Annotated in this window: 54 protein-coding genes and 1 pseudogene (2 of these 55 running past the window's edge); 24 read left to right on the top strand and 31 right to left on the bottom strand. The window is 35.9% G+C overall.

The window, feature by feature from the left end:
• Positions 1–1,335 carry the start of a sodium-translocating pyrophosphatase gene (locus ACL9RH_RS04005; RefSeq protein WP_422692049.1) on the bottom strand. Its footprint begins 1,395 nt before the window's first position, so 1,335 of the gene's 2,730 nt are visible here — the first part of the coding sequence; it begins with the start codon at positions 1,333–1,335; its stop codon lies beyond the left edge, outside the window.
• Between the two features lie 132 nt (positions 1,336–1,467).
• Here ACL9RH_RS04005 and ACL9RH_RS04000 point away from each other — a divergent pair, with 132 nt between their 5' ends.
• The gene (locus tag ACL9RH_RS04000) at positions 1,468–3,189 is read left to right on the top strand and encodes an amidohydrolase (RefSeq protein ID WP_422692048.1); all 1,722 of its coding nucleotides are present in this window, start codon (positions 1,468–1,470) and stop codon (positions 3,187–3,189) included.
• A 77-nt stretch (positions 3,190–3,266) separates the two neighbouring features.
• On the opposite strand, the gene ACL9RH_RS03995 is transcribed toward ACL9RH_RS04000, so the two are convergent.
• The 10 genes from ACL9RH_RS03995 to pdhA all read right to left on the bottom strand — a co-directional run bounded on the left by ACL9RH_RS03995 (position 3,267) and on the right by pdhA (position 12,646).
• Entirely contained in the window at positions 3,267–3,878 is a 612-nt protein-coding gene (locus ACL9RH_RS03995; protein WP_422692047.1) for an inorganic pyrophosphatase, read from the bottom strand.
• Positions 3,879–3,895: 17 nt separating this feature from the next.
• Positions 3,896–4,408, bottom strand: coding sequence for a hypothetical protein (locus ACL9RH_RS03990; protein WP_422692046.1), 513 nt, complete (start codon positions 4,406–4,408; stop codon positions 3,896–3,898).
• Between the two features lie 24 nt (positions 4,409–4,432).
• Positions 4,433–5,608 carry a hypothetical protein gene (locus ACL9RH_RS03985; RefSeq protein ID WP_422692045.1) on the bottom strand — a complete coding sequence of 392 codons (1,176 nt, stop codon included), beginning with the start codon at positions 5,606–5,608 and terminating at the stop codon, positions 4,433–4,435.
• Between the two features lie 186 nt (positions 5,609–5,794).
• Complete coding sequence (locus ACL9RH_RS03980) at positions 5,795–6,691, bottom strand: phytanoyl-CoA dioxygenase family protein (protein WP_422692044.1); 897 nt, start codon at positions 6,689–6,691, stop codon at positions 5,795–5,797.
• Between the two features lie 110 nt (positions 6,692–6,801).
• Positions 6,802–7,716, bottom strand: coding sequence for a hypothetical protein (locus tag ACL9RH_RS03975; RefSeq protein WP_422692043.1), 915 nt, complete (start codon positions 7,714–7,716; stop codon positions 6,802–6,804).
• On the bottom strand, positions 7,713–8,390 hold the full coding sequence (gene radC, locus ACL9RH_RS03970; protein ID WP_422692042.1) for a RadC family protein: 678 nt from the start codon (positions 8,388–8,390) through the stop codon (positions 7,713–7,715). Before radC ends, ACL9RH_RS03975 begins: the two co-directional genes overlap by 4 nt.
• A 24-nt stretch (positions 8,391–8,414) precedes the next feature.
• Entirely contained in the window at positions 8,415–8,993 is a 579-nt protein-coding gene (locus ACL9RH_RS03965) for a murein L,D-transpeptidase catalytic domain-containing protein (RefSeq protein WP_422692041.1), read from the bottom strand.
• A gap of 15 nt (positions 8,994–9,008) precedes the next feature.
• Entirely contained in the window at positions 9,009–9,677 is a 669-nt protein-coding gene (locus ACL9RH_RS03960; protein ID WP_422692040.1) for an ABC transporter ATP-binding protein, read from the bottom strand.
• A gap of 266 nt (positions 9,678–9,943) precedes the next feature.
• The gene (locus tag ACL9RH_RS03955; RefSeq protein WP_422692039.1) at positions 9,944–11,542 is read right to left on the bottom strand and encodes a 2-oxo acid dehydrogenase subunit E2; all 1,599 of its coding nucleotides are present in this window, start codon (positions 11,540–11,542) and stop codon (positions 9,944–9,946) included.
• Positions 11,543–11,644: 102 nt separating this feature from the next.
• Positions 11,645–12,646, bottom strand: a complete 1,002-nt coding sequence (pdhA, locus tag ACL9RH_RS03950) for a pyruvate dehydrogenase (acetyl-transferring) E1 component subunit alpha (protein WP_422692038.1) — start codon at positions 12,644–12,646, stop codon at positions 11,645–11,647.
• A 612-nt stretch (positions 12,647–13,258) separates the two neighbouring features.
• Here pdhA and ACL9RH_RS03945 point away from each other — a divergent pair.
• From ACL9RH_RS03945 to ACL9RH_RS03935, 3 genes are read left to right on the top strand one after another with little or no spacing between them, the layout of a single operon-like run.
• The gene (locus tag ACL9RH_RS03945; RefSeq protein WP_422692037.1) at positions 13,259–13,861 is read left to right on the top strand and encodes a phosphatase PAP2 family protein; all 603 of its coding nucleotides are present in this window, start codon (positions 13,259–13,261) and stop codon (positions 13,859–13,861) included.
• 8 nt (positions 13,862–13,869) lie between these two features.
• Positions 13,870–14,361 carry a BlaI/MecI/CopY family transcriptional regulator gene (locus ACL9RH_RS03940; RefSeq protein ID WP_422692036.1) on the top strand — a complete coding sequence of 164 codons (492 nt, stop codon included), beginning with the start codon at positions 13,870–13,872 and terminating at the stop codon, positions 14,359–14,361.
• A 21-nt stretch (positions 14,362–14,382) separates the two neighbouring features.
• Entirely contained in the window at positions 14,383–16,170 is a 1,788-nt protein-coding gene (locus ACL9RH_RS03935; RefSeq protein WP_422692035.1) for a DUF4153 domain-containing protein, read from the top strand.
• Between the two features lie 113 nt (positions 16,171–16,283).
• Here the strand turns inward: ACL9RH_RS03935 and ACL9RH_RS03930 are convergent, their stop codons facing one another.
• A complete protein-coding gene (locus ACL9RH_RS03930) occupies positions 16,284–16,637 on the bottom strand; it encodes an RNA recognition motif domain-containing protein (RefSeq protein ID WP_422692034.1) in 354 nt (117 codons plus the stop codon).
• A gap of 503 nt (positions 16,638–17,140) precedes the next feature.
• Here ACL9RH_RS03930 and ACL9RH_RS03925 point away from each other — a divergent pair.
• The 9 genes and pseudogenes from ACL9RH_RS03925 (at position 17,141) to ACL9RH_RS03885 (ending at position 27,304) form a co-directional block, all read left to right on the top strand.
• A pseudogene (locus ACL9RH_RS03925) lies at positions 17,141–17,554 on the top strand (DUF6157 family protein).
• A gap of 96 nt (positions 17,555–17,650) precedes the next feature.
• Complete coding sequence (locus tag ACL9RH_RS03920; protein WP_422692033.1) at positions 17,651–18,046, top strand: acyl-CoA thioesterase; 396 nt, start codon at positions 17,651–17,653, stop codon at positions 18,044–18,046.
• Complete coding sequence (locus ACL9RH_RS03915) at positions 18,043–18,603, top strand: helix-turn-helix domain-containing protein (RefSeq protein ID WP_422692032.1); 561 nt, start codon at positions 18,043–18,045, stop codon at positions 18,601–18,603. Before ACL9RH_RS03920 ends, ACL9RH_RS03915 begins: the two co-directional genes overlap by 4 nt.
• Before the next feature lie 200 nt (positions 18,604–18,803).
• Positions 18,804–21,662, top strand: a complete 2,859-nt coding sequence (locus ACL9RH_RS03910; protein WP_422692031.1) for a heavy metal translocating P-type ATPase — start codon at positions 18,804–18,806, stop codon at positions 21,660–21,662.
• A 363-nt stretch (positions 21,663–22,025) separates the two neighbouring features.
• Positions 22,026–22,886, top strand: coding sequence for a polysaccharide deacetylase family protein (locus ACL9RH_RS03905; protein WP_422692030.1), 861 nt, complete (start codon positions 22,026–22,028; stop codon positions 22,884–22,886).
• A gap of 138 nt (positions 22,887–23,024) precedes the next feature.
• Entirely contained in the window at positions 23,025–23,684 is a 660-nt protein-coding gene (locus tag ACL9RH_RS03900; protein ID WP_422692029.1) for a YggS family pyridoxal phosphate-dependent enzyme, read from the top strand.
• A gap of 56 nt (positions 23,685–23,740) precedes the next feature.
• Positions 23,741–24,925, top strand: coding sequence for a sigma-54-dependent transcriptional regulator (locus ACL9RH_RS03895; protein ID WP_422692028.1), 1,185 nt, complete (start codon positions 23,741–23,743; stop codon positions 24,923–24,925).
• A gap of 99 nt (positions 24,926–25,024) precedes the next feature.
• Positions 25,025–26,413 (top strand): MATE family efflux transporter, encoded by a 1,389-nt coding sequence (locus tag ACL9RH_RS03890; RefSeq protein ID WP_422692027.1) that lies wholly within the window; start codon positions 25,025–25,027, stop codon positions 26,411–26,413.
• A 66-nt stretch (positions 26,414–26,479) separates the two neighbouring features.
• A complete protein-coding gene (locus tag ACL9RH_RS03885) occupies positions 26,480–27,304 on the top strand; it encodes a GLPGLI family protein (RefSeq protein ID WP_422692026.1) in 825 nt (274 codons plus the stop codon).
• Between the two features lie 85 nt (positions 27,305–27,389).
• On the opposite strand, the gene ACL9RH_RS03880 is transcribed toward ACL9RH_RS03885, so the two are convergent.
• Together ACL9RH_RS03880 and ACL9RH_RS03875 are read right to left on the bottom strand one after the other, a co-directional pair.
• Complete coding sequence (locus tag ACL9RH_RS03880) at positions 27,390–27,893, bottom strand: GNAT family N-acetyltransferase (protein WP_422692025.1); 504 nt, start codon at positions 27,891–27,893, stop codon at positions 27,390–27,392.
• 157 nt (positions 27,894–28,050) lie between these two features.
• A complete protein-coding gene (locus ACL9RH_RS03875; RefSeq protein ID WP_422692024.1) occupies positions 28,051–28,614 on the bottom strand; it encodes a Crp/Fnr family transcriptional regulator in 564 nt (187 codons plus the stop codon).
• 76 nt (positions 28,615–28,690) lie between these two features.
• Between ACL9RH_RS03875 and ACL9RH_RS03870 the strand changes: the two genes are divergently transcribed.
• Complete coding sequence (locus ACL9RH_RS03870; RefSeq protein WP_422692023.1) at positions 28,691–29,380, top strand: HAD family hydrolase; 690 nt, start codon at positions 28,691–28,693, stop codon at positions 29,378–29,380.
• Between the two features lie 31 nt (positions 29,381–29,411).
• On the opposite strand, the gene ACL9RH_RS03865 is transcribed toward ACL9RH_RS03870, so the two are convergent.
• A complete protein-coding gene (locus ACL9RH_RS03865) occupies positions 29,412–30,146 on the bottom strand; it encodes a hypothetical protein (RefSeq protein WP_422692022.1) in 735 nt (244 codons plus the stop codon).
• A gap of 76 nt (positions 30,147–30,222) precedes the next feature.
• Positions 30,223–32,625: a prolyl oligopeptidase family serine peptidase gene (locus tag ACL9RH_RS03860; RefSeq protein WP_422692021.1), complete on the bottom strand. Its 2,403-nt coding sequence runs from the start codon at positions 32,623–32,625 to the stop codon at positions 30,223–30,225.
• 122 nt (positions 32,626–32,747) lie between these two features.
• On the opposite strand from ACL9RH_RS03860, the gene ACL9RH_RS03855 reads away from it, so the two are divergent.
• Positions 32,748–32,897, top strand: a complete 150-nt coding sequence (locus ACL9RH_RS03855) for a bacteriocin-like protein (RefSeq protein WP_422692020.1) — start codon at positions 32,748–32,750, stop codon at positions 32,895–32,897.
• Between the two features lie 65 nt (positions 32,898–32,962).
• Here the strand turns inward: ACL9RH_RS03855 and ACL9RH_RS03850 are convergent, their stop codons facing one another.
• Positions 32,963–33,391 (bottom strand): DoxX family protein, encoded by a 429-nt coding sequence (locus ACL9RH_RS03850; protein ID WP_422692019.1) that lies wholly within the window; start codon positions 33,389–33,391, stop codon positions 32,963–32,965.
• A gap of 66 nt (positions 33,392–33,457) precedes the next feature.
• The gene (gene era / locus ACL9RH_RS03845) at positions 33,458–34,333 is read right to left on the bottom strand and encodes a GTPase Era (RefSeq protein WP_422692018.1); all 876 of its coding nucleotides are present in this window, start codon (positions 34,331–34,333) and stop codon (positions 33,458–33,460) included.
• Positions 34,334–34,739: 406 nt separating this feature from the next.
• Here era and ACL9RH_RS03840 point away from each other — a divergent pair, with 406 nt between their 5' ends.
• Both ACL9RH_RS03840 and ACL9RH_RS03835 read left to right on the top strand, forming a co-directional pair.
• Positions 34,740–35,303, top strand: coding sequence for a Crp/Fnr family transcriptional regulator (locus ACL9RH_RS03840; RefSeq protein WP_422692017.1), 564 nt, complete (start codon positions 34,740–34,742; stop codon positions 35,301–35,303).
• Positions 35,304–35,420: 117 nt separating this feature from the next.
• A complete protein-coding gene (locus ACL9RH_RS03835; RefSeq protein WP_422692016.1) occupies positions 35,421–35,753 on the top strand; it encodes a DMT family transporter in 333 nt (110 codons plus the stop codon).
• 83 nt (positions 35,754–35,836) lie between these two features.
• Here the strand turns inward: ACL9RH_RS03835 and ACL9RH_RS03830 are convergent, their stop codons facing one another.
• The 5 genes from ACL9RH_RS03830 to gpmI all read right to left on the bottom strand — a co-directional run bounded on the left by ACL9RH_RS03830 (position 35,837) and on the right by gpmI (position 40,695).
• On the bottom strand, positions 35,837–36,604 hold the full coding sequence (locus ACL9RH_RS03830; RefSeq protein ID WP_422692015.1) for a class I SAM-dependent methyltransferase: 768 nt from the start codon (positions 36,602–36,604) through the stop codon (positions 35,837–35,839).
• On the bottom strand, positions 36,604–37,413 hold the full coding sequence (map, locus tag ACL9RH_RS03825; RefSeq protein WP_422692014.1) for a type I methionyl aminopeptidase: 810 nt from the start codon (positions 37,411–37,413) through the stop codon (positions 36,604–36,606). The genes ACL9RH_RS03830 and map overlap by 1 nt, the downstream gene beginning before the upstream one ends.
• An 85-nt stretch (positions 37,414–37,498) precedes the next feature.
• Positions 37,499–37,930, bottom strand: a complete 432-nt coding sequence (locus ACL9RH_RS03820) for a BT0820 family HAD-type phosphatase (RefSeq protein ID WP_422692013.1) — start codon at positions 37,928–37,930, stop codon at positions 37,499–37,501.
• Between the two features lie 97 nt (positions 37,931–38,027).
• The gene (locus ACL9RH_RS03815) at positions 38,028–39,005 is read right to left on the bottom strand and encodes an acyl-ACP desaturase (RefSeq protein WP_065394661.1); all 978 of its coding nucleotides are present in this window, start codon (positions 39,003–39,005) and stop codon (positions 38,028–38,030) included.
• A gap of 148 nt (positions 39,006–39,153) precedes the next feature.
• A complete protein-coding gene (gpmI, locus tag ACL9RH_RS03810; protein ID WP_422692012.1) occupies positions 39,154–40,695 on the bottom strand; it encodes a 2,3-bisphosphoglycerate-independent phosphoglycerate mutase in 1,542 nt (513 codons plus the stop codon).
• A 304-nt stretch (positions 40,696–40,999) separates the two neighbouring features.
• On the opposite strand from gpmI, the gene ACL9RH_RS03805 reads away from it, so the two are divergent.
• On the top strand, positions 41,000–41,323 hold the full coding sequence (locus ACL9RH_RS03805) for a translation initiation factor (protein WP_414845121.1): 324 nt from the start codon (positions 41,000–41,002) through the stop codon (positions 41,321–41,323).
• Position 41,324: 1 nt separating this feature from the next.
• Here ACL9RH_RS03805 and ACL9RH_RS03800 read toward each other — a convergent pair whose 3' ends face one another.
• From ACL9RH_RS03800 to ACL9RH_RS03790, 3 genes are all read right to left on the bottom strand, one after another.
• Positions 41,325–42,224: a leucine-rich repeat domain-containing protein gene (locus ACL9RH_RS03800; RefSeq protein ID WP_422692011.1), complete on the bottom strand. Its 900-nt coding sequence runs from the start codon at positions 42,222–42,224 to the stop codon at positions 41,325–41,327.
• Positions 42,225–42,279: 55 nt separating this feature from the next.
• Positions 42,280–44,433, bottom strand: coding sequence for an alkaline phosphatase PhoX (locus ACL9RH_RS03795; RefSeq protein ID WP_422692010.1), 2,154 nt, complete (start codon positions 44,431–44,433; stop codon positions 42,280–42,282).
• Between the two features lie 151 nt (positions 44,434–44,584).
• Positions 44,585–46,414: a cytochrome-c peroxidase gene (locus tag ACL9RH_RS03790; RefSeq protein WP_422692009.1), complete on the bottom strand. Its 1,830-nt coding sequence runs from the start codon at positions 46,412–46,414 to the stop codon at positions 44,585–44,587.
• Positions 46,415–46,643: 229 nt separating this feature from the next.
• On the opposite strand from ACL9RH_RS03790, the gene ACL9RH_RS03785 reads away from it, so the two are divergent.
• The 3 genes from ACL9RH_RS03785 to ACL9RH_RS03775 all read left to right on the top strand — a co-directional run bounded on the left by ACL9RH_RS03785 (position 46,644) and on the right by ACL9RH_RS03775 (position 48,488).
• The gene (locus ACL9RH_RS03785; RefSeq protein ID WP_422692007.1) at positions 46,644–47,132 is read left to right on the top strand and encodes a hypothetical protein; all 489 of its coding nucleotides are present in this window, start codon (positions 46,644–46,646) and stop codon (positions 47,130–47,132) included.
• 20 nt (positions 47,133–47,152) lie between these two features.
• Positions 47,153–48,007 (top strand): nucleoside phosphorylase, encoded by an 855-nt coding sequence (locus ACL9RH_RS03780; RefSeq protein ID WP_422692006.1) that lies wholly within the window; start codon positions 47,153–47,155, stop codon positions 48,005–48,007.
• Between the two features lie 214 nt (positions 48,008–48,221).
• Positions 48,222–48,488, top strand: a complete 267-nt coding sequence (locus ACL9RH_RS03775; RefSeq protein ID WP_422692005.1) for a hypothetical protein — start codon at positions 48,222–48,224, stop codon at positions 48,486–48,488.
• Between the two features lie 331 nt (positions 48,489–48,819).
• Here the strand turns inward: ACL9RH_RS03775 and ACL9RH_RS03770 are convergent, their stop codons facing one another.
• Positions 48,820–50,091 carry a hypothetical protein gene (locus ACL9RH_RS03770; RefSeq protein WP_422692004.1) on the bottom strand — a complete coding sequence of 424 codons (1,272 nt, stop codon included), beginning with the start codon at positions 50,089–50,091 and terminating at the stop codon, positions 48,820–48,822.
• Positions 50,092–50,351: 260 nt separating this feature from the next.
• On the bottom strand, positions 50,352–50,909 hold the full coding sequence (locus tag ACL9RH_RS03765) for a DNA-3-methyladenine glycosylase I (protein ID WP_422692003.1): 558 nt from the start codon (positions 50,907–50,909) through the stop codon (positions 50,352–50,354).
• A gap of 139 nt (positions 50,910–51,048) precedes the next feature.
• Between ACL9RH_RS03765 and ACL9RH_RS03760 the strand changes: the two genes are divergently transcribed.
• The 3 genes from ACL9RH_RS03760 to ACL9RH_RS03750 all read left to right on the top strand — a co-directional run bounded on the left by ACL9RH_RS03760 (position 51,049) and on the right by ACL9RH_RS03750 (position 54,376).
• Positions 51,049–51,348 carry a hypothetical protein gene (locus ACL9RH_RS03760; protein WP_422692002.1) on the top strand — a complete coding sequence of 100 codons (300 nt, stop codon included), beginning with the start codon at positions 51,049–51,051 and terminating at the stop codon, positions 51,346–51,348.
• 120 nt (positions 51,349–51,468) lie between these two features.
• A complete protein-coding gene (locus ACL9RH_RS03755; RefSeq protein ID WP_062670284.1) occupies positions 51,469–52,278 on the top strand; it encodes an enoyl-ACP reductase FabI in 810 nt (269 codons plus the stop codon).
• A 223-nt stretch (positions 52,279–52,501) separates the two neighbouring features.
• Positions 52,502–54,376, top strand: coding sequence for a DUF3472 domain-containing protein (locus ACL9RH_RS03750; RefSeq protein WP_422692001.1), 1,875 nt, complete (start codon positions 52,502–52,504; stop codon positions 54,374–54,376).
• Positions 54,377–54,452: 76 nt separating this feature from the next.
• On the opposite strand, the gene ACL9RH_RS03745 is transcribed toward ACL9RH_RS03750, so the two are convergent.
• The 3 genes from ACL9RH_RS03745 to ACL9RH_RS03735 all read right to left on the bottom strand — a co-directional run.
• Complete coding sequence (locus ACL9RH_RS03745) at positions 54,453–55,892, bottom strand: glycoside hydrolase family 30 protein (RefSeq protein ID WP_422692000.1); 1,440 nt, start codon at positions 55,890–55,892, stop codon at positions 54,453–54,455.
• Between the two features lie 37 nt (positions 55,893–55,929).
• Positions 55,930–56,739 carry a glycoside hydrolase family 16 protein gene (locus tag ACL9RH_RS03740; protein ID WP_422691999.1) on the bottom strand — a complete coding sequence of 270 codons (810 nt, stop codon included), beginning with the start codon at positions 56,737–56,739 and terminating at the stop codon, positions 55,930–55,932.
• Between the two features lie 61 nt (positions 56,740–56,800).
• A protein-coding gene (locus tag ACL9RH_RS03735; RefSeq protein ID WP_422691998.1) for a glycoside hydrolase family 3 N-terminal domain-containing protein crosses the window boundary here: on the bottom strand, positions 56,801–57,671 show its 3' end. It continues 1,352 nt past the right edge of the window; only the last 871 of its 2,223 coding nucleotides appear in the window; its start codon lies off the right edge, out of view; its stop codon occupies positions 56,801–56,803.

Below are 57,671 nucleotides of genomic sequence, written 5' to 3'. Positions count from 1 at the left end.
GTCAATTGCTAATTGCATTGCTGTAGTAGCCATCATTCCTGCTGCTGCAATGGCCACCCCATAGAGACCTGCGCATAAATAAGAACCATAAATACCTCCTGCCAGAACAATAATAGGTAGTAAGGTGGATTCCATCCCAACAGAAAGTCCGCCAATAATATTGGTGGCATGTCCTGTGGAAGATTGTCTTACAATACTGGAAACAGGTCTTTTTCCCATCGCGGTATAATATTCTGTAATGATGCTCATTAAAGTTCCTACCACCAATCCTACCATAATGGCTCCAAAGACTCCCATTTTGGTAAATTCATGACCTCGTAGAACCATTTTCTCAGGAAGAAGGTAGGTTACAAGGAAGTAAGACGCAATTGCTGTGATGATAATACTTCCCCAGTTTCCAAGGTTCAGTGCATTTTGTACGCTGGATGTTGATGAGCCTTCGTTATCGTTTACTTTTACAAATAAAGTTCCGACCATTGAAAAAATAATTCCGGTTCCGGCGATCAGCATGGGTAAAAGAATGGGCGCAAATCCTCCGAAAGAATCATTGGAAATGGTTTCTCTTCCCAGTACCATTGTTGCCAATACCGTTGCTACGTACGAACCAAAAAGGTCTGCTCCCATTCCTGCAACATCACCTACATTATCTCCTACGTTGTCAGCAATAGTAGCGGGATTTCTCGGGTCGTCCTCAGGAATTCCCGCTTCTACCTTTCCCACAAGATCGGCTCCCACGTCTGCTGCTTTTGTATAAATTCCGCCTCCTACTCTTGCAAAAAGCGCTATGGATTCTGCACCAAGAGAAAAGCCTGTAAGAATCTCAATGGTTCTTTCCATTTCATGAGAATCTACATGAGCATCGGGAGCAAAAATCTGTTTAATGATAATAAAAAGGGCTCCCAATCCTAAAACAGCCAATCCGGCAACTCCCATTCCCATTACGGAACCTCCTGTAAAAGAAACCTTAAGAGCTCTTGATAGAGAGGTTTTTGCTGCTTCGGCAGTTCTTACATTTGCTTTGGTTGCTATTTTCATTCCAATAAAACCTGCTGATGCAGAGAATATAGCTCCAGCCACAAAGGCAAGTCCTATGCTCCAGTGTGAATTGGCATTTGTAGATCCCATCACTGCCAGTAAAATGGCTACCACTACTACAAAGTAGGTTAATATCTTGTATTCGGCCTTTAAGAAAGCCATTGCCCCATCAGCAATATGTCCGCTGATGGTTTTCATTTTTTCATTTCCTGCATTCTGCCTACTCACCCAGTTGCTTTGAATATATGTATAGATTAAAGCCACCACACCAAAAACAGGAATTAAATAGAACAAATCCATAGTTTATTATTTTTATATTAAAAAAATGTAATTAGTCTTATAAATATAATCAATTTACCAACACTTTATAAAATTCATCTATAATAATATATTATTTTGTAAATTAGTTTATCACAATTGCTAGAATTAATTATGAAAAAAATATTTCACATCCTTTTCCTGGCAGCGGCTATAAGCAGTTGCCAAAACAGAATTCCTAGAGAGAATGCGGAAACCATTTACTTTGGCGGAACAATTCTGACTATGGAAAATTCACCTCCACAGGTTGAGGCTGTTGCTGTAAAAAACGGAAAAATTCTTTTTGCAGGAACAAAATCAGAGGCTGATCATTATGCCAATCCAACGACAAAAATGGTTAATCTGAATGGTAAAACTCTCCTGCCCGGCTTTATAGATGTTCATGGTCATCTTACATCAAGAGCAGGCACTATGGATGCAGTAGACCTATCTCCCGATCCTTATGGAACGGTCAATTCCATTAAAGATTTACAAAACAGAATTAAAAATTATATTACAGAAAACAAAGTTACAGCGCAACAGCCCATTATCGGCAACGGATATGATGATGCTATTATGACAGAGCACTGCCATCCTACCCGAGCGGAACTAGATGCCATAAGTAAGACCAATCCTATTATCGTTATCCATGCTTCAGGTCATGCTAGCGTAGCCAATAGTGCCATGTTAAAGCTTTTAGGAATCACCGAATCCTCAAAAGATCCTGAAGGTGGTCATCTCGGCAGGGATAAAAAAACAGGAAAGTTAAACGGAAAGTTAGAAGAAAATGCAAGCTTTACTGCACTTCTAACCCTTACGAACAAAATAAGCACAGGCCAAAACACAGAATCTCATGCAATGCAAAATCTGATGAAAGCACAAGAAGAATGGTTGAGCTATGGCCAGACTACGATTTGCGACGGAAGAACTATGGGAGAAAGTATTGCGCTTTTACAAAATGCAGCCAATCAAAATCTTTTTAAAGCTGATGTAGTGTATTTCCCGGATTATGAATATTCTAAAAACGATTTCAATAGCCTAAAATCCAAATACATGAAGTATGGAAATCATTTAAAACTTGCCGGTTTCAAATTTTCCGATGACGGCTCTCCACAGGGTAAAACAGCATGGCTTACCCAACCCTATTTAGTTCCACCGGAAGGACAATCTAAAGATTATACAGGATTTCCCATCTTTACAGATGAAACCCTGTATACTGATTTGAAAACGTTATTTCAAAATCATATTACCGCTCAGCTTCACGTGAATGGGGATGCAGCGATAGACCAAGCTCTGAGAGTGATTAAAAGGTTAAAGGATGAAGGCATTTATAAACCGGAGTTACGGGCCACATTAATTCATGTACAAAACAGCCGTCCTGATCATATTCAGAAAATAAAAGAACTAGGAGTTATTCCTTCTTATTTTCCTACCCATACTTATTTGTGGGGTGACTGGCATTATTCAAGTGTTTTTGGTCCTGAACGGGCATCTTTTATAAGTCCTACCCACTCAGCGTTAAAAGCAGGAATTCCTTTCACCATTCATCATGACTCTCCGGTGACTCCTCCTGATCTGATTACGGCTGTATATGCAGCAGTGAACAGAAAGACAAGATCAGGAATGATTTTAGGACCTGATGAAAGAATTACTCCGCTTGAAGCATTAAAAGCCATCACAATAAATGGCGCTTATCAAGTGCAGGAAGAAGGCCGAAAGGGTTCCATCAAAGCTGGTAAACTGGCAGATCTTGTTATTCTTGATCAAAATCCGTTAACAATTGCTCCTGAAAACATCAGAAGTATAAAAGTACTGGAAACTATAAAGGAAGGAAATACAGTATATAAAAGAAATTAAATCCCTATTTGAGATCAGAATAACAAAAAGGCAGATGAAAATTCATCTGCCTTTTTTATATCTGTGGAAAGTAAATATTACCCTCCGAATTTTTCTGCGTAGTCAGCCTGAGAAGCTTTGATTACTTTCTTAGCATGTTCTGCTCCGTATACTTCCTGGATTCTGCATTTTGCAGGCTCATCCGGTAAGTTTTTGTATGTTAAGAAGTAGTGCATCAATCTCTTAACTTCTGCTTCAGGTAATTCAGAAATATCTCTGAAGTGTCCGAATGCATGGTCGTTGATCATTACTGCTACAATTTTATCATCAGCTTCACCTCCGTCAATCATTTTGAAACCACCAATTGGAATAGCTTCCATCAATAAACCTCCTGCATGAATGTTGTGAGAACTTAAAACACAAATATCAAGTGGATCATGATCTCCCATCGTCACATCAGTAGCTCCTGCTTCAATCGCCAACTTCATCACTTCATTGTGGCAGTATGTTCTTGGAACAAAACCATATAAAGCTGGAATGATATTAGAGAATTTCTGTGGCCTGTCTACCTTTAAATATCCTGTTTCTTTATCTACTTCATATTTAATAGTATCTGCAGGAACAATTTCTACAAATACGTTTACAACATTTGGCGCATCTTCTCCTGCAGAAATACCGTGCCATGGATGTGCTTTAAAATTTGGAATCATTATTTATCTGTTATTTTTTAAGTTATAATTAAAATTTCTTTTCTTAAATCTTCTATTGTTGCGGCAATATAATCGTTATCTTCCATATAATTCATGATAAAAATAGTCTTGAACTCTTCCAGTTCAGCATTTCCTTTCAATCCGTCATATGTTTTATGAAGCAAATTTATAATCGCATTCTTAGAATCTACAATATTTTTCCATGAATTTTTCGTAATGTACAACTGTTGTGAAGAATTGTACTCAAACTCATCGTTGATGGTTTTTTCGGTAAGAAAAATGAATTCATGAACAGCAAGCCCTTTATCAAATTTCTGAACCAGGTTGGAAGGTTTTATTCTATCCAGAAACAAGGTCATCCTTTCATAAGAATGTGCTTTGTTTTCAGAATTAGATTTTATGCTAAGCAACTTGATTTCCTGATTTTTAAGGGTAATGTATGAATGTACAAATTGTCTGAGCAAAACCAGAAAAGGAATCGCAATGACTGCAGCAAATGCATAGGGTAAATATCCTGAAAAACTCATCATAATTTTAGACTGCAAAATTACTAATTATTTTCCGTCTTCTAAAGAGTTTTTAAAGATATCCACTTTAGAATTCTGAATATAGATCATAGAAAGTATAATTAATAGGTAAAAGCCCAGCATCATGCGGTTAACCAAAGACGGAAAAACTAAAAATCTTAAGAATACCGTCCCATAAATAATGGCAAAAAATAAAACCTGAATCTGATTTTTTCTGCTTTTTAATGAAAAATTATTAGCCAGAATGATGACCAAAAAAAGTAACATAATGGGAAAATAAGAAGAATTGAACTCCAGCATAATATTACTTTTAATAAACTGTACATAATCTGCGAAAACGAATGGGTCCGGATTTGATACAGGATAAATCTGAACTTTGGTAAACTGATTCATGAATAAAGTAGACCATGAAACCTGATTAAAGTACTGGATCAAAAAGAAAGAAAGGAAAAGATAAACATATGATAGCCGTAAAGATCGGGTGTCAACCTGCAAACTCTTTCGGTAAATATATATAAAAACATACAAAAACGAGTAAAAAATAAAGTACTCTGGCCTGGTGAGAATACATAGCATGGCAAAAATACCAGCCACAAAGAAATTCTTTCTTACTGTGAAAATATAAAAGCTTAAAAGCAGTAATAAACAGGATAAAGAGTCCGCGGAAGCATGCCTGCTGGATTCTAAAAGCGGCTTGAATAATGAAAATAAAACCGTAATAATGAAAGCCAGCGTATAATTTTTCAGAATCTTTATCAAGAAAGAAAAAATCAGAATGAGAATCAGTGCGTAAGAGATAATCGAGATTAAGAATGTAGATGTGGAAGCACTAAAACCAAGCTTAAAGAATGACCAGTTGACAAAGTTATACAATGGTTTCACGACAAAAAGCTGCAGTTCTTCTTCATATGCTTTTGGATTTTCCGACATGGTTTTATAGTAGGTACTTTCGCCTTCTGCCACCTCTTCCACCATAGCATCTACAGGGTCCAGACCTGCAAAGTGCGGGTTTTTCTCTTTCAGTTCGTCATATACCTTCTTGTGGATTTCTTCAATTTTCATATGGGGATATTCTGTTTTATAGATCAATCCCATATAAGCTTCCATATCCGTATTGTAATACTGATGGGTATAGAGATAGTATGACATGATGCATACATAGATTGAAAATATAAAAACAAAAATATTTTCCCTTTTTTTCATACGTTCATTATAAGACCACAAAAGTAAAAAACTATCTTTCTAAAAATGCATTCTTTATTGAATCTGTTTAATTTTTTGTAATAAATTATATACAAACCTAACTTATACTCACCAAGAATGCACGAATCTTCCTTATTCGTGCATTCATAGTTCTTAAAAAACAGAAAAAATTAGTCTATTTTAAAGCTAAAGTTCAAATAAAGCAGGTCTTTGTGTTACTTCATGATAGCAAACACTGTTTTCATCAAAGAAATGATATACCAAACTTTTTCTGGTTTTATTTTTATCGGTGTGCGGCTCTCCTCCATGCAGAATATTGGCGTGCCATATTAACAAATCTCCTTTTTTTGCCCTAAAAATTTCTTTTTTCAGGCCTAATTCCTTGACCTTTTCTTCAAGAAATTCTTCATAAGCTTTATAGCTTTTTTTTCCAATTTTTAAGCTGGTTCCTTCATTATCATAGTCTGAATTCAGGAAATAAGGCAACTTATGGCTTCCGGGAATATAATGAAGGGCTCCATTGGTTTCATCCACATCTTCCAGGGCTATCCAAACTCCCAAAAGACCTCCCAGCGGATAAGTCGTCATATGAATACTGTCTGAGTGGGTTTTCTGCTGACTTCCATTAATAAAATTGATACTTTGAAACAATTTAGATTTCCCGTCCAGTAAAACAGATAAAAATTCTAGCAGCTCTTTATCATTTCCAATATTTCTAATGATTTCGGAATGATGAATGGCAAACATCAGCTTTCCTCCGTAACGGAATTTGAGAGTTCCGTCCTGCATTAGTTTTTCGATTTCTGCATTGATTTTGTCTGCGCTTTCAGGACTTAGAAAATTTCTCAGAATCATATACCCATTATCATCATATTGACGGGCACTTTCTTTGTTTTCTTCCGACAGGGTTTTAAAAAAAGGAGTGGCTTCCAATTGTGGATAATCTATTGATCTTTCTTTGGCTGGAAGGTGAGAAAAATCTTTACTGGAAATACTGGAAAAATAACTCTTATTAATTCCGTACTTTTTATACAGTGGAATATTGTGCTTTAACTTATTCTTTTTAAACAAGTTATAAAGCATATATGATAATTTATAATTACGAATCTGTTGTAACATAAGTTGTTTCAATAAGTATTTTATAAAGTTACGGAATATTGCTTAATTAGAACCAATCTAAACAACTCTTTTCGCTATAAAAAAGACTTTCTGTTGACGGCAAGATATCCAAGTTTCTTAAAAAGTTCTTTTTTTGAATTTTCAATAATTCCATAGGGTCTTAATTCTGGACGAAATCCTCTGAAAAATTCTTCAATGTTGGGAAGTTCTCCGCCTTCAAAATCAAATATATGGGTATCTATGGTTTCTTTAATCCTTTGATCAATCAATACAGAGGCTCCTGATAGTTTCACATAATCTTTATCATTAAAGTTTCCCAAAAGAGCGACCATTCCATAATCTGAATACGTTGCAATAACGTTTGCTATGGTATTCTGATAGTAAAAAGCGGTAAATGTAAGATATTTTAATTGATGAAATATTTCGAAAATCCTCATAAAATCAGACAAATCACTGTCTTTACTGGTTCCGATCGTGTTGGTTTCTATAAAGTTTTTGGCTTTATCATAAGAAATTTCTTTTATTTCTGATTCCTTAAGAACATCCTCACCGAGGCGTAGCTTTCTTTTTCTTTTGGGAGAATATTTCGCATATACCGTTTCATAAGATTCAGGATAAAGTAAAAAATTTTTCTTAAAACGAATCTTTGTGTGAAATTTATTAAAATCATTAAAAGTATAGATCCTGATCATATAATTCTTTTCCAGATATTCTAAAAAAGTTTCATTAAGATCCGCGCTATCTTTCTCTGAAAAAATACCCAGCTGCTGACAAAGTTTTGGGTTATGCACAATTTTCATTCCATATTTTCTCACATAAGGAACAGGCATAACGGCTTCGTAGTCTCTGTAAACCAGAAGTTCCCATTGTTTTTCTGAAGTAACATCCAGAAAGTGCCGGGCAGCACTGTATTTTCTTTGTTCAGAATTTTCTAAACACTGAGTGTATTTTACAAAATCAATTTCATCGTATTTTAATCTTCTAATCATAATAAACCTTCGTCCGAGAAAATAAAATATGTATTCTGTGTGATAATAATATGGTCTAAAAGCTGGATACTTAACGTATTTCCAGCTTCTTTTATTTTCTGCGTCACTGAAATATCTTCTCTACTTGGCTTTAAACTGCCTGAGGGATGATTATGAGCAATGATAATACCGGTTGAGAAATGATCTAAAGCTGTTTTAAATAAAACCCTCACATCTACAATAGACTGGCTTATCCCCCCCTGCGTCAACTGTGAAATATGGATCACCTTGTTGCTGCTGTTCAGGAAAATAGCCCAAAATTCTTCGGTTCTTAAATCTGAAAGATGATTTTTCAACAGCACATAAGCATCATTACTGTTACCTATGATCGATTTTTCCGGAATCTCCTGTACGGCTCTTCTTCTTCCTATCTCCAAAGCGGACATGATAGAAATTGCTTTTGCTTCACCAATTCCTTTAAATTTCATAAGGTCTTTCAGAGTAAGCAAACTTAGCTGATGCCAATTATTATTAACAGATGAAAGAATCTTTCTTGAAAGCTCTATAACGCTGTCTTCTTTATTCCCACTACTTATAATGATGGCCAGCAATTCAGAATCTGAAAGTGAGCTTTTGCCTTTTAGCAGAAACTTTTCTCTGGGCCGGTCATCTTCAGCAAGAAATTTTATAGACATGGAAATAGTGTAATAAATGTTGATTTAATAGAAAGCGTATAATACAATTGGTTTTTTCGACTTATCAATATACTTCGCAGACTCTTTAAATGCATTGGCCGAAAGCATCGGGCATCCTAAACTTAAGCATGCCGGGTCATTCGACTCATTATCTGGAATACATCCGTAAGAATGAAGAACAATCGCTCTTTGCATAGCATTATCGTTGGTAGCATCTAAGCCTTTTAAACGGTAAGCTTTCCCAAATTTACCAACATAGCTTTCTCCAATGGAATATTTTCCTAAAGAAGATTGATAAGAACCATCAACATTACTGAACTGTAAAGCATCTGACCTTGGAACCACTGATCCTGAACCATGGGAAACCACTGCTTTTTGAACAATCTTATCTTTTGTAAGATCATAAACAAAATAGCGGTATTTCCCGGAAGGGATTTTAAAATTAATGAAAATAGCAAGCTCCTGATTATACCCTTTTCCCTTGAGGTAATTCTTGATTTCTGAAATTCTTGCTTGGGGAATACCCAAAGTATTCAACTGCTGAGAATCAGCTTTTGAACAGGAAATCATCGTTAAAAAAAGGAAAACTAAGTATTTCATCATTTGGAGTTGTGTTTTTTATTCGATAATCATACCGTCTTTCATAACAAGCTTTCGATCTGTAATTTCAGCGAGATTTGGATTGTGTGTTACAATGACAAATGTCTGATTATATTTGTCTCTCAAGTCAAAAAACAGTCTGTGAAGGTCATCTGCATTCTTAGAATCCAGGTTTCCTGTCGGCTCATCGGCAAAGATAATTTTGGGTGAATTGATTAAAGCTCTTGCAACCGCCACCCTTTGAGCCTCTCCACCTGAAAGCTGATTGGGTTTATGATTCAGCCTCTGCTCTATTTTTAAGTCTTCAAATAAAGCATATGCCTTTTCGATAGCTTCTCTTTCGTTCGCTCCGGCAATTCTGGTAGGCAGCAAAACATTTTCCAATGCTGTAAACTCAGGAAGGAGCTGATGAAACTGAAATACAAAACCAATATTCTGGTTTCTGAATTTAGACAGTTGCTTATCATTCATATTAATAAATGATTCTCCTGCTATAGCAATTTCAGTATCATATTTATTGAACTGTGACGGATGATCAAGAGTCCCCAGAATCTGAAGCAATGTAGATTTACCTGCCCCCGACTCTCCGACAATAGAAACAACTTCCCCAGTTTTAATATGAATATCAACGCCTTTCAGTACTTCTAAATTCCCATAAGATTTATGGATATTTCTTGCTTTAATCATGATTCAAAAATAGTAATTTGATTTTAAAATTCCATCAAAAAAAGAGGGGATAATTTTTTAAAATATTAAATTGATCCATAACGAAACAAGTCATTTGTAGTATACAATTGAAAAGAAAAAGTTAGAATGCTTATAAAATGAATATCGTTTTACAAATCTTTGGCATTTATTAAAGATTTCTATTTAATCATTTTTTTCCATAGAAAGGTTTATAAACAAAAAAACCTCCCAAAACAGGAGGTTTTTAAATATTTGTACTTTAGAAATTACAGTAACAACGTTAATGGATTTTCTAAATATGTTCTTAATGTCTGTAAGAATTGAGCACCTGTAGCACCGTCTACAACTCTGTGGTCACATGCTAATGAAAGCTTCATTGTGTTTCCTACTACAATCTGACCGTTCTTAACGATTGGCTTTTCGATAATAGCTCCTACTGAAAGGATGGCAGAGTTAGGTTGGTTGATGATACTTGTAAATGTTTCAATACCGAACATTCCAAGGTTGGAAATAGAGAATGTAGATCCTTCCATTTCGTTAGCTTTAAGGCCTTTGTTCTTAGCTCTTGAAGCCATATCTTTTACCGCTGCAGAAATCTGAGTGTAAGACATTTGGTCTGTATTCTTTAATACCGGAACTACCAATCCGTCAGGGATAGCCACTGCTACTCCAACATTGATATTTCCTCTGTGAATGATCTTGTCTCCTGCCCAGCTTGAATTTACCTGAGGGTGCTTTCTTAAAGCAATCGCAGTAGCTTTGATGATCATATCGTTGAATGAAATCTTCGTATCTGGAATAGAATTGATTTCTTTTCTAGCCTCAATTGCTTTATCCATGTTGATTTCAACCATCAGATAGTAGTGAGGTGCAGAGAATTTACTTTCAGAAAGACGTTTTGCAATCACGTTTCTTACCTGAGAGTTTGGCGTTTCTGTATCTTCACCCTGTACAAAACTTACAGCAACCTGAGCCGCAGCACTTGCAGCCGGAGCTGAAGCAGCTGGTTTAGCAGCCGGCTGATAGTTTTCGATATCTTTTTTAACGATTCTTCCGTTTTCACCTGAACCCTGAACAGCATTGATGTCAACTCCTTTATCCTGAGCCATTTTCTTAGCCAATGGAGAAATTGCCACTCTGTCTGAAGATGAAGAGCTAACAGCCGCAGCGGTTTTTTCTTCAGTTTTAGCTTCTGCTTTTTGTTCAGCTGGTTTTTCTGTTGCTGGTGCAGCCGATTTTGGAGCTCCTACCGCAGAAACATCAGTTCCTGCAGGGCCAATAATGGCCAATACAGAATCTACCGGTGCAGCACCTCCTTCTTCTACTCCTTGCTTCAATAGTACTCCATTGAATTCAGATTCGAAATCCTGTACTGCTTTATCTGTTTCGATTTCAGCAAGAAGATCACCTTCTTTTACTGTATCGCCTACATTTTTGTGCCATTTAGCCACTTTACCTTCTGTCATTGTATCAGAAAGTCTAGGCATTGTAATCACTTCTACTCCTGCCGGAACTTCAGCGGCAGCAGCTTCAACAGTTTCTGTTTTAGGCTGCTCTTCTGATTTTTTTTCTTCAGAGCCATTACTGGGAGCAGCAGCTCCACCTGTAAGACCTGAAATATCTTCTCCTTCATTACCGATAATTGCCAATACTGAGTCTACAACAGCAGCAGCACCTTCTTCTACACCAACGTATAAAAGAGTACCTTCTACTTCAGATTCGAAATCCTGAACTGCTTTGTCAGTCTCAATTTCAGCTAAAATATCTCCTTCCTTTATTTTATCTCCTACTTTTTTATGCCATTTTGCCACTTTACCTTCCGTCATAGTGTCGGATAGGCGGGGCATCGTAATTACTTCTGCCATAATTATTTTTTAATTTGAAAATTTAGCAATCTGAAAACCTGAAAATGAAAAAGGATGTTTTATCGTCTTATTTTCAAATTGTCAAATTAACTCATTATCTTTTTAGTTTTCTAATTTGTCTAAGAATGGATAGTTTTCCTGAGCGTATACATACTCGTAGATTTTATCTGCATCCGGATATGGAGAGTTTTCCATAAATTCGATACACTCTTCAACAAAGTCTCTTGATTTGTTATCGATTACTTCCAATTCTGCTTCTGTAGCCCATCCATTTTCAAGAATGTTGTGTTTTACCAATTCAATTGGATCATCATTCTTGTGAAGTGCTACTTCTTCTTTAGATCTGTAAGGCTCAGCATCAGACATAGAGTGTCCTCTGTAACGGTAAGTTCTTGCTTCGATGAATGTTGGACCGTCTCCTCTTCTTGCTCTTTCAATAGCCTCATAAGCAGCTTCTGCTACTTTTACAGGGTCCATTGCATCTACAGCAAGACAAGGCATTTCGTATCCTAATCCTAGTTTATAGATATCTTCGTGGTTGGCAGTTCTTTTTACAGAAGTTCCCATCGCATACTGGTTGTTTTCAACTACAAATACTACAGGAAGTTTCCAGTTCATTGCCATATTGAAAGTTTCGTGTAAAGAACCTTGTCTCGCAGCTCCATCTCCGAAGAAACAGATATTTACAGCTTTTCTGTCAAAATATTTATCTGCGAAAGCAATACCGGCACCTAAAGGAATTTGACCTCCAACGATACCATGTCCACCATAGAAACGGTGTTCTTTACTGAAAATGTGCATAGATCCACCCATACCTCCGGATGTTCCAGTCGCTTTACCGCAAAGTTCAGCCATAATTCTTTTAGGATCTACTCCCATTGCCATTGGATGGATGTGGCATCTGTAAGCAGTAATCATACTGTCTTTTGACAAATCCATTGCATGGGTAAAACCGGCAGGGATAGCTTCCTGCCCATTATACAAATGTAAAAATCCTCTGATCTTTTGTTTTAGGTAAAGAGAACGGCATTTGTCTTCAAACCTTCTCCACATTGTCATATCTTCATACCACTTCAGGTATACCTCTTTAGAAAATTCTTTCATGTGTTAGCTCTTGCTTTTTTATGATGAAATAGTTGAGCAAAATTATGAAAAAAACTTTGTTTTTATTCTATACATAGATAACTTTTCGTTTTTTCTGTGAAATCTATTTGCACGCGGAATGTATTATTCTTAATTTTCGACCCGATGAAATACTCATAAAGTATTTTCCTATTGATAGAATTTATCTTGTAAATATGGCAAAAAGCTTCCTATTCATCTAGCTTTTCTGAAATTATGTGCAATATAAAAATCTTACAAATTCTTTCTATTTTGCGTTCAACTTTTTTCGGCTTTAATTATTGTTAACATATCTTTTGGTTATTTCAATCCCTTCTTTTGGGCAAAAAATCTACAATTTTAAGGATATATTTTCCAATCTGATGACCCAAATCTTTTCTAAATTCGGCAAATAAAATCCCTGTTTTATTTCATATTTTATAAGCTTTACCCTTTTTGAAAGAGCTTTTACAAAGTCTTTCTTTTTTCAATAATCTCTGTATGATTGAAAATCATTGACATCAATAGATTTCCAGGGTTTCCCGGGCCCTTCTGCTTATACCTTTTCCTTGTTTTTTGCGGTTATAATGGTATATTTGATCTTTAAACTTGATTATGGAAGAAAAGCAGTCTTCATTATTACACAAAATATCAAAGGTCATTTCTGATTTTTTCAATCCTCTCGTCTCTCTCATCATTTTCTTCGTTTATATGAGTACCAGAGAGTACAGTCTGCAGGAATCTCTCCTTTATTTTGTTCCTATATTATTAATGATCATCGCTCCTGTCATTATCTGGCTAGTATGGAATGTAAAAACAGGAAGATACACCAACATGGATGTTTCCAACAGGGTTCAAAGAAAGACACTTTACATTTTCATCGCAGCTTGCGTCATCATCTATCTTATTTATCATTATATAAAGAACGGCTATATTGATCTTGTCATGCTTTTTATTTTAATTCTTCTTTTTGCTCTCCAGATCAGCAATTTTTTTATTAAAAGTTCTATGCATACAGCGTTCAATATATTTGTAGCGGCATTGTTTTTCAGTATGAACTGGGCCATGGGAATGGCTTGGCTGGGAATTGCCATTTTGGTAGGCATTACCAGAATTATCTTAAAAAGGCATACCGTAAAAGAGGTATTTATGGGAGCAGGAATAGCTTTTATGGTATCTTTTATCTATCTTTATTGCAATATTCAATTTCAACATTAGAACTCTATATGAAAATCAATCATCTTACATCCGCAGAGGAAAACTTTATGAAGCTGTTTTGGAAAATGGAATCTTTCTATCTGAAGGACGTTATGGAGCAGCACCCCGAACCGAAACCACACCAAAATACGGTATCTACCTATCTTAAAATATTAGTTGAAAAAGGATATCTGTCTACTGAAAAAGAAGGGAGAATATTCAAATACACCACTCTTGTTCCTTTGGAAGAGTATAAAAAATTTCTGTTAAAGGAGTTGTCACATAACTTTTTCAATGATGCAGGAAAAGAAATTTTAGAGCTTTTATTCACGGAAAAACTGATCTCTCAGGAAGACCTGAAAGGATATTTTGACCTTAAAATAGAAATCAAACCGACAAAAGTTGAGGAACCTAAGTTTGAATTTGCCGACGAGATTCTAAGTCCTAAAAAAGAGAAAAAAACCAAAGGAAAAGAAAAGGAAAAAGACAAGGAGAAGAAGAAGAAAAAGAAAAAAGACTAAATAACAACTTCCTCAGCCACCATGAAAACGAAATTATATGAAACTTTAAGCAAGGCTAATGAAGTCATTTTCCGCTACCCTTTAGTGTTGATCATGGCTTCATTTGCTTCAGCCGGAGCTATTTACATTCTTAAAAGCAGTTTTAATCAACCCTTTGCTTACTCAAAACTCACAACCTGCGCCTGTCTCGGAATATCCTTACTGTTTGCGGTAAAGATGCTCTCACAAAGAATAGGAAGAGAATTACTATTGCAGCTCTCCGGCATCGCCTTTCTAGTAGGTTTTTACTTTATCCTCCCTACAAGATCAAAGGATTTTACAGAAATACAAGGCTATACTATTGTCGTTACTTTCATCCTTATACATCTTTTGGTGTCTTTTATTCCTTTTTTGAAAAAAAACAGAGAGCTCGGTTTTTGGCAGTACAACAAAAATCTTTTTGTCAATTTCTTTCTTACCATTATATTCACAGGAATTTTAACCGGGGGAATTGAACTCGCTTTTTTTGCCGTAACAGAGCTTTTTAATCTTAGTTTTGGTGAGAAAATTTACTCTTATACTTTTTTAGTTCTGGCGATTTTCGGTAGTACCTTTATATTCCTCCTGTTTAACGAAAAAGGATTGAATACCCTTGAAAAAGATGGCACTTATCCTGTTGTGTTGAAATTTTTCACCCAATTTATTTTAATCCCTCTTCTTTTGATTTATGCGGTCATTCTTTATTTCTATTCTCTTAAAATATTGATCAACTGGGAGCTGCCAAGAGGTTGGGTTTCTTACCTTATCCTTGCTTACAGTATGATGGGAATTTTAGCATTGCTTCTGGTTCATCCTTTAAAAGAAGAAAATGCCAAATCATGGGTTAAGATCTTTTCAAAAGTTTTTTACTACACGATTATTCCGTTAATTGTCCTTCTTTTCACGGCTATTTTTACAAGAATTTTAGAATATGGCTATACAGAGCCAAGGTATTTTGTTTTATTGCTGGCTCTTTGGCTTTTGAGTACTGTGATTTATTTTATTTTGGGTAAAAAAACGACCATAAAATTCATTCCTGTCAGTCTATTTGCCTTTGGCGCTTTTGCTTTGATTTTCCCTTATTTCAATGCATTCAGTGTAGCTCAGAGAAGTCAGAAAGCTGAACTTTTAAAAATACTGCATCAACATCAGCTGCTTAAAAATGGTAAAATAGTTTTCCAAAAGAAAATTGACGAAAACGCACGCAGACAAATTTCTGATATATTTGAATTTCTGGGAAAAAGAAAACAAGTTGAGTTCCTATCCTCCATGCTCAATGAAAAAGATCGAATGCGGTTGGCAGACCATATAGAAAGTGGAAGTTACTATAGTATAGGATATGATATTGAGGATAAATTTCCCAATACCGGTCAACATTCCCAAATAAGTGCTGATGAAGTAGAAAGCCTGAGTATTGTTCCTGAAAATCAAGCCATAAAAATTGGAGATTATCAATACTTCATTAAATTCCCTCTCTATAATGAAGACAATAACATACAAATCAATCAGGATTACTTTTACATGAAAAGCAACCTTATTGAAAAACCATCGCTGGAAATTATCCTGAATGGTAAAGAAAGAATAGACTTCGGGCCCCAACTTATAAAACTCTTTGAAGAAAACAAAGGCAAAACCAAGATTTTAAAAACTTCCGACGTTGCCTTGGAAAGCAATTTGGGTAAGTACCATATCAAACTCGTATTTAATACACTGAATTTCGATAAATACCCTGGTACCAATTATCCGAATATCTTCTTCGACAATGCTTATGTACTGGTAAGATTGAAATAAGATCTCCTCCTCCATAACAAAAGAGACTGGTATAACCAGTCTCTTTTATTTATTATATGAATTCTTTTGATCAGAACCATAAAAAAAGCGGCTTTAAAGCCGCTTCATATTTTTTACCAACGATTTCCGCCTCCGCCACGGTTGTTGTTACCATAGCCTCCGCCTCTATTGTTGTTGTTACCATAACCTCCACCTCTGTTGTTATCGAAGCTTCTTCTTGGTTTTTCTTCTCTTGGCTTAGCTTCAGATACGTTTAGAGTTTTTCCGTTGAATTCTTTTTGGTTAAGAGCTTCAATAGCTTGCTTTCCTTCTTCATCACCCATCTCTACGAAACCGAAACCTCTGGAACGACCAGTTTCTCTGTCTGTAACGATTTTAGCTGATGATACATCTCCAAATTCTGCGAATAGATCGTGCAACTCATACTCTTTAGTTGCGTAATTGATGTTTGAAACAAAAATGTTCATTTTAAATAAATTAAAAAATTAATAAAAATTTGGTATATAAAAGAAAAACAACATAAATTAATGAACAAATATTGATTCCAAATATAAACGTATGCAAGATACAATTAAAAATTTCAAATCAAAGCTTTTTTTATATATTTCTCACATTATGTTGAATCCTAAAAAAAAAAACAAGCTTAAAAACAACACAAAAAATTAACAATCAACCAGTTAAACACAAAAACACACAATTGTTAAAATATATTAATATTTAAAAAAATAAACTTTATATCCAATTTCATAATACAATTTACATTTATTTCAATTATTTTCAAACATTATGCTATGAATAAATTGATTTCACAACAATATTATCAATTCTTATTCACAAAAACTCAAAAATACTTCCAAATAAAATAACTTTTTTGTTTCTTCTTTACCTTATAATAGAATATAGAACAACATTCGCTTTATTGGTTGAAATTTCTCTTCAGATTTTATAATTTCTTAAAAACACACCTCTTATGAAACAGCATACCACCAACTACATCAACACTTTCATTGAAGTTGCAGAAGATTCTCCTGTACTACATTCACAGACTCCTCCCGAAAAGAAAGAAAAGACAATAGCTATGCTTCAATATGAAAAGATGATAAAAAACCCTTATCAATATTCATCCGACGATATTATTTTTGAATGTTACGCTGCCAAAAACGACATTTAGGAACATGAAAAAGAAGAAGCCCGAAAAATATTCTTCTCTAAAGGACAGGCTTGCCTTCGCTGCTCTCCTCTGGCTAAAAAGTATGGCTTTGGCATTCATCATAATTCGGAAGGTAAAGTCGCTCTATTTCCCATAGAAAGTGAGGAATACCAATGCTTTTTAAATGACTCATCCGTCGTTAAAACGAAAGCGATGCGCTCCAAAAGAAAATGATTGAGAAAATGAATAATTCTGTTCAGATCAATAAATACTATTCTTTTGATAACATCAGCTTTTAACACTAAATTTGCTCAATAAATTATTAAGAACATGAACTACCATACTAGAAAATGGGTAAAACCAGAAGATTTAAATCCTAACCATTCTCTTTTCGGAGGAAGACTTTTACAGTGGATTGATGAAGAAGCAGCTTTGTATGCCATTATTCAACTGGAAAATACTAAAGTAGTTACGAAATTTATCTCCGAGATCAACTTTGTAAGTTCTGCCAAACAAGGAGACATTATCGAAATTGGTATTGAAGCCATCCATTTTGGTTCTACTTCTGTCACGTTAAAATGTGATGTAAGAAATAAAATGACTCATCAAACAATTATTACAGTTGATAAAATTGTAATGGTTAATCTGGATCAGGACGGAAATCCCGTTCCCCACGGAAAGACCAAAATTGAATTCGTAAAAGACAGGCTAAACAGCGAACTATGAAGATTTTCATAAAGAACATGGTCTGCAACAGGTGCATTGCTGCTGTTGAAAACATATTCAGTTCCTCGGCAATCAAAATCTCTTCCGTGATCTTGGGAGAAGTGGAAACCGAATCCGACATTCCTGAAGAAAACATGCAGCTTATTGAAAAAAAGCTCCTCGAAACAGGCTTTGAAAGAATTATGGACTCTGCTCATCAACTTGCTGAAAAAATCAAAAATCTGATCATCATAAAAGTAAGCGAACTTGATATTGATGAAAACTTCCTGCTCTCAGAATTCTTAAGCTCAGAACTCAATAAGGATTACAGTGCTCTTTCGAAAACATTTTCACAAAACGAGAATATTACATTGGAGCAATTCTTCATTCTTCAGAAAATAGAAAAAGTAAAAGAACTTCTTCTATATAATGAATTCAACCTTACTGAAATTGCAGGGAAATTGGGCTACAAAAGCGTCCAACATCTCTCTTCTCAATTCCGGAATATTACCGGATTCACTCCTACAGAGTTCAAAAAATTAAAAGATCATCACAGAAAACCCCTTGATCATCTTTAATCAATTTAGAGTATTGGAGTGTGTAAAAACCAGATGTAAAATTATCCTAAAAAATACAACCATCCCACATTCCAACACTCTACAACCCTCCCACCCTACACCCTTTCCTAACCCCAACCCAAATTTTATAACTATTATCCTTAAATTTATAACAGCCTTCAAAATTCATTTTGGAAATTTGTAGTATAAATTTAAGAATCATGGAACGACAGTATAAAGTACTTGGAATGACGTGTTCCGGTTGTCAAAAAAAGATATCCACTCAATTGAACAGCGTACATGGTGTAACAGCCGATGTCAATCTGGAAAACAATACCGCAACCATCACTTCCGACCACGAAATTGGACTTTCGGTTTTAAACGATGCTTTAGCAGAAATCGGAAATTATAAGCTTGAAGACCCAAACAATCCTGAAAAAACATTCATAAAACCTCAGGATCGCGTATCTCCGTCTTCAGTATATTACTGCCCAATGGAATGCGAAGGAGACAAGGTATACTTCAAGCAAGGTGAAAGATGTCCCGTGTGCAATATGTACCTTGTTCCTATCGAAGAGAAACTTGCAAAAGACCCCAATTACAAACCGACCTATTCATCTACCAACCTTCCTGAGAATTTCAAAGACAGTATTGGAAAACATTACTGCCCGATGTTCTGTGAAGGCGATAAAGTCTATGACGAAAAAGGTGATTGTCCCGTTTGTCATATGCATCTGGAACCTATCACGCAGGAACTCGTTCAAAATGAGGCATCACACCAACACAGCCACTCGCATTCTCATCACCACGATCACAGCCATCATCATGAACCTCCTAAAGTTACCGATGACATGGCAGGCAAATACTACTGCCCAATGTATTGTGAAGGAGACAAAACCTATGACTCTAATGTAGGATGCCCTGTTTGCGGGATGGATCTTGTAAAATACCCGGAAAAGAAAACCGCTAAATACACCTGCCCTATGCACCCAGAGGTGATTCGTGACGAACCGGGAGATTGCCCGATCTGCGGCATGGATCTCGTAAGAATGCCAGATAGTGGAGATGATGACGAAGATGAAACTTACAATATTTTAAAAAGAAAATTCATCATATCGTTGGCTTTCACTATTCCCGTCTTCATTCTTTCCATGGGTGGAATGTTTATCAGCTTCCCATTTTCGCATCAGATTCAGGGATTTATAGAGCTTGCTCTCACTCTTCCTGTTATGTTTTACTCGGGATGGTTTCTCCTTAAAAGAGGCTGGGTTTCTTTTAAAACCTGGAATCTTAATATGTTCAGTCTTATTGCTCTCGGTGTAGCAGCAGCGTTTATATTCAGTATTGTGGCTTTACTCTTCCCGGATATTATTCCGCATGAGATTCGTGGTCACAATCACGAAATCCCTTTATATTTCGAAGCAGTCTGTGTGATTTTAACACTTGTTATTTTAGGCCAGCTTATGGAAGCGGCGGCTCATAAAAAAACAGGAAACGCTATCAAAGAGCTGATGAATCTCTCACCGGACGAAGCCAATCTTATGGTAAATGGTGAAGAAAAAAGAGTTTTATTATCTCAGGTTAAAATCGGGGATCTTTTAAAAGTAAAGCCCGGTGAAAAAATTCCTGTTGACGGAAAAATTACAGAAGGATCTTCCATCGTAGACGAAAGTATGATTACAGGGGAACCGGTTCCCGTTGAAAAGAGCGTTGATGACAAAGTATCTTCAGGAACCATCAATGGAAATCAGGCATTTATAATGAAAGCAGAAAAAGTAGGTGACGAGACCCTACTTTCACAGATCATTAAAATGGTGAACGAAGCCAGCCGAAGCAAAGCTCCCATTCAAAAGCTTACGGATAAGGTTTCAAAGGTTTTCGTACCAGTAGTGATCCTTATTGCTGCTCTTACCTTTGTTTCGTGGCAGTTTTTCGGACCGGAAGGAAAAAGAAGTCTGTTTGCTTTTGTAAATGCAGTTGCTGTTCTTATTGTTGCCTGTCCTTGTGCTCTCGGGCTTGCCACTCCAATGTCTCTTATGGTAGGAATTGGAAAAGGGGCTAAAAATGGTATTCTGATCAAAAATGCAGAAGCCCTTGAACAGATGAACAAAGTGAATGTCTTAATTACAGACAAAACAGGAACTTTAACCGAAGGAAAACCTTCTGTAGAATACATTGAAACAATTAATAAAGGAAGTCAGAATCAGGTTTTACAACTGGCATTTTCATTAAATCAAAACTCTGAACATCCTCTTTCCAATGCGGTGATCAAGAAAGCAAAAGATGAGAATATAGCTGCAGAAAAAGTAGATCAGTTTGAAAATATCTCTGGAAAAGGGATCAAAGGAAATATTCATGGAAAAACGGTTTATCTCGGCAATGAGAATCTATTAACCTCTCATCAGATTCAGATTCCGGATGATCTGAAAAAGAAAGCGACAGAAGTACAGTCTAAAGCACATACGATTTCTTATATAGCTAAAGGGCATGAAGTATTAGGATTTATAAGCTTTACGGATAAAATTAAAGAAAGTTCCAAAAAAGCTGTAAAACAACTGATGAGTGAAGGAATTGATGTCATCATGATGACGGGAGATAACGAGCACACCGCAAAAGCTGTAGCGGATGAGCTGGGAATCAAACATTTTAAAGCTAATTGTCTTCCAGAAGATAAATTAAATGAAGTAAAAAAACTGCAGCAACAGGGTAAAATTGTAGCAATGACCGGTGATGGAATCAACGATTCTCCTGCTCTTGCTCAATCGGATGTAGGAATTGCCATGGGAACAGGAACCGATGTTGCCATAGAAAGTGCTGAGATCACATTATTACAGGGAGATATCCTGGGAGTTGCCAAAGCCAAATTATTGAGCGAAAAACTTCTTAAGAACATCAAAGAAAATCTATTCTTTGCTTTCATTTATAATGTTTTAGGAGTTCCGATAGCCGCAGGATTACTGTATCCTTTCTTTGGAATTTTATTATCTCCAATGATAGCCGCTGCCGCTATGAGTGTCAGTTCTTTATCTGTGATCCTGAATTCACTGAGACTCAACTCTGTGGATCTTAATATAAAATAAAAAAAGAAAATCTTTACATAAGGTTTTCAGAAGTTATCATAACGACCGAGAAAGGTCTTTATATTCTGAAAATTCTGAAGTAAAGATTTTTTTGTTAAAATAAAATAATTCCCAGCTTAATGAAGAATATGATTATCTTAATGATAATAGAGAAAAACTATCATTCTATCATTTATAAATGTTAAGACACAGCAAAATAAAAACCATAGTATCAATTTTAGACTATTTATCAAAAAATGCTTTAAAATTAAGTTCTTAAAATATTCTTAAAAAGGAAAAAAACAACAAAAAACGGCATATATTTTGTTAACATTCAATCAATATTTTTAACGATTTTTAACACTCTAATTTTCTACTACATTTATGAAAAAAATTTTTGCGGAAAAGTCAAAAGAGATGACTTTTCTTGGGATGGCTGTATTGATGAGTACAACATCGGTCTTATTCAATAGCTGTAATTCCAAAAACGAGGTGAATGACCCTATCCATTCGCAGGAACATCCTACCGCAGAAATAGTCCCCAAAATAGATGATGAAAGTGTAGAAACAGATAAAAGAGTTATCTATCTTACCTTTGATGACGGTCCCAATCAGGGAACCGAAAATCTTCTTAAAATTCTGGATAAAAGAAATGTTTGCGCTACTGCTTTCCTTGTAGGAAAACACGCTTATGGCAGCAAGAAACAAAAAGACGATCTGGAACTGTTAAAACAAAATCCTTTGGTTGAACTGGCAAATCATAGTTTTACACATGCTCACAACAAATATTCTGACTTCTATAAAAATACAGATGCCGTTGTACACGATTTTGACATCGCTAAAGACAGCCTGAAACTTACGGACAAAATTGCAAGAACTCCGGGTAGAAATGTATGGAGACTCAATAATATTAATGTCACTGATATAAAAAGCACTACTGCAGCAGCAGATGGTCTTAAAAAAGCTGGATACAAAGTAATAGGTTGGGATCTAGAGTGGAGACCAAGCCAGAAGATGACTTTAAAAGGAAGCCACGAAGCCATGCTAAAGAAAGTAGATAGTATTTTCTTTAACGATCTTGAAAAAACATCAAGACACCTTGTATTCCTTACTCATGATCAATACCTGAGAGATACAGATTCCATCAACGAATTGGATCTGTTTATTGAAAAGCTTCAGAAAAGCAACCGATTTGTTTTCAGAAAAATATCTCAATATCCAAAAATCAATGAGGTTCTTAATTAATAACAATTAGAGAAGCATCGATTAAGACTTACAAATCTTCTATGAAACGTATTTTCGTAGAAGATTTATATTTTTCGGCTGCTAAAGTTTACCCTTTCGAGCTTTGAACCTTCAGCTAAATTTCGGAAATTTGCAATTATGAGTATTAAAGACAATTATCACGCTATAAAAGATCAGCTTCCAACGGATGTACAGCTGGTTGCCGTTTCCAAAACACATCCGGCTTCTGCAGTACAGGAAGTGTACGATTTGGGACAGAAAGTTTTTGGAGAAAATAAAGTTCAGGAACTAATGGAAAAATCACCCCTTCTACCGGAAGATATACAATGGCACCTGATCGGGCATTTGCAGACCAATAAGGTGAAGTACATCGCTCCATTTATAGATACCATCCAAAGTGTAGATTCTGAAAAGCTTTTAACTGAAATCAATAAAGAATCAGGCAAGAACAACAGAACAATAAAAGTCCTTCTTCAGGTAAAAATTGCGGCGGAAGATAGTAAGTTCGGGCTTGAAATTTCAGAAGCAAGAGAACTTTTCCAACAATATACCGATGGAAATTTTCCTCATGTTGAGATTACAGGATTGATGGGAATGGCTACCTTCACCGAAGATGAACAACAGATCAGAAGGGAGTTTTTAACATTAAAGAGTCTTTTTGATGAATTAAATAAATTAAAAACACTGAATACCTTATCCATGGGAATGAGCGATGATTTCCCCATAGCTATTGAGTGCGGAGCGAATTCTGTGCGCGTTGGATCCGCTATTTTCGGACGAAGAGACTATTCAAAATAGAATATTTAGGTACGGTTTTTGCTAATAATTGAAACAAAAAATTTAAATTTGCAACTATGCAAAAAATCCTTATAGTAGAAGACGAAAAAGCAATCTCGGGAGTACTTCACAGTATTCTTTCAGATGAACTTAGCGATTATGAATTTGTAATCGCAGAAGACGGCCTTGAAGGCTACAAACAGGTAGAAAAAGAAGATTTCGCTTTGGTGATCTCCGATATTAAAATGCCTAAGCTTTCAGGAACCGAGCTTTTAAAACAAAGTCTTGCCCTAAAACCAGAAACTACTTTTATCATGATCTCGGGACACGCAGACATCGATTCTGCTGTTTCCTGCTTGAAAGAGGGTGCATATGATTTCATTTCCAAGCCTATTGACATTAACAGACTGATTACCAGCGTTAAAAATGCTTTAGTAAAGGAAACATTGAAGAAAGAAAACAAAAATCTTCAAACTGAAAACAAAACATTAAAGAAAAAAGTAAGTAAAAAATACCAGATGATCGGTACATCTCCTGCATTGCAAAAAATCCAGGATATGATCGAAAAAGTAGCAGCTTCAGATGCAAGAGTTCTAATTACAGGTCCTAACGGAGCCGGAAAAGAATTGGTTGCACATGCTATTCACAATCAGAGTGACCGTGCAAGAGGTCCAATGATCGAGGTCAACTGTGCTGCCATCCCATCTGAGCTTATTGAATCTGAACTTTTCGGACACGTAAAAGGATCTTTTACCGGTGCCATTAAAGATAAACAAGGAAAGTTTGAACAGGCTAACGGAGGAACTATTTTCCTTGACGAGATTGGTGATATGAGCCTTATTGCTCAAGCTAAGGTATTGAGAGCGCTTCAGGAAAGCAAAGTTTCTCCTGTAGGAAGTGATAAAGAAATAAAAGTTGATGTAAGAGTAATTGCAGCAACCAATAAAAATATGCAGAAAGAAATTGAAGAAGGTAAATTCAGGGAAGACCTTTACCACAGACTTTCTGTTATTGAAATTTATGTTCCGCCATTGGACGAAAGAAAAGATGACATCAAGTTGTTGGTTGAACATTTCTCCGGTATGATTGCTGATGAGCACGGTACTGCAGTGAAAAAGTTTGACGATAAAGCTATTGACGCTTTAAGGTCTCTTTCGTGGACTGGAAATATCAGAGAATTAAGAAACGTGGTGGAAAGATTGATCATTCTAGGTGGAAACACTGTTTCAGAAACTGACGTTGCAAGTTTTGTAAGGAAATAATTTAACGATTATTCACTATATTATAAAAATTTGCAGTCAACACTGCAAATTTTTTTTTGCCCTTATTTTAATTATAAACTATATGAATCTTAAAATATTATGAACTTTTTAAACAAAAACTATACAAAAGAATGCCTGACTTTGGCTCTGCCTGTGATGCTAACCCAGGTAGGGCAAGTTTCGGTAAACTTATTCGACAACATTATTGTCGGAAAACTTTTGGGTGCAGATGCTCTGGCCTCTGTTTCATTGGGAAATGCGGTATTTTTCTCCATATTTGTATTGGCATTGGGCTTTTCATTTGCCATTCCGCCTTTGGTTTCAGAGGCTCATTCCAGAGAAGATCACGCTACGATTAATTCAGTGTTCAGCCACGGATTTATCATCAATATGTCGGTAGGAGTTATTCTGATGGTCGTACTGCTTTTGGCAATGCCTCTACTCTATCATTCGGGACAGCCTGCCAAGATCATTCCAGATACGGTAAGCTTCTTAAGTATTATGGTGATCAGTATGGTTCCATTTATGGCTTTTCAGACACTCCGTGAGGTTTCTGAAGGACTTTCTTATACGATTGGAGTTACGAAAGCAACAATTATCGCCAATATCATCAATATTGCTTTGAACTATGTATTCATCAAAGGACTTTGGGGAATCCCTGCAATGGGCGTACAAGGATCGGCTTTGGCTACCCTTATTTCCAGAATATTTATGGTAGTGTTCCTTTATTTTGTATTGTTGAAAGAGAAAAGAACAAGACGCTATATCAAAGATTTTTCATTGAAAATTCAGGTTTTCTCTAAAAAGATGTTTGATAAAATGGTGAGACTGGGACTTCCTACAGCTTTACAGATGTTTTTTGAAGTAACAGCATTTGCAGGTGCAGCATTTATCTGCGGACTGATCTCTGCTCATGATATTGCGTCTCACCAGATTGCATTAAGCATGGCTTCTTTCACATTCAATTTATGTGTAGGATTCAGTGTGGCTTCAACCGTAATGATCGGAAGAAAATTGGGCGAACAGAATTTCGTTGAGCTAAGAAATGTAGGGATCAACAACCTGAAAATTGCTTTTATTTTCATGTGTATCTGCGGATTGGTATTTATCTTAGGGCGAAATATCCTTCCTACTTTCTTCACTAAAAAAGAGGAAGTAGAAGTGATTACTCTTGCTTCTAAACTGATGATTATTGCAGCGTTGTTCCAGCTTTCTGACGGAATTCAGGTAACGGCTTTAGGAATGCTGAGAGGTTTACAGGATGTGAAAATCCCATCTATCTATACTTTCATCGCTTACTGGGTTATCACAATACCTTTAGGTTACTTCTTCTGTGTCATCTTGAAAATGGGGGCTTTTGGAATGTGGATCGCTCTGGGATTAGGATTAACGGTTTCTGCTGTTTTCCTTGTTAAACGATTCCTTAATATGTCTGCTAAAAGAGTAAAGCAGAACATACAAACAGAAGTAGAAATACAAAAACAGTAAAATAGAAGAACGCAGGGCAATGGCTCTGCGTTTTTTTATTATTTTTGCCTTCATTAACTAACAAACATGAAAAGAACAATTGCCTTCCTTGCTTTATGTGCAGGCACTTTATATCAATCTCAAACCAATAGATTTACTTACGAACTTCAGTACCGGCAGGAACCGACTCAGGAATATAGAAAAAACCTGATGAACTTAGATATCAGTTCAAAATCGGTTAAGTTCTATGATAAAGACTTTGCAGATTATGATGTGAAAAATAAAGAATCTAACCAATCCATCTCACATTACAGCACCAAAACAGACCAGGTTCTCGAAAGAAAGCCAGACTCTTTTGATAATAAATGGTACCGAGATTTTTTTGACTATTTCGTGGTAAAAACACACGACGAAATGAAATGGAAGCTGCTTCAGGAAACCAAAGAATACAATGGATATAAACTTCAAAAAGCAACCACAGACTTTGGCGGCAGAAGCTGGAATGCGTGGTTTTCCAATGACGTAAATATTAAAGAAGGACCTTATAAATTTCGAGGTCTTCCCGGTTTAATCTTCATTCTGGAAGATACGGATCAGAATTTCATCTACAAACTCATCAACAACGAAAAGCTCACCTCAGATTACGATACACAAGATTTTGTGGAAACCCATTACGGAAAACAGGCGCTTCCAATCACCAATGAAAAATTCAATCGGTATATTGAAGATCTTTATCAAAATCCGACAAGAATTTTCTCAGAAAAATTGAAAAATGGAGGCAACTTAAGTTTTAAAAACGAAAGCGTAGAATCTACGGAAGAACTTAATAAGAAAAAAGGAATGCTTCAAAAAGGTATTAAAGCGAGGTATATCTTTATTGAAAAAGATAAAGAACCGATATTTAAAGGATAAATAGAGAATAAATACAACGGCAGTTTCAAAAATATAACAAACCTATTTAAGGTATATTATTTTTGAAACTGCTGTTTTTTATATCTTAATCAATCTTTTTACCCAATATAACGAGACTTCTTTCTACCCCATCCAAAATAGCTACGTTAGGAAGATTTCCCCAATCTTCAAAACCGAAGTGACGGAAGAGTTTTAAACTCGGCTCATTGTGAAGAAATATAAGAGCTACCAGATTATTCACTCCAAATTTCCCGGCATTGTCGATGCAATACTGAAGAATAGTCTTTCCATAGCCTTTTCCTCTGCTGCTTTCATCCAGATAAATACTTACTTCTACGGTTCCGCTATAGGCTGCTCTTTCATGAAAAGAACTAAAGCTTACCCATCCTACTATCTGCCCTGCCGAATCTTCAACCACCCAAAGAGGTCTTGCTTCCGAATTGTGATCGTTAAACCATTTTTGTTTGCTTTCTACGGAAACTTCTTCTACATCTGCAGTTACCATCCTTGATGCGATTGTTGAATTGTAAATCTCTACAATTTTCTTTAAATCGGATAATTCGGCATTTCTGAATTTTAATTTTTCCATTGATTGTAAATTCAACTTATTTGAATACAAAAATAGTAAATTTCAAAAACAACCCCATTAAATATATAATAGAATTATTTAATTTCACACATTTAAATAAATACACCCCTTAAAAAAGTATCGAAATTAAAAATTATTACTTTATAAAGCTATCATTTTATTTCAAATCTTTTAAAATTCTATTTAAGCTTCTCACGGTTATTCCCAAATAAGCTGCCATATCTTCTTTTGAGATTTGAATCCCTTGTTGGGTCTGCATATTCAACAACTGCATTACAGTATGTTCTATCGTATACAATTGTTGATAAGAAGCTCTGCTTGAAGTATTGATCATTCGTTCGGCAAATGAATCCAACAATAAATGATTAAGAGCAAGATCATTTTTGAGTAGAGATTTAAAATAGGAAACACTTATTTCATACACTGTTACTTCCGATACGGCTTTTACACTGCAAAGACAGCTTATATTTTTAATCAATTCTACTTCTCCAAGGATTTCACCGTCTCCCAGAAATTCCATGATATATTCTTTTCCGTTTTCTTCGGTTAAATAGCATTTGGCTATGCCTTCTTTAATCAACATAACCTTCAAGAGCGACTGGTCCTGTATCAACAGGCTTTTGTCACGGGAGAAAGATTTTAGTATTACCTCTTCTCTTCCCTCTTGTTTCTGATAAAGTTCTTCAAAATACCTTAAGAATGCCTGATTTGTTCGTAACATATGGATCCGGGACAAATGTCCTTTTGTGATTGAGTTTTTTTATTGAATTTTGTGACCAGAAAATTACAAAACAAAAATGAATAATCATATTACGACTATTGCTTTTGATGCGGATGACACCCTTTGGATCAACGAACCTTACTTCCAGGAAGCTGAGAAGGAATTCTGTATGTTGCTTGAAGATTATCTTCCTCAACACACGGTTTCTCAGGAGTTATTCAAAACAGAGATGAAAAACCTTCATTTATACGGGTACGGCGTGAAAGGTTTTATGCTTTGTATGGTTGAAACAATCGGCAGGGTTTCCAATAACACAGCCTCTTTACAGTTAGTGAATAAAGCCATTGAATTAGGGCAGGAACTTCTCCAAAAACCTATTGAGCTTCTGGACGGTGTCACTGAAACACTAGAAAGCTTAAAAGGAAAATACAGACTGGTAGTTGCCACAAAAGGAGATCTTCTGGACCAGGAACGTAAATTGAAAAACTCCGGATTGCAGGAGCATTTTCATCACATTGAAATCATGAGTGATAAAAAAGAAAATGATTATCAAAAACTATTAAAGCATCTGGATTGCCAGCCTGACAATTTTCTCATGTTGGGTAATTCTATCAAGTCTGATATCCTGCCTGTTCTGGAAATTGGGGGTTCAGCCGCTCATATTCCTTATCATGTGACGTGGAGCCATGAGCAACATGAAGTTAATCTTGAACATGAGAAATTCATGGAACTAAAAAGTATTGATCAAATTTTAGGTTATTTATAAAATAGAAACGTGTTCATATTTGAACGCGTTTCTATTTTTTCAAAATTCCATATCTGCAAAATTTCAAATAGTCTTTAATATATTCAGAATTATATTTCTCTTCAAAATATATCATCTTTTTATAATAAGGAATCTTAATTTTTGTATCTAAATAATACGAACACATCAAATTAACAATATTTTCAGAGGATTCTTTGTTATCTAAAACAATTTGATCTAGTTTATATTGCAAAGAATCGATTTCCTTTGGTTTCCATTGGGTTTCTATTTTAAGAGATTCTATTATATCAAGGTCAAAACTGTTGAGTCTTTTTTTACTATGAAGAAATTTATTTTTCAGTTTTTTATAATATCTGGCCCTTTTTATTTTTTCTCTTTCAAATACAATGCCCTTATACATTTCATCTGCCAAAAAAGACTGATAACCAACACATCCTGATCTTATTTTAATAGAGTCATTTGTTTCTAAATATCTTTTAAATATTTCTTCCAATACTTTTGATTTTCTGGAAATCAAGATATTGGAGATATAAGTTTTTGCAACAACATTACCATGCAGAGCAATAAATTCCAATTCCTGATCGGTTGCTATTTTACCTATTTCTGTATGAATTTTATAGGGTTCACTTTCATGACCGTCAATTCCTATGTTCTTGGATTCATACTGGTTACTTTTTGATAATTCCTGATATAATTCATTGACTTTTGGAGATAACTGTCCAAAACATGAGGCAGAAATCAGGAATAATAGAATTGTTTTTTTCATTGAAAATGATGGTCATAGTTTCTTGAGTTCGCAAAATAAAACTCGTCCAAATATGAACGAGTTTTGTATCTGTTTATTATTTCTTCAAACATTTTTCAAGGAACTGGTCCTGTTCCCATAAAACGTGTAAGATATTTTCTTTAGCCTGGTATCCATGGGCTTCTTTTGGAAGAAGAACCATTTTTACAGGAGCACCCAAATTTTTCAATGCTTGGAAGTATCTTTCCGTCTGTAAAGTAAAAGTTCCCGGGTTATTGTCTGCATCACCATGAATCAAAAGAAGAGGGGTCTTCATTTTATCAGCATGCATAAACGGAGACATTCCGTTGTAAATTTCCGGAACATCCCAATAGTTTCTCTGCTCGCTTTGGAAACCGAACGGAGTCAATGTTCTGTTATAAGCTCCACTTCTGGCAATACCGCAAGCAAAAAGATTAGAATGCGTTAAAAGATTCGCTGTCATGAAAGCTCCGTAAGAATGCCCTCCTACCGCAACTTTTTTTCTATCAATATATCCTAACTGATCTACAGCATCAATAGCTGCTGCTGCGTTTGCTACCAGCTGAGGAATGAAAGTATCGTTAGGCTCTGTTTTTCCTTCACCAATAATTGGGAAAGCAGCATCATCAAGCACCGCATATCCTTTGGTTGTCCAATAGATGAAAGATCCATAAGACGGGAATGTAAACTCATTTGGATTCTGGGTATTCTGTCCTGCAGTATTTTTATCTTTATATTCTGTAGGATAGGCCCAGATAAGCAATGGAAGTTTTTCTTTTTTTGCTTTTCTGTCGTAATTGGCAGGAAGGTAAAGTGTTCCGGTTAAAGTAACTCCGTCGTTTCTTTTGTAAGTAATCACTTCTTTATAAACATCTTTGATGCTTTCAAAAGGATTGGCAAAATTGGTTACGGCTTCTGCCTTATTGGATTTGATATTCTTTTTAAAATAATTAGGATATTGGCTTGGAGACTGCTGAGTGGTCAGAATTTCTCCTTTTGATGGATTCAGAATATCAATAATAGCTTCTTTAGCATTTTTAAGATTGGAAGTATAAAGTCTCTTCTTTTTCAAGGATTTAACATCCATTTCATCAATAAAAGGATGCTGTCCGTCTTTTGTAAACCCTTCTCCAATAAGATATGCTTTTCCACCTTTCATATCCACGACATATCTTCCGTACTGATTTTTAATGGTATTAAAGCTCCCCGGATCGCTGTAAACATCCTGAGAATTTCTGTCTTCAATCACTTTAGATTCTCCGTTATTCAGATCAACAAGGAAGGATTTTGTATTTCTAGTGTCATACCAGTCTTCTGATACAATAGCATAATGATCGTTTGTCCAGCTTACTCCATCGTATCTTTGTTTTACTTTGAAGAACGACTTTGGTGCTGCTGTAAACGGAACCTCCCAAGTGAAAATTTCGTCTCTGTATTCTGCTGCTTTTGACTGATCTCCTCCGTCTAAGGCTTCTGCGTAAACCAAGGTAGCGGGAGCGTCACTTCTCCACACAACATTTCTTTTCCCTGTTCTTACTGATGAAAATCCTTTTGGCATTATTTCGCTTAGAGGAACCTCGTTTACCACTTTTACGGTATTGCCTTTTATATCATATACTGTTGTGGTTGACGGGAATCTGCTCAATGGAACGATGTAAGAGAACGGTTTTTTAATCACGGTTGCCATCAGATAATTTCCGTCCGGAGAAAAACTCAGTGCGGCATACATATCCTGATCCTTCACCTTTTTAAGAGCTCCGTTTAAGTCTACGTTATAGATTTCAGAAGCGGTAAGAGTCTCAAAGTTTTTTTCGTCCTGAGGATTTTTTAAAAGATCCTGATAGGTTCTGTTCTGTGAAACTTTTCCATCTGCTGTAGAAACAATAGGCCCTGTAGGAAGATCTTTACTTGAATCAATTAGTGCAGGTCTGCTCTGAGGAAGCGTTTTGATCAACAAGCTTTGAGAATCATTATACCAAGTATAAGGTGATCCCAAATTTGCATTCAGATTGTCTTCTGTAATTTTTTTGGCTGTAGCCGTTTCCATATCTACAATCCAAAGTTCAACTCCTTTATTGGTTGTATTGGTAAAAGTCAGCTTTTTTTCATCCGGTGAAAATGATAAATAAGTAATTTTAACATCTGCCGGAAGGTTTTTTACCTGAACTTCGTTTTTATCATTAATTTTTCTGACCTTCAGATTATTGAAATACGTAACCGTGCTTGCAATATTAGTTAAAGGATTGATTCTCAAACCACCCAATTTCATTTCCTGCTGATTGAGGTCCTGTAATGTTTTGTAGGTTGGGCGATACGTAAAAACAACCCAGTCTTTCTTGCTGTTCATCAAGACGCTTGGCGGCCTTTGGTAGTCAGCCAACTTTAGAATCTCCGCTGATGGCTTCTGATAAGAAATATTCTCCTGTGCATCATAAAAATTGAGAAATGCCAGAAGGCAAATTGTCAGTTTTATCTTCATATAAATTCATTTTTTACGAAAGTAGTGAATTTAATAATATCTATGAAAATAAAAAAATAAGACTCTTTATGGTGTCATATTTTGTTTTTTTGATTATTTTTAGATAACCAAATTCAAACAATATGAAAAATTTAAGAAAATTGTCAAAAGTACATTTAAAAACAATTAACGGCGGAAGTGCTCCTTTATGTGATGCAGGCTATATGGCTTGCAGAGTAAGAGACGAAAACGGAAATCTGATCTGGGATTGTTTACCTCACTGTAATTATTAAGAACAGAAAAGGCACTTCATTTTCTGAAGTGCCTTATTTTATTTTGTATTGTTATTATGATAAAACTACCAGTCGGAAGCTCTTTTTCTTCTTTCTATCATATGATCTACTGATACTTTCCCAGCTCCTGCTACCATTAGTAAAAGATAAATACATAGATAAATAAGGGCCATCTCTCTTTTTTCAAAAGAATCTGCTCCGTGTACTACAAAAGCAGCGATTCCCATGGTAAAAATCAAAAAGCCTAGCGAAACCCTAGTAAAAAGGCCTAAAATTAATAGAATTGAACAAACAAATTCTGCAAAAACAGTAAGAATCAATGATATCTGAGGTCCCAATCCCATAAAATCGAAAAACTCAATTTTTCCACCTGCCAAAAGCATCTGAAGTTTAGGGAACCCATGAGAAAGCATGGCAAAGCCTACAAATACCCTCACTGCCAGCAAAACAATATCTTTAAGTATTGATCCCGAATTTGAAGTGTTATAGTTCATTTACTAAAAAATTTAGACTAAGGTAATAAAAATCTTTTAATACAAAGGGGTTTCAGCACTTTTAGTTTATCTGTATCCGAAATTCTTAAGATCTCTGTCGTTCTTTCTCCAGTCTTTTTTCACTTTTACGAATAGGTTCAGGTGAATTTTCTTTGAGAAAAATTTCTCAAGGTCTAATCTCGCTTCTGTACCTACTTTTTTGATGGCTTCACCTTTGTGACCAATGATGATTCCTTTCTGAGTATCTCTTTCTACATAGATGATAGAATCTATAAAGATGATTCCCTCTTTTTCTTTAAACTGTTCTGTTACCACTTCTACAGAATATGGAATTTCCTTATCATAGTTCAGAAGAATTTTCTCACGAATAGCTTCGTTTACAAAGAATCTTTCGGGTTTATCTGTATACTGGTCCTTATCGTAATAAGGTGGACTTTCAGGAAGTAAAGATTTAATTTTCGGTAAAATAACTTCCGTATTGAAAGCATTAAGAGCAGAAATAGGCAGAATTTCCGCTTTTGGAATTCTGTTGTGCCAGTCTTCTACCAGCTTTTCAAGGCCTGCCTGATCGGTCTGGTCCACTTTATTCAACAAAAGAAGTACAGGAACAGGGATTTTATTCAATTTATCAATCAAAAACTCTGAAGGCTCTGCCTTATCAGTAACATCTACAATAAAAAGGAATACGTCAGCATCCTGCAAAGAATCTTTTACAAAATCCATCATTTTCTCCTGCAGTCCGTATTTAGGATCTAATACTCCCGGAGTATCAGAAAATACGATCTGAAGGTCATCTTCATTATAAATACCAAAAATTCTGTGACGGGTTGTCTGAGCTTTCTGCGTTACAATCGCCAACTTCTCTCCCATCAATTGGTTTAGGAGTGTTGATTTTCCGGCATTGGGCTTTCCAACTATGTTTACAAATCCAGCTTTGTGCATAAAAATAATATTACGAACTGCAAAGTTAGTAAAACAAAATTGGTCTTTACCGTTAATCTCAAATTTAAAAAGAAAAAAGAGAGTTATATTTCGAAATACGGCATGATGAGGAAGAACTGACGAAAATATTTTATCATTAATTTGAGGTAATATTTAAGAAAATCTATTGATGAATCATAGTATTAATGATGGATTATATAAGGTACTTTCAACTTTTCTGTAAATAATAGATTATCTCCTTGTAAAAAAGATAAAAATTCAACAACATCCTTGTAATATTAAAGAAAATAGGTTGAATTTTAAAAGCTCTGACCGCCGCTCACTTAACATTTCACATAAAAAATACCCGATAATTTTGTATTGCATTACTTAAAACTGATATTTTTGAACTTTAGAATTCATTTTTATGAATATAGACCAGATTCTTGATGCCATTTATGTACTTCCTGAAGCATCTAAAACCAGTTTAAAACAGCAGATCACAGAGATTTCCCATCCTAAGGGCTTTTGTCTGATGGAAGCAGATAAGGTGGTTCCTTATGTTTACTTTATCCGTAAAGGTATTGCAAGAGCTTATTCTTCTACTGCGGAAAATGATATTACCTTCTGGTTTGGAAGTGAGGGACAGTGTGTGCTTTCCATGAAAAGCTATGTGGAAAACAAACCGGGTTATGAAAGCATTGAACTGCTGGAAGACTGTGATCTGTACGTTCTGGAAACAGAAAATCTCCGAAAACTTTTTAATGAAGATATTCATATTGCCAACTGGGGAAGAAAACTCGCTGAGGCGGAGATGATCAAGTCTGAAGAACTTATTATTTCGAGACAATTTAAAACTTCTCTGGAACGTTATAAAGACATTATTACTTACCAGCCTGATCTTTTGAAAAGGGTTCAGCTGGGTTATATCGCCTCTTATCTCGGCATTACTCAGGTGAGTTTAAGCAGAATTCGTGCGGAGATCAAATAAAAGTTATTTGTAGTTTCATCATTCTTTTTCCGAAATATATGCAATGATCATTTTTTAACAATTGTAAAATTTTTTCTCTTTTCAAATGCGGAAATTTGCAGAAGAAAATTTGAAATAATGAATTGGATAATATTAGTGATCGCGGGATTGTTCGAAGTAGCTTTCGCATCATGTTTAGGAAAAGCAAAAGAAACGTCAGGAACTGAAATGTACTTTTGGTACGCAGGTTTTCTAATTACGATGACAATAAGTATGGTTTTACTGATTAAAGCTACCCAGACATTGCCTATTGGTACCGCGTATGCAGTATGGACAGGAATTGGAGCTGTAGGAACAGCGCTGATGGGTATTTTCTTTTTTAAAGATCCTGTAAGTTTCTGGAGAATATTTTTCATCGTGACACTTATCGGGTCTGTGGTGGGACTGAAAGCTGTATCTACCTCACACTAGTACCCTCAAAATAAGTATAAACCTATCTAATAACAAAAAAACCGTCTTCTACTGAAGACGGTTTTTTATATATTTTTTGCTTATTATTTCTTATAAACGACAGGCAGTATTTCGTTATGTCTTAACCCGTATTTTTTGATTTCCTCTTCGGAAAACTTCTTGGAGTAGAAGTTGATATCTGTTTCAAAACCGGCTTTTCTCAGACGTTCAAAATAATCCATACCGTACCAACGGACGTGGTCGTATTGCCCGAAATGTTTCTGGCGTTCTTTTGGATCTTTAATGGTGAAATCTTCATAGGTTTTTTCCAGTGAATTTTTCATCGGAACCTGAAGTATTCCCCAACCGCCGGGCTTCATTACTCTGTACAGCTCACTCATTGCTTTTGCATCATCTTCAATATGTTCCAGAACGTGGTTACAAAAAACAATATCAAAGGTTTCGTTTTCAAAAGGCAGATCCAGAATATCGGCCTTCACGTCCACAATGGGAGAATAAAGGTCAGCTGAGATATAATTAAGATTGCTCATTCTTTTGAATTTCCTTAAAAATTCCTGTTCGGGAGCAATGTGCAATACTTTATAGTTTTTAATAAAAAAGTCAGTTTCATTCTGAAGATACAGCCACATCTGACGGTGTCTTTCCAGGCTCAAAGTTCCCGGAGAAAGAGCATTCTCACGTTGTTTTCCGTACCCATACGGAAGAAATTTTCTGTAAGATCTTCCGTCGATAGGATCATAGAAATTTTCTCCTTTGAAAAACTGATAAATCAAAGGTCTTGCCCAGATGCTCATTTTGATCAGCATCGGACGTGGAATTTTATTCAGTAAAAGTTTGGTTACCTTTTTCATTAAAAATCCAGTTGGAACTGCTTTTCTTCATCACTTACAATCCCTAATGCCTCATATACATAGTCGAATGTTGAAAGCAAAACAGGTTTACCATTAATAACGGCTACATCATGCTCAAAGTGTGCAGATGGCATATTATCTAAAGTTGTTACCGTCCAACCATCGTTATGGAATTTCACTTTTTCAGTTCCCATATTAACCATTGGCTCGATCGCAATAGCCAGTCCATCTTTGATTACTTTTCCACTTCCCTGTCTCCCATAGTTAGGAACCTGTGGATCTTCATGCATCTTTCTTCCCAATCCGTGTCCTACAAGCTCTCTTACCACTCCATAACCTTCTTTTTCACAATGTGCCTGAATCGCATGAGAAATGTCTCCAATTCTTTTTCCTCTGATACACTGTTCAATTCCTTTGTAAAGAGATTCTTTGGTAACCTGTAACAATTTTTTAATTTCCGGCTTCACTTCTCCGATTTCAAAAGTATAAGCGTGATCTCCCACAAAACCGTTAAGAATAACTCCACAGTCTACAGATAAAACATCACCTTCTTTTACAATATCATTATTTGGGAAACCATGAACTACCTGCTCATTCGGAGAAATACACAGGGAGTTTGGAAATCCTCCGTATCCTAAAAATGCAGGTTCAGCACCATGATCTTTAATAAAATCATGAGCCAGTTTATCTAAATATAAAGTGGTAATACCGGGTTTAATTTCTTTCGCCAACATTCCCAATGTTTTAGAAACCAAACGGGCACTCTCCTTCATCAGACGTAATTCGTCTATCGTTTTTAATTGAATCATTGTATTAATTTACCAATGTATTAATATATCAGTGTAGCCTATTGATTGATAAATTGGTACACTATTAAATTGTTATATTTTTATTCTACCAGAAAAGTCCTTTTTTCTTTTCTTTTTTTAGTTTTGAATAAGCAAGAACTTCTTTTCCTTCAACACGGAATTCTATTCTTTCCTGAATAATATTGTAGATTTCGCCCCATCCTGGGAACCCTCCTAAGTTTCTGTCATCAATAAACCAGTCTGCATCTAATTTTCTGGATTGAGTTTCCGAATCAAAAACTTCTCCTTCAAAGCTGGAATTCACGGCATAGAATTCTATTCCGTTGCTTTTACAGAATTCAACTGCTTCATCAAGAGTTTTCCCATGCCTGTATGTCCAAAGAATAAGTCTGAAGCCTTCTGCCTGAAGCCTTTTTAGGGTTTCGAATGCAAAAGTTTTCGTTTTCCCAATTGCCGGATAGGCATCATCAACAATAGTTCCGTCAAAGTCAACAGCAATTTTTTTATTATTTAACATTTTGTTCTTTTTTTAGCTTTGCAAAGATAAGAAATAAAAAGAGTGCCCAAAAGAAAGGCACTCAATAGTTTTATAATTTAAATGATCGATGGAAAGATTAGCTCTTTACCCAGCTGAACTGGAACTGAAGATCAGGAGTTGAAACTCTGTCTGTGATCTTCTGTAGTCTTGCCGGAAGCTTCATCAGGTATTCCTGAGCTTTTTCAGCTTTTTCAGTAAGACCTTTTACGTGTTCAATTTTCCATTCGTCTAATAAGTCTTTCATAATATTGATATAATCCTGACCTGTGTATACCATACATCTTTGTGCCGCATCTGAGAAATGTCCCCAAAGTTCTCCTGCCTTTTGTCCTGACTGTCTCATCAGGTGAGCAGGCATAACGATCTTTTTACGCATCATATCTTCGAATGCAAGGATCATTTCTGAAGGGTCTATTTCAAGGATTTTTGCTACGAAATGTTTGTAAGCTTTAGCATGTCTTGCCTCGTCTGCTGCAATTACCCCACACATTTTAGCTAGCTTACCGTTTCCGGATTGCTTTGCCAATGTTCCTACTCTTCTGTGAGAGATATTAGTAGCTGTTTCCTGGAAGCTTGTGTAAATAAAGTTTCTGTAAGGATCCATACTAGTTCCTAAATCGAAACCGTCGTTGATCAGATATTGAGTCGTAATTTCAACTTCTCTCATGTTCACTCTTCCGCACAGGTAAAGATATTTGTTCAGTAGATCTCCGTGTCTGTTTTCTTCTGCCGTCCAAGCTCTTACCCAGTTGGCCCAGCCCACTTTTTCTTCCTGATTAATTCCGTCTACTCCCATTAGCCAAGACTCGTAAGAAGGTAGGGCTTCTTCTGTAATACAGTCTCCGATAAGCGTTACGAAAAGATCATAAGGCATCTCACGGGCAAAGGTCTGAATTTCTTCTAAATCATGTTTAAATTCCTCGCTTGAAGGATCTGGCAAGTAATCGGAAGGCTGCCATATTTTTTCAATTGGCGTTAAAAATTTATCAAGAAAAGAACCTACTTCCTTTTCCAATATTCCCATTACTTCTTTCCTAACAAGCTTTTGATACATTTTTTATTCAGTTTTAAACAGCAAAGATATGATTTATTTATTATTTAAAGCATAATAAAGTATGCATCTCATACCTTATCTGACATAAATCATAAAAAAATACCGATATATGATTATAACGGTATTTTTTTATAATTATTATTGAATTTTAGTTAACTAAAATATCACCTGTCATGGTATCTGGTTTTTCTACGCCCATTACTTTAAGGATGGTAGGCGCAACATCGCCCAGTTTACCTGGCTTTAGGTTCCATGTATGATCTTTATCCATTACGATGAAAGGAACCAGGTTGGTTGAATGCTGAGTATTTGGAGTACCATCCGGATTCAACATTACATCTGAGTTTCCGTGATCTGCAAGGATGAAAACTGCATATCCGTTTTCGTAAGCGGCAGTCGCTACTTTTTGGATACACTCATCTACTACTTCTGCGGCTTTTACTGCGGCTTCAAAAACCCCTGTATGGCCTACCATGTCGGTATTGGCAAAATTCAGACATACAAAATCAGCCGTTCCCTTTTCCAATTCCGGTACGATAGCATTGGTGATGTCGTAAGCAGACATTTCCGGTTTTAAATCGTAAGTAGGAACATCTTTCGGGCTTGGACACAGTAATCTTTTCTCTCCGTTGAATTCCAGCTCTCTTCCTCCTGAGAAGAAAAAGGTAACGTGAGGATATTTTTCTGTCTCGGCAATTCTGATCTGAGTTTTTCCGTTTTTCTCAAGAACTTCCCCCATTGTTTCTGTTAAAACATTTTCATCAAAAACCACTTTAACATTCTGGAAAGTTTTGTCGTAGTTCGTTAATGTAATATAATACAGATTCAGTTTTTTCATAGAATACTCAGGGAAATCCTTTTGTGAAAGAACTTCTGTGATTTCTCTCCCTCTGTCTGTACGGAAATTGAAACAGATCACTACATCATTATCAATGATTCTTGCTACCGGTACTACATTTCCGGTTTCTGTTGTATTGACTAAAATGATGGGTTTAATAAACTCATCGGTTACATTATTGTCATATGATGTTTTAATAGCAGCTAGGGCATCGGTAGTCTGCTCTCCTATTCCTTCTGCTAGGGCATCATAAGCCAGCTTCACACGCTCCCATCTTTTATCTCTGTCCATAGCGTAATATCTTCCTACAACGGTAGCCAGCTTTCCTGTAGTAGCTGCCATATGCTGCTGAAGCTCATCGATGAATCCAAGTCCTGAATGAGGATCACAATCTCTACCATCGGTAAAAGCGTGAACAAAAACATTTTCATTCAAACCAAACTCTTTGGCAGCGGTAAGTAATCCTTTTAAGTGATTGATATGTGAGTGTACTCCTCCGTTGGAAACCAATCCGATAAAGTGTACTTTTTTGTTTTCTTTTCTGGCATATTCAAAAGCATCCTGAATAGCTTTCTCCTGTCCTAAAGTTCCGTTTTCAACGGCCATATTAAGTTTCACGAGATTTTGATACACAACTCTTCCAGCTCCAAGGTTCATGTGCCCAACCTCGGAATTCCCCATCTGCCCTGCCGGAAGACCTACTGCCAAACCACTTGCTTCAAGTGTTGTATGTGGAAACTTCTGGTAACAGCTGTCTATAAATGGTGTAGTTGCTTTATCTATTGCGGAAACGTCCGGGTTTGTTCCTAATCCCCATCCGTCAAGGATTGCCAGTATTGCTTTTTTCGACATTTTGTAAAACTTTTGTTAGACAAATTTATCGAATTTCCTATGAATAGAAGAATTTGAAGACTCGAATTTTATTGATTATTGATCATCAATGAATTGCTTTTAAAATTATTGTACGAAAAGTAGACTTAATTCGTATGGTTGCTATAACATTATGCTTCTCCTCCGGACTTATGATGCTAAAATAATTTTGCCTTCAAAAAGCATATTTCTAACCAATTTCCCGCGTGTCAAGGTTTAAAGGGAAATCATAAAAATTCGTCATGATTTGGCTTCATTAATCCGTAAATCTTTTTAATTTTGCTGTATGGATTTACGAGATCAATTGAAGAATCTTTTTCCTGATCATGATGAGCAGGATTTTGAAATGCCTGAAGAAGAGTTCAAGCAAAAAGAACCTTTGGTATGCAAGTTTGAGAAAAAAGGAAGAAATGGTAAACCTGTCACCATTGTAGAAGGTTGGGAAGGCAGTGAGGAAGACCTTAAAAAAATCTCAAAGAAAATAAAAACCACCTTAGGAATAGGCGGTTCTGAAAAGGATGGAACGATTATCATTCAGGGGGATAACCGGGATAAAATCATGAATATCCTTAAAGAAATGGGTTATAAAACCAAACGTGTAGGCGGATAATTTAGAAGTAAATCTGGGTTTCCGGCAGTAAGGTTTTTAAATTTTCAATGGTATTTTTTTCTATAGGATTTCCTGTAAGAATCAATGTTTTCAGATTTTTAAGCTGTTGAATTTCTACGGGAAGATCTTTTAGATTATTGTTGGCAAGATTCATGCTGACGATGTTTTTCAATCCTTTTATTCGGGGCGAAATTTCTGTGATCTGGTTTCCGCTAACGTTCAAAAATTCAAGGTTTTTGGCTTTGAACAAATTTTCCGGAAGTTTTACGATAGCATTCTGCTGCAATTCAAGGTATTTTAGGTTTTTAGGAAAAGATAAATTACCTAAATCATTGATCTGATTATCTGATAAGTTCAAAAACTTCAGATTGACGATTTTATTCAGTCCATCCGCAATGAAGCTGATCTGATTTCCCTGCAAATTAATTTCTTCTAAAGCCGGAATTTCCATTAATGCTTCGGGAAAAACATTCAAATTATTGGCATCAAAGTGTACGACCTTTAAATTTTGAAGTTTTGCAAGATTGGGATTAATGCTTGTCAGACTGTTGAGATTCATAGAGAATGTCGTCAGTTTTGTAAGCTGGCTTATTTCGTTTGGAATATATTTAATACTGTTTTCATTAACGTTGAGAATTTCAAGTTCCTTTAATGCGAAGAGTTCCTGATCCATTTTTTCAAGCTTATTGGCCATAATGTTCAGAAAAAACACGGAATCCAGCCGGGTAATCTGCGGAGGAAGATTGAACATTCCTTTTTCCCGAAAGCTGATGCTGTAGACCGTTTTTTTACTGTTTAAAGCCTCTTCAATATTGGTAAAAGTAGGATATTTAACAGGGTCAATCTGTGCATTGATCTGGGAAAGTGACAGTAGGGAAATAAGTAAGAAAAGTTTTTTCATAAATATAAAAGTCTGGCGGCAACGATGTTGCCGCCAGACGGAAAATATTAATAGTTTACTTCTTTAAAAGTTTTACTGTTTTTTGGAATCCTCCTTCTGCTTCAATATTTAAAATTAAAACACGAGTTCCTTCCAGCTGCTGAGTGAAATCAAGGTCCAATACTTTGTTGGTTCCGTTGAATTTCTTTGTATAAACGATTTTCCCGTCCATACTGTAAGCCGTTACCGAAATATCTTTCAATCCTTTTGCAGAATTGATTTTAACTATTCCTGATGTAGGGTTTGGAGCTACAGTTACAGTATTTTCAGCGTTTGTACTTTCAATAGTTCCTAAAGATCCTTCGATTCCCAGGTTACTTTTAAGTGCTATAACAACCGTTGCTGATTTTCCTTTGTAATTGATTGTATTTCCGGTAGCATCTACATCCGTAGAAATGGTGGAATCCGGGTGCTGTACAGAGAAGAAACCAAATTTATGATCAGGAGTAAAAGTAAGTCCTGTAGGTTCTGCACCAGCCGGCATAGAAGCAAACAACCTTACTTTTGGATTAGCCTGAGTGTGATCCGGAGCAATAACCCAGATATAGTTCTTTCCACCATCCTGAAGAACCCAAAGGTTTCCAAGTTCGTCGAAAGTAAGGTTATCATTACCGTCTGCCCAAACTTCAGATTTCATTCCTTGTGCAGTATTGAAAGAATATACAGTAGAGCCACCTCCTACAAAAGTTTCTACCTGAGAAGCTGTAGTTCCGTTATCTTGTAAACGATACACTCTGTCTAATCCTTTGGCGGTAAAATAAATTCTTCCATCCAATGGGCTGATGTCTACATCTTCTACTCCATTGAATTTGGTTCCTCCAAGAGAAAACGCCAGTGAAGCGGTATTATTTTGGTCAGCCTTTGTTTTATTCGGAACCTGAATCCACGTTGCTGTAGTTCCTGCAGGATCTCCGGCAGCCGTTAATCCCTGATCCAGTTTCAATACATAAAGATTTCCTGAAGAAAGATCATTAGGCGTATCCATCACATATTTATAGACCATGTGAGTTCCTCCATCTTCTCCATAATAAGCAATAGTTCCTGCATTATTGATCACTACATTTTCATGGTTCATAATTCCCATCTGCCAAAGTTTTCCTTTAGAACCATCTGTATTTTTAGAAATCACCTGAGCCGTTGCAGGATCAATCTCAACCAACCATCCGTAATCTTTATATCCATCAGCATTCACATCATTTGAAGTAACAGATTCTTCAGCCGTTACAACAGTCCCCCAAGGAGTAATCCCTCCCGAGCAGTTTCTGATAGTCTGCACTAAACTAGGATCTGAAAAGCTTACCGCTCTGGATTTTGTCAACTGCCAAAGCTTCGTTGAAGCATTATAGTTGATCTCTGCCATGGTAACTCCTCCAGGATTGGTTTCGTGGTTTACCGAAAGATATCCGTTGGTGCTGCTTCCTGTTTTAGGAACATAAGCTGTAAAGTCATTCTGACCTCCTACTAACCCACCTCCTTCTGTGTAATTGTCACCTTCTTTTAAGATAAGCTGATATTTATGTTCTGCAGGAATGATCAGTTTATCAGTCTGTGCTGTCGGAACAATAGAAGTAAAGCAACTGATATGGGTTCCGTTACAAGCGACAGGGTTTGTAGTGTTTGTTGTCGTTTTCAGATAAGCATCAATTCTAAGATCAGAACTTGTTGTACTTCTGTTGTGTAGTTCAACTGAGATTCTGTTGACACCATTTACAAATTTTGACTTTGGAATAGAAAAAATATTATACACATTTTCTGCAGCGCCGTCAATTGTTGTACTGGAAAAAGTATTGAATGTAACTGTACCGGCAGGCATATTGTCTCTCACAACTTCTTCTCCGTTAAGATATACAATAATCCCATCGTCTCTCATCACTCCAAGTTCCATATTATCAGAAAGAGTGGAAAGATTTACTGTAAAGTCTTTAGCAAAATAAGCCGTAGTAAGCCCGGAATTGATTGTTGTAGTAACAGGATCTCCATATCCAAGAGGTCCATTTCCTACGGCCCATGTTGAGACATCGTAGTTAGCAGCATTCCATCCTGTTGGCTGTGCCTGATTGTTGTCTTTGTAGCTCCAAGATGCGCCTTTGTCAAATATCAAGGTCTGTGCCTGAATACCAGAGCAGGCAATTAAAGCTAACGCTCCAATTGTTAGTAGTTTTTTCTTCATTTTTAATTTAATTTATTAGACGTTGCAAAACTATTTTTTTGAAGCTATCTCTTTGTTAAGAGGATTTTAAATATAAAACGAAGAATATTAAATTATCAGAAACTCAATGTTAAGAGAGTTAATTTTTTGTTAAATAAATACTGATTTTATTCTATTTTGCCCTGCTTACATCAGTTAGGGCATTCAGAAAGGCAATGATCTGTTTGATTTCAGTTTGGGTAAGATTAAGCTTGTCCGGTGCAAGAGTCTGGTTCTTCATTTTTAAACCTAATCCTTCACCGCCACCTTCGTTATAAAAATCAAGGACTTCTTCTAATGTATTGAACGCTCCATTATGGAAATATGGCTTAGTAAGAGCAATATTTCTCACAGTAACGGTTTTGAATGAATAATCATAGATCCATGATTTCTCTTTTTTTACAGGACTGTTTCCACGGCCAAGATCATGATCCAATTCAATAGTTTTTTGATTGATTGGTTTTGTTGTGATCCCGAGAACTTCAGATTCATTTTCGTTAAAAAACGGCGGTACCAAACCTGAAAAGTGAGGGGCAAAATGACAGGTAGCACAATTCGCTTTTCCCATAAAGAGGTTAAACCCTTTCTTTACATCGTCAGAAACATTCTTTTCATTTCTCATGAAACGGTCAAAATCACTGTCAAAAGAATACAATGATGCCACATACGAACTTAAAGCCTTTGAGAAATTCTCTTTGCTGATCTCTCCGTCTTTAAATGCTTTTCGGAAGGCTTTTTTGTAGGCAGGTTGTGTTTTTAACTTCTGAATAATACTTTCATAGCTTGTATTAAATTCTTCTTCGTTATAAATAACGTGCTCAGCCTGCTGCTCAAGGTAGAAAGCACGAAGGTCATAGAAAAATCTTTTGGCAAAAACTGCATTATAAAGTGACGGAGAATTTCTCAAAACTGTTTTCCCTTCCACATTACTTGGTGATTTTGATTTCAGATCTGTAAAGGCATTTTCCTGAAGATGACACGTTGCACAGCTCATTTTTCCGTTACCACTCAAGTTCTGATCATAGAAAATCGATTTTCCAAGTGTACGAAGCTCTGGATTATCTTCTGAAGATTTCAATAATGTATAAAAATAAGGATCTAAGAAATCGCTGTTGAAGAAGTTTTTATTTCCTACATTCCATCCTGAAAATTCTTTAAGATCATCGGCTTTTCCGTCCCAATTTCCCAATTCTTCATATAAAGGCTGAATGTACTTTTTGTAAAATTCAATTCTGTCGAAAGCTTCAAAATCGGTATTTTGTGAAAGATAGCCAACTGCTTCTGTTAAAGTCTGATTTGCTTTTTGGGTATTGTAATTTTTAAAATAAGGATCATCATTAATGTACTTCTGCATCCCAGAAAGCGCATGGCTGGTTTCTTCAGAAATATTCAAAGACCCTGGTGTGTCAAAGCCTGTTACTCCTAATGAATATATTCTGATCAATTCTATTCTTAAAGGCAGTGTTTTATTGTTTCCTTTGCTTAATCCGTTTTTTACAGCACTCAAATAAAACCCTGAATAACTGTTGTATAAAAAGTCTGTGATGGTTTTTATTTTCTCTTTCTCGTCGGCTGCTTCTTCTGAGAAAATCAGTTCATCCAAAACCTGCAATCCTTCCGGAGGTAAGGTATAAGCTGTTGTGCCCGCTGCTTCTATGTGAAATAAAGGGGCTGCATTAACGTGTGTTTTAGTAAATTCCGGGTAATGATAGGCGATGTAAAATTCTATTTCTTTAAATGAGTTTCTTGTTCTGCTCAATGACTTTTGTAATTCTTCCAGGGAAATTTGGCCTTCTGAAAACAGACGAACATCCGATTTCAGCTGTTCAAGTTTGGTTTTAAAGTCAGACAACCCTTTATTAACAAATGTATTTTCTTTCTCTTTTCCTTTGTAAACAGGATTGAAAGACATAACTGCAAATCCTATTAAAAGAACGAAAACAAGCAGTGGATAAAATCTCATTAATTTTTAGCGGTAAAACTATCATTCTGATATTATCTCAGTTTTAATAGCAGATTAAATAATGTTTATATTTCTGATACAATATTTTTCACTAATTTTAAACCCCGAAATCAAATTCATTATTCTAAAGGATACGGTTTGTTCTAAAATACCGGTAAATAATGGCGGGAGATTATTGGGGAAGGATTTTTTTATATTAAATTCAACACATCAAAAACTAAATAGTATTATGAAAACAAAACTATTGTTTGCATTTACGGTAAGTTTCCTGTCTATTACCACTTTTTCACAAAAGAAAAAGCAGACGGAACAATCCACCGGAAAGAAGCAGGAAACAGCAGTTTATGCCGAGAAAAAAGGAAATGATTATTATCTCGTTCGCCTGGAAAAAGATAAGGAAGTACCCAACGTTTATGTGTATTCTGCGGGAAATATAAAGCCTTATAAAACCTATACCGACCTGAAAAATGTCCTTATGGATTTTCCCGGAATGATGAGTTCCAACAACTCCACAAAAGAAGAACTGATTTCTATCCTGAAAAAAGATGATCATTTCTATGAGATTACCTCGCAGAGAAAAGATCCTAAAAATATTGAAAAAACCATCGTTACGGTATATGAAGTAATGAATGGGCAAAAAAGAATTGTAGAAGAATACTCTACTATTTATGAATTGATTGCTTCGCCTTATAAAGAAGCTATTTTAATTAATTATTAAAAACAAAAAATATACATACTATGCTAAATAAACTTGCTGCCTCAGAACTTGTTCTGAATGAAGACGGAAGTGTATACCACCTGAATCTTTTACCTGAAGATATTGCCGACAAAATCATCCTTGTAGGTGACCCAGACAGAGTAGGAAAAGTTTCAAAATACTTTGATACTGTAGAAATCAAAAAAAATAAAAGAGAATTCTATACGCACACAGGAACTCTACGTGGCGAAAGAATTACAGTAATGTCAACCGGTATCGGAACTGAAAACATCGATATCGTAATGAACGAACTGGATGCTTTGGTAAATATTGACTTAAAAAACAAAGAATTCAAAACAGAACATAAAGCACTTGAGCTTTTCCGTATGGGAACTTGTGGAAGTGTAAACCCTGACGTGCAGGTTGATAATATGCTGGTTACTCAGAATGTTGTTGGTTTGGACGGGTTAATGCATTTCTATCAGGACTATAGTTTTGAAAATGAGTTTTCTAAAAACTTTGTAGATAAATTCCCTTACGAAAAAATCAAGCCAATGCTTTACTTCTCAGATTGGGCAGAAGAAATGGGCGAATATTATAAAGATGCCAAATACCACGGAAATACGGCTACATTCCCAGGATTCTATGCTCCACAGGGAAGACAGCTTCGTTTAAAGGCGGTGGATGATCAATTCCTTGAAACATTAAATGATCTTGGAATCACCAACTTTGAAATGGAAACCTCTGCGATCTATGCCCTTTCAAAACTATTAGGTCATAAAGCAATTACCGTAAATAATGTGATTGCCAACAGAAGACGTGGAGAATTCTCTGCAGATCACCATGCTTCTGAAAAGAACCTTATTACCTGGGTACTTGACAGAATTATTAAGTAAAATATATTTAATAATTACGATAATAAAAGAGCTATTCTCAATGAGGATAGCTCTTCTTTTTTGAAAGACTTCTATTTTCTACCATTCATCAAGATAACTACACTTTTGTGTAGATTTATGATAAATAGCTCCTTTTTAATATCTATTTCACTGATTCCTATAGGTATTTTATTAATTTAGCACCAGAAAAAGTTATTAAAACGATCTGATAATCATGAAAAACACTAAGATGCCTGAAGCTCCAAAACTTTCAGAATTATCTTTTGATGAGCTCACAAAAGAAGAAAAAAAGCGTTCTGCAGCACATATTTCATTTTGTGTCATTATGGGAATGTTGGTTGGAGTAGTCATTTATATAACCATCAAGAAAGGATTTACAGCATTTACTCCACTTCCACTGGCTTTCATGCCGTTATACCTAATTATACTGAGTAGCTGGAGAAATGCACGAAAAGAAATCAAATCCAGAAACGCAAAATAAGATTTCACAAAAAGAAACTTCTAACTATAACATATAAATATTATCAAAAATATAGTCCGTAGATTGATCTATGGGCTATATTTTTTACTATTAAGCTATTTAAGTTATCAACATTGTGTATAAGAAGTAGACTGAAGCGGCATTGAAAATCGGAGATTTTCATCTTATGTGAACTCAATTGTTCGGTATCTTCTTATATTTTCTAAAGTGGACTAAAGTGCTAAGAAATAAAAACCTTTAATGAATGATATTCACCATTTTTAAAGAAAAAAGGACCTCCAAAACTGGAAGCCCCAACACCATATCAACTATAATATCTCGATTATTTTCATTAAAATTCATTGATCATTACATAAAAATGTCCGGAATACAAGCTATTGGCATTCCCAGAAATATTGGTAAGATTAAGCGTAATACTGGAAGCAGAAGTCATTCTTGGGTTTGAAATAGAAAAAGAGGTATTCCCCATAAAATCTCCCGCTGGCGAAACCGTTACCACTGCTCTGGTGGACCCCGGCTGATACCCTGCCGGAACCGGAATATCAATTGTTGTCGATTTTCCAGGAGGCAAATTGTTGATTGATACTCCAGGCCAAGCTTCGAAACTGATCTGACTTTTCTGTACACTTCCCTTTTCACCTAACTTAAACTGTCCGTTTACATCAAGTTTTGCAGAAACATTTGGCGCACCTGTTCCAATCCCTACATTAGCATTACTATTCCCCAAAATAATGGCATTAGCCTGTGAAGTAGTTGCTCCATATCCTACTGCTGTTGAAAACTGACCTAAAGCATTTGCTCCAGAACCCAAAGCGGTTGAATTTTGACTATCGGTAACTGCGTTATATCCTAAAGCAGTTTCGCTATTTGTATTTGTTTTCGCGTTATATCCTAATGCTAAAGATTGAAATCCTCCTGCAGAAGATTCGTTTCCAATAGCTACAGATTCATTTTTACTGGTTTGTGCATGATATCCAATTGCGGTAGATCTGAAACTACCCGCTGTAGATTTATTTCCTATCGCCAATGCTTCATTTGCAGAAACAGAAGCTGCAGTACCAATAGATATTCCTTCAAATGCTGAACTTGAACTTCCAATAGCAATACCATTCTGACCTGCATTGGCTCCCAATCCTAAACTTACAGAATTATCAACACCTAATCTTCCTGCAATAACCGAATTCACTTTAAACACCAAGTCATCATAGGTTTTTGTTCCTAAAGCAAGATTAGTATTGGCCCCCCCATAGTTTCCGGCATTGGTTGCCGTAAGATTCCAGCTTGTACCGTCATCAACTCTTGTTGTATCCCCAGAATTTGTTAAAATTTTATTCCATTTTGCATTAAACCAATAATAAAATCCTGTTTCTTGCAAAGTTCCGTTACCGTTGTTCCACACAATAAGACCATCTGCCGGAGAAGGAACTGTAACATTGTCTGTAGCTGAATTCAAAGCAATACTTGTAAGCAGCACTCCTTTATTTGTTGATTTAACATGAAGCATTGCTGAGCTGTCTGGCTGTGATAATCCGATCCCAACCTGAGCTTTAGTAGAAATAATAAATAAAGAAAATAGAAGACTTACCTGAAATTTGCTTTTCATTGACATTACACACGTTTTTTATGGTCGCAAATATACAAATTTTTAATAAAATCGCAATTTAATTGAAAATTTGACAATTAAAAACACACTAATGTGAATAAAATACAAGTTAGTCACCAAACATTGAAAAATATTTACAGATCAACAAGTTATATATTAACTGTTCATGAACGTTTAAAGATAACTCACTTTGTGAACAAAATTTAACACTTGCAGTATTTACAACAAATATCACATAAAATTGAATAAATTAAAATGATTTATTTTCTAATAAAACAACTTTCTAAATGGTCATTCACCATTCCAGTAGCCTGCATATGGGCATAAACTACCGTAGAACCCATGAATTTGAACCCTCTTTTCTTTAAATCTGCAGAAATAAGATCAGAAATTTTTGTAGTAGCAGGAATCTCTGATACCGTTTTGGGAGCATGATCTGCAATTTTCCCATCAGTAAAACCCCATATATAATGAGAGAAACTTCCGAATTCTGATTGTACTTCCATAAACCTTTGAGCATTGGTAATAGCCGCCCGTATTTTAAGTTTGTTTCTAATGATTCCGGGATCATTCATTAAGTCATTTATTTTTTCTTCAGAATAAGAGGCCATTTTTTTGTAATCAAAATGATCAAATGCTTTTCTGAAATTTTCTCTTTTGGCAAGAATAGTATACCAGCTCAATCCTGCCTGAAAGGATTCCAGGATAAGAAATTCAAATATAGTTTCGTCATCGTAAACCGGTCTTCCCCATTCTTCGTCGTGATACTTTCTGTACAACTCATCTTTCTCGCACCATCCGCAACGTATTCTATCCATATGTTTTCAATTTTTATAAATTAATATAAATGTGAATTTAGAAAAAGATAACAAAACATTATGAAAAGTTTAACAAAACTGCCCGGTTTTAGGAATGGTTCTTGTTTATTTCCTATCACACAACAAAACATTTAATATTATGAACAATTCGGAATACAACAAAGCGGAAAATGCAGTAAACAACACGGAAAATTCTTTAAAGAATGCAGCGGACAATACAAAATGGAAAATTGAAGAACTGGCGGACAGAGCTAAGGATTATATTAACGAAAAAAGATCCAATGATGAAGAAGCACAGCAGGAAGATTGGTTCGACAAAGTAAAAAATAATGTTTCTGATGCTTGGGACGATATTAAAGATAAAGCCAACGATGCGTGGGAAAAAACAAAAGATGCTGCAGAAGATGTGAAGGCAGAATGGAACAAGAAAACCAATTAAAATTTCAGTCATATAAATATTTTCAAGAAAATGGAGTCTTAAATTGCTAAGGCTCCATTTTTTATTATGCCATAAGCACAATTATTGCTACATTTGTATTATAATAAACATTAAAAAATTATGTCATACGGTTTACTTAAAGGCAAAAAGGGAATTATTTTTGGAGCCCTTAATGAACAATCTATCGCATGGAAAGTTGCTGAAAGATGCCATGAAGAAGGTGCTGAATTTATTTTATCTAATGCTCCTATCGCTTTAAGAATGGGAGAACTTAATGGTTTAGCAGAAAAAACAGGCTCTGAAGTAATAGGTGCTGATGCTACTTCTATAGAAGATCTTGAAAAACTTTTTGATGCCGCTGTTGCAAAATTTGGAAAAATCGACTTTATCCTTCACTCTATCGGAATGTCTATCAACGTAAGAAAAGGAAAACATTATACAGAAATGAACTATGACTGGTTGGAAAAAGGTTGGGATATCTCTGCTGTTTCTTTCCACAAAGTAATGCGTGTAGCTTGGGAAAAAGACTGTATGAACGAATGGGGAAGTATTTTGGCGCTTACTTATATTGCTGCTCAAAGAACATTCCCGGATTATAATGATATGTCTGATAATAAGGCTTATCTTGAAAGTATCGCTAGAACTTTCGGAAACTACTGGGGAGAAAGAAAAGTACGTGTAAACACCGTTTCTCAGTCTCCTACCATGACTACTGCAGGGAGTGGTGTGAAAGGTTTCGGAGGATTCCTTGGATATGCAGAAGATATGTCTCCACTAGGAAATGCTACCGCTCTTGAGTGTGCAGACTACTGTGTGACTCTTTTCTCTGATCTTACTAAAAAAGTAACGATGCAGAATCTTTTCCATGATGGAGGTTTCAGCAGCTCAGGGGTTACTCAGAGAGTAATCAGTAAATATGACGCTGAATAATCATCAGAAAGATTATTTTTTCAATACAATAAAGGAGCAATCCTATTCGATACAAGCAATGCATTTATGATGCATTGCTTTTTTTATGATCGTAAATAAATATATTTCAACCATATATCGCATTTTTAAAAATAATTCCAATATTTAATAATATGAATTTAAAATATTTATTAAATATTCAAAATATCCATAAATTGATATTACCAAACCAACTTATCTATTTATGGAAAAAAAAATTAAGTCTTGTAGCGCAATACTTCTTATTGCTGCGTCCTCATTCTTCAATTCTTCTCATGCGCAGACCTGCCCAAGTTGGGGTCCGTATCTGGAAGGTTTTGATATGGCCAACTCCGGTGAGCTCTGGTATTCTGAAGTAATGGCAGACAATACCTGCAAAAAGGTAAATACTTACTACTCTACCCTGAATTTTTCTCTGGGTCCGCGGGGCGGATATGCAGGAATTCAGTATAAGCAGAATGAAATCTACAATAACATTTTTTCAATGTGGGATTTACAGGATACCAATGTCCCTCAATGTACTACCGAGTATACCGCTCCTAATACGTTTGTAGATGGTTTCGGAGGCGAAGGAACGGGCCTTCACACAGATAATCCAATGCCATGGACTCCCGGAACGTGGTATGCTACTGTCGTAAGAAGATGGTCTACCGGTGATGGAAAAACCCGAATAGGATTTTTTATGTTTGATTATAGTACTGGAAAATGGAAACATTATGTCACTATTGTTACCCCTGAAAATGATGCCAAGTTCACGGGAACCAAATTAGGAGGTTTTGTAGAAAATTGGAACTCTGCTGCCAGCAAAGCAACCCGATGCGGATATTTCAGAAATTTCTGGAGTATGAATACACAGGGAAACTGGTCGAAACCTTCAAGATATACTGCTTCTGCCGGAACAGGATCCTGGGGAGCTGAAACAGCATTTAACAACACAGCGATTAAGGTAACCTCTTGTGGAACAGCTCCGGCACCTTCCGGAGGATCCATCACGTTTAACGGAATTACTCAAGAAGGGACAAAGCCCGGAACAGCTACACCTGTTGTAGTGACTACTGTTTCCTCATCCTACAATACTTCAAATAATTCAGTGAATGTGACATGGGCGAATTCAGAAACTACAAGTCCACAGTTTTCCTATAAAGTTTCATTATACACTGAAGCCAGTTGGGCAAATTCTTATACTCCGGTAGCTGCGGTTACGGGTATTCGTCCTGATCAGAGAAGTATTCAGGTGCCGCTACCTGCTAATTCTCAGCCTGGAAAATACTACGTAAGTGTTGTATTGGAAGATATTTTTAAGCAAACTTCTAATTTTGGGTATAATAATTTAACCATAAATTCTATTGTAACGACACCTACTATTGATCCGAATGCCTACTACCGAATAAAATGTGTGGGAAGCAGTCAATACATAAGTCCTGCCAATTACAGTACGACCGCCAGTACCAAAATGGTTCAGTATCCTTTCAACAGTAACCTAGCTCAGCAATGGAAACTGGAAAAAACAGGAAATAATTATATTATTATCAATCGTGCCTCTGGTTTAGCGATTGATCTTCCAGGTTCCAATACAGCTAATGGCACTACGCTGATACAATACCCAAAACATGGGGGTAATAATCAACAATGGGTATTAAGACCTTATGCGTCAAATACGTTTGTCATAGGAACAGCATTGTCGAATATGAAAGCAATGGATAATCCTGCCAACTCACAAACTTCGGGGACTAATATCAACATCTGGGATCAGGATATGAATGGTTCTGCCGGAGTGAATCATCAGTGGGTACTTGAGCAGGTAACCACAGCAACTTCTGGTACTTCTGCAAAACAGGAGGCTACTTCTGTCGTTTACCCTAATCCTGTAAAGCAAGGTGAAGCTTTTACCATCAATCTTCCTGAAAATGGCAGCAATTACGAAGTAACAATCGTCAACTCTGAAGGATTAACCCTACAATCCCAACAGGCAAAATCAGGTAAAACCATCATTTCTACTTCGCGAATGAGAGCCGGAATTTATTTCTATAGTGCTCAAAATACCAACGGAACTCTTTCAGGAAAGTTTTCTGTGCAATAAATTACAAATAGATATGAATGGGAATCGGCGACCTCTTCGAGGCCGCCGATTCTGTCAAAATAATATTAATATGATGTTATAAAACTACTGTCTGTATAGAGTGTGCTGGGGCTGTTAATTTCGCAGCCATTCCTTCGATCCATAGATTGGTATCAATGTCATTATCTGAATCGTTCATGATGACGGTCACCAACTGTCCGTTTTCGTTCATAAAAGCAGAAGACGTTAAGGCAGCTCTGTTGGAAGAGCTTCCAATTCTTTGAGCATTAGGCTTAATGTATTTTGAAACATGGCCTATATAATAATACTCATAAGTATAGAAAACCTCTCCTGTTTTGGTATCTGCAATGATGGGGGCAAAACAAAAATTTCCTTTGTGGTTAGGACCTCCTGTTTCATCTAAAAGGATATTCCAGTCTGTCCATAAAGCATTCCCTTTATTGAAGTCGTTCAGCATATTTTTACTGTACAACTCTCCAAGGCTTACATCATAAATTCTGTCCATATTGAACTGTTCTTTACATCCTTCTGTAAAGGCCAGAAATTTATCAGGAAAAGCTCTGTGGGTTTCAGCTAAGTTGTCGAAAAGCTGAGTTTTATTATTCCACGTTTCATACCAATGATAACCAATTCCATGAGCGTACTTTGATGTTTCAGGATCGCTTAATGTGGTAGTGGCTCTTTGATAAATCAAATCTCTGTTATGATCCCAGATCATTACTTTTTTATCTTTGTATCCGTTTTTCCAAAGCGTTGGTCCAAGATTATTCTTTAAAAACTCACCTTCTTCTTCAGCTGTATAGATGCAGGATTCCCAACTTTGGGTGGCCATGGGCTCATTCTGAACCGTTAAGCCCCAAATATTGATTCCTCTTTTCTCATATTCTTTAATGAATTTGATATAATAATCTGCCCAGGTTTGATAGAATTTGTTTTCCAGTCTTCCTCCTTTGTATAAGCTGTTATTAGATTTCATCCATGCTGGTGGGCTCCAAGGGGAAAAATAAAATGTAAAGTTATTTCCAATCGCTTTCTGAGCTTCTTTGATCATCGGGATCTTATATTTCTCATCATGAGCAATATTAAAAGTCTTCAATGAAGTATCATTGTCCGATACGTAAGTGTAGGAATCACTCGAGAAATCGCAGGAGTTCATATTGGTACGAACGACAGTGTATCCCAATCCGTTTTTACCGAAATAGGCTTCGAGGATTTCTTTCTGCTTGTTTTTAGGCATTTTATAGAAAGTTTCTGCAGAAGCATCTGTAATGGCGCCTCCAATCCCTATCAGTTTTTGATATTTAAAATTAGGGGCAATGAAAATACAGGCATCCGTTTCCTTCGGCTGCCCGAACTGTTCAAACTTTACGGAACCTTTATCTGCCATTTTTTCATTCACTTTAGAGTTGGTAAGAATTACCTTAGCTGTTTTCCCTTCATGTTTTTTCCAATAGTTCTGGGCATTTACATTCATCACAATGCCTACTACAAAACAACTTACAATTAGTTTTCTCATGATTTTTTATTTTGGACTCTATAAGTCCTCTTTTTCATTATTGAGTCTGATAGACTCTTACATAATCTATATAATACTTTTGTGGGAAAATTTGATCATCAATACCTTCTTTTCCGCCCCAGAAACCTCCAACTGCCAGATTCAAAATAATAAAATACGGTTGGTCAAAAGGCCAGGCTTCATAGGTTTTTTCTTTATTTTCATAGGTGAAAAATTTTTGATCATCAATATAAACATCTATTTTTTCGGGAGTCCATTCTGCTTTATACACATGGAATTTTTCACTCACATCTTTTACAACCAAAGTATCGGTCTTCTGTGTCCCCTGAATATGATTGTATTTTTTGGTATGAACCGAAGCGTGTATATATCCAGGATTAAAACCAACATGCTCCATGATATCCAATTCACCATCATCCGGCCATTTTTTCATCTTTTCGCTCATCATCCAGATGGCAGGCCATGTTCCACGTCCTTTCGGAAGTTTTGCACGAACTTCTACTGTTCCGTATTGAAAAGAGAACTTTCCTTTGGTTAAAAGTCTTGCCGAAGTATATTTACTGTTCTCCCAATTTTCTTTTCTGGCCTCAATGATCAGATTTCCGTTTTCCATTCTGGCATTCTCCAGTCTGTTTTTAGTGTAAAACTGGGCTTCATTATTACCGTAACCGCCGCCGCCAACGTCATACTTCCATTTTAAAGAATCCGGAAGACCTTTTCCATTAAATTCATCACTCCAGATCAGCTTTCTGTTGGAATCTGTTTTATTTGAAGCGCAATTGACCGCTGACAAAAGTAAGAGTGCAGCAGTACAACATTGAACAGTATTTCGGAGTTTAATTTTCATATCGTTTTAATGGTCATTAAGTTTTGTCTGAAACTATTTTACAGCCTTTATCTTGCTCAATTTATTTCACCCAGTTGATTCTTTGGGTTTGTACATGTTGAGAATCGGTTCCGATCATAATATCAAATTCACCGCTTTCCCAGTCGAAATTCAATTGATCATCAAAAAACTTCAGATCTTCTGGAGTCAGTTTAAAATCTACTTTTTTACTTTCTCCTTTTTTGATGAATATTTTCTGGAAACCTTTCAATTCTTTTACCGGTCTTACTACTTTACCGAACAGATCTCTGATATAAAGCTGTACAACCTCATCACCGTCATATTTCCCGGTATTGGAAACCGTTACACTGATATCTAACGTCTGATTTCCCTTCAGTTGTGTTGAACTTAAAACCATATCAGAATATTTAAAATCCGTATAGCTCAAACCGTAACCGAATGGGTATTTAGGATCATTATCAAGATCAATATAAGCGGAAACATAGTTTCTGTCTGTGTTATTTTTTGCAGGTCGGCCTGTATTGTAGTGATTGTAATACATGGGAATCTGACCTTCTGTTCTTGGAAAAGTCATCGGAAGTTTTCCTCCCGGATTAACGCTTCCAAAAAGAACATCTGCAATTGAATTTCCCGCTTCAGTTCCCAACCACCATGTATACATAATGGCAGGAATATTTTCTGATGCCCAGTTGAAAATCAATGGTCTTCCTGCGTTAATCATCAGAACAATTGGTTTTCCTGTTTTGGCAATTTCTTTTAAAAGATCTTCTTGAACTCCGGAAAAGCCAATATTACTTCTACTTTTGGCTTCACCACTCATGGCGTGTCCTTCTCCCAATGTCATAATAACTACATCGGCTTTTTTAGCTGTTTCTATGGCTTCAGCAAATAATGTTTTGTCCTGATCATCTACATTACAGCCTTTTGCATAT

The sequence above is a fragment of the Chryseobacterium sp. Mn2064 genome, assembly GCF_049319685.1.
Taxonomy (GTDB): domain Bacteria; phylum Bacteroidota; class Bacteroidia; order Flavobacteriales; family Weeksellaceae; genus Chryseobacterium.
The sequence above is the reverse complement of the archived record's forward strand: the minus strand, read 5'-3'. Positions and strand labels throughout refer to the sequence as shown.

Bases quoted from the DNA above. Each gene is read 5' to 3' on its own strand.
- ACL9RH_RS04000 (WP_422692048.1), top strand. From the start codon at position 1,468: ATGAAAAAAATATTTCACATCCTTTTCCTGGCAGCGGCTATAAGCAGT.
- ACL9RH_RS03995 (WP_422692047.1), bottom strand. From the start codon at position 3,878: ATGATTCCAAATTTTAAAGCACATCCATGGCACGGTATTTCTGCAGGA.
- ACL9RH_RS03990 (WP_422692046.1), bottom strand. From the start codon at position 4,408: ATGATGAGTTTTTCAGGATATTTACCCTATGCATTTGCTGCAGTCATT.
- ACL9RH_RS03985 (WP_422692045.1), bottom strand. From the start codon at position 5,608: ATGAAAAAAAGGGAAAATATTTTTGTTTTTATATTTTCAATCTATGTA.
- ACL9RH_RS03980 (WP_422692044.1), bottom strand. From the start codon at position 6,691: ATGCTTTATAACTTGTTTAAAAAGAATAAGTTAAAGCACAATATTCCA.
- ACL9RH_RS03975 (WP_422692043.1), bottom strand. From the start codon at position 7,716: ATGATTAGAAGATTAAAATACGATGAAATTGATTTTGTAAAATACACT.
- radC (WP_422692042.1), bottom strand. From the start codon at position 8,390: ATGTCTATAAAATTTCTTGCTGAAGATGACCGGCCCAGAGAAAAGTTT.
- ACL9RH_RS03965 (WP_422692041.1), bottom strand. From the start codon at position 8,993: ATGATGAAATACTTAGTTTTCCTTTTTTTAACGATGATTTCCTGTTCA.
- ACL9RH_RS03960 (WP_422692040.1), bottom strand. From the start codon at position 9,677: ATGATTAAAGCAAGAAATATCCATAAATCTTATGGGAATTTAGAAGTA.
- ACL9RH_RS03955 (WP_422692039.1), bottom strand. From the start codon at position 11,542: ATGGCAGAAGTAATTACGATGCCCCGCCTATCCGACACTATGACGGAA.
- pdhA (WP_422692038.1), bottom strand. From the start codon at position 12,646: ATGAAAGAATTTTCTAAAGAGGTATACCTGAAGTGGTATGAAGATATG.
- ACL9RH_RS03945 (WP_422692037.1), top strand. From the start codon at position 13,259: ATGGAAGAAAAGCAGTCTTCATTATTACACAAAATATCAAAGGTCATT.
- ACL9RH_RS03940 (WP_422692036.1), top strand. From the start codon at position 13,870: ATGAAAATCAATCATCTTACATCCGCAGAGGAAAACTTTATGAAGCTG.
- ACL9RH_RS03935 (WP_422692035.1), top strand. From the start codon at position 14,383: ATGAAAACGAAATTATATGAAACTTTAAGCAAGGCTAATGAAGTCATT.
- ACL9RH_RS03930 (WP_422692034.1), bottom strand. From the start codon at position 16,637: ATGAACATTTTTGTTTCAAACATCAATTACGCAACTAAAGAGTATGAG.
- ACL9RH_RS03920 (WP_422692033.1), top strand. From the start codon at position 17,651: ATGAACTACCATACTAGAAAATGGGTAAAACCAGAAGATTTAAATCCT.
- ACL9RH_RS03915 (WP_422692032.1), top strand. From the start codon at position 18,043: ATGAAGATTTTCATAAAGAACATGGTCTGCAACAGGTGCATTGCTGCT.
- ACL9RH_RS03910 (WP_422692031.1), top strand. From the start codon at position 18,804: ATGGAACGACAGTATAAAGTACTTGGAATGACGTGTTCCGGTTGTCAA.
- ACL9RH_RS03905 (WP_422692030.1), top strand. From the start codon at position 22,026: ATGAAAAAAATTTTTGCGGAAAAGTCAAAAGAGATGACTTTTCTTGGG.
- ACL9RH_RS03900 (WP_422692029.1), top strand. From the start codon at position 23,025: ATGAGTATTAAAGACAATTATCACGCTATAAAAGATCAGCTTCCAACG.
- ACL9RH_RS03895 (WP_422692028.1), top strand. From the start codon at position 23,741: ATGCAAAAAATCCTTATAGTAGAAGACGAAAAAGCAATCTCGGGAGTA.
- ACL9RH_RS03890 (WP_422692027.1), top strand. From the start codon at position 25,025: ATGAACTTTTTAAACAAAAACTATACAAAAGAATGCCTGACTTTGGCT.
- ACL9RH_RS03885 (WP_422692026.1), top strand. From the start codon at position 26,480: ATGAAAAGAACAATTGCCTTCCTTGCTTTATGTGCAGGCACTTTATAT.
- ACL9RH_RS03880 (WP_422692025.1), bottom strand. From the start codon at position 27,893: ATGGAAAAATTAAAATTCAGAAATGCCGAATTATCCGATTTAAAGAAA.
- ACL9RH_RS03875 (WP_422692024.1), bottom strand. From the start codon at position 28,614: ATGTTACGAACAAATCAGGCATTCTTAAGGTATTTTGAAGAACTTTAT.
- ACL9RH_RS03870 (WP_422692023.1), top strand. From the start codon at position 28,691: ATGAATAATCATATTACGACTATTGCTTTTGATGCGGATGACACCCTT.
- ACL9RH_RS03865 (WP_422692022.1), bottom strand. From the start codon at position 30,146: ATGAAAAAAACAATTCTATTATTCCTGATTTCTGCCTCATGTTTTGGA.
- ACL9RH_RS03860 (WP_422692021.1), bottom strand. From the start codon at position 32,625: ATGAAGATAAAACTGACAATTTGCCTTCTGGCATTTCTCAATTTTTAT.
- ACL9RH_RS03855 (WP_422692020.1), top strand. From the start codon at position 32,748: ATGAAAAATTTAAGAAAATTGTCAAAAGTACATTTAAAAACAATTAAC.
- ACL9RH_RS03850 (WP_422692019.1), bottom strand. From the start codon at position 33,391: ATGAACTATAACACTTCAAATTCGGGATCAATACTTAAAGATATTGTT.
- era (WP_422692018.1), bottom strand. From the start codon at position 34,333: ATGCACAAAGCTGGATTTGTAAACATAGTTGGAAAGCCCAATGCCGGA.
- ACL9RH_RS03840 (WP_422692017.1), top strand. From the start codon at position 34,740: ATGAATATAGACCAGATTCTTGATGCCATTTATGTACTTCCTGAAGCA.
- ACL9RH_RS03835 (WP_422692016.1), top strand. From the start codon at position 35,421: ATGAATTGGATAATATTAGTGATCGCGGGATTGTTCGAAGTAGCTTTC.
- ACL9RH_RS03830 (WP_422692015.1), bottom strand. From the start codon at position 36,604: ATGAAAAAGGTAACCAAACTTTTACTGAATAAAATTCCACGTCCGATG.
- map (WP_422692014.1), bottom strand. From the start codon at position 37,413: ATGATTCAATTAAAAACGATAGACGAATTACGTCTGATGAAGGAGAGT.
- ACL9RH_RS03820 (WP_422692013.1), bottom strand. From the start codon at position 37,930: ATGTTAAATAATAAAAAAATTGCTGTTGACTTTGACGGAACTATTGTT.
- ACL9RH_RS03815 (WP_065394661.1), bottom strand. From the start codon at position 39,005: ATGTATCAAAAGCTTGTTAGGAAAGAAGTAATGGGAATATTGGAAAAG.
- gpmI (WP_422692012.1), bottom strand. From the start codon at position 40,695: ATGTCGAAAAAAGCAATACTGGCAATCCTTGACGGATGGGGATTAGGA.
- ACL9RH_RS03805 (WP_414845121.1), top strand. From the start codon at position 41,000: ATGGATTTACGAGATCAATTGAAGAATCTTTTTCCTGATCATGATGAG.
- ACL9RH_RS03800 (WP_422692011.1), bottom strand. From the start codon at position 42,224: ATGAAAAAACTTTTCTTACTTATTTCCCTACTGTCACTTTCCCAGATC.
- ACL9RH_RS03795 (WP_422692010.1), bottom strand. From the start codon at position 44,433: ATGAAGAAAAAACTACTAACAATTGGAGCGTTAGCTTTAATTGCCTGC.
- ACL9RH_RS03790 (WP_422692009.1), bottom strand. From the start codon at position 46,414: ATGAGATTTTATCCACTGCTTGTTTTCGTTCTTTTAATAGGATTTGCA.
- ACL9RH_RS03785 (WP_422692007.1), top strand. From the start codon at position 46,644: ATGAAAACAAAACTATTGTTTGCATTTACGGTAAGTTTCCTGTCTATT.
- ACL9RH_RS03780 (WP_422692006.1), top strand. From the start codon at position 47,153: ATGCTAAATAAACTTGCTGCCTCAGAACTTGTTCTGAATGAAGACGGA.
- ACL9RH_RS03775 (WP_422692005.1), top strand. From the start codon at position 48,222: ATGAAAAACACTAAGATGCCTGAAGCTCCAAAACTTTCAGAATTATCT.
- ACL9RH_RS03770 (WP_422692004.1), bottom strand. From the start codon at position 50,091: ATGAAAAGCAAATTTCAGGTAAGTCTTCTATTTTCTTTATTTATTATT.
- ACL9RH_RS03765 (WP_422692003.1), bottom strand. From the start codon at position 50,909: ATGGATAGAATACGTTGCGGATGGTGCGAGAAAGATGAGTTGTACAGA.
- ACL9RH_RS03760 (WP_422692002.1), top strand. From the start codon at position 51,049: ATGAACAATTCGGAATACAACAAAGCGGAAAATGCAGTAAACAACACG.
- ACL9RH_RS03755 (WP_062670284.1), top strand. From the start codon at position 51,469: ATGTCATACGGTTTACTTAAAGGCAAAAAGGGAATTATTTTTGGAGCC.
- ACL9RH_RS03750 (WP_422692001.1), top strand. From the start codon at position 52,502: ATGGAAAAAAAAATTAAGTCTTGTAGCGCAATACTTCTTATTGCTGCG.
- ACL9RH_RS03745 (WP_422692000.1), bottom strand. From the start codon at position 55,892: ATGAGAAAACTAATTGTAAGTTGTTTTGTAGTAGGCATTGTGATGAAT.
- ACL9RH_RS03740 (WP_422691999.1), bottom strand. From the start codon at position 56,739: ATGAAAATTAAACTCCGAAATACTGTTCAATGTTGTACTGCTGCACTC.